General features: G+C 64.9%; 49 protein-coding genes, 1 pseudogene and 1 riboswitch (1 of these 51 running past the window's edge). Of the genes and pseudogenes, 17 read left to right on the top strand and 33 right to left on the bottom strand.

Annotation, left to right across the window (positions count from 1 at the left end; translation table 11 throughout):
* The 6 genes in view from DRF71_RS25430 to DRF71_RS25405 are tightly spaced (at most 13 nt apart) and all read left to right on the top strand, a layout consistent with a single transcriptional unit that may run on beyond the window.
* A protein-coding gene (locus DRF71_RS25430) for a glutamine synthetase family protein (RefSeq protein ID WP_112313252.1) crosses the window boundary here: on the top strand, positions 1-1,035 show its 3' portion. It extends 291 nt beyond the left edge of the window; 1,035 of the gene's 1,326 nt are visible here — the last part of the coding sequence; its start codon lies beyond the left edge, outside the window; it ends in the stop codon at positions 1,033-1,035.
* Positions 1,035-2,207, top strand: a complete 1,173-nt coding sequence (locus DRF71_RS25425) for an iron-containing alcohol dehydrogenase (protein ID WP_112313251.1) — start codon at positions 1,035-1,037, stop codon at positions 2,205-2,207. The genes DRF71_RS25430 and DRF71_RS25425 overlap by 1 nt, the downstream gene beginning before the upstream one ends.
* Positions 2,208-2,220: 13 nt before the next feature.
* Positions 2,221-3,000 (top strand): 3-oxoacyl-ACP reductase FabG, encoded by a 780-nt coding sequence (gene fabG / locus DRF71_RS25420; protein ID WP_112313250.1) that lies wholly within the window; start codon positions 2,221-2,223, stop codon positions 2,998-3,000.
* Positions 3,001-3,012: 12 nt separating this feature from the next.
* Entirely contained in the window at positions 3,013-5,295 is a 2,283-nt protein-coding gene (locus DRF71_RS25415) for a propanediol/glycerol family dehydratase large subunit (RefSeq protein WP_112313249.1), read from the top strand.
* Entirely contained in the window at positions 5,292-5,711 is a 420-nt protein-coding gene (locus DRF71_RS25410; protein WP_112313248.1) for a diol dehydratase small subunit, read from the top strand. Before DRF71_RS25415 ends, DRF71_RS25410 begins: the two co-directional genes overlap by 4 nt.
* A 13-nt stretch (positions 5,712-5,724) precedes the next feature.
* Positions 5,725-6,483, top strand: coding sequence for an SDR family NAD(P)-dependent oxidoreductase (locus tag DRF71_RS25405; RefSeq protein WP_112313247.1), 759 nt, complete (start codon positions 5,725-5,727; stop codon positions 6,481-6,483).
* Positions 6,484-6,495: 12 nt separating this feature from the next.
* Here DRF71_RS25405 and DRF71_RS29130 read toward each other — a convergent pair whose 3' ends face one another.
* Both DRF71_RS29130 and DRF71_RS25395 read right to left on the bottom strand, forming a co-directional pair.
* The gene (locus DRF71_RS29130; RefSeq protein ID WP_269814405.1) at positions 6,496-7,473 is read right to left on the bottom strand and encodes a helix-turn-helix domain-containing protein; all 978 of its coding nucleotides are present in this window, start codon (positions 7,471-7,473) and stop codon (positions 6,496-6,498) included.
* A 238-nt stretch (positions 7,474-7,711) separates the two neighbouring features.
* Positions 7,712-8,065 (bottom strand): ArsR/SmtB family transcription factor, encoded by a 354-nt coding sequence (locus DRF71_RS25395; RefSeq protein WP_232831686.1) that lies wholly within the window; start codon positions 8,063-8,065, stop codon positions 7,712-7,714.
* 84 nt (positions 8,066-8,149) lie between these two features.
* On the opposite strand from DRF71_RS25395, the gene DRF71_RS25390 reads away from it, so the two are divergent.
* Together DRF71_RS25390 and DRF71_RS25385 are read left to right on the top strand one after the other, a co-directional pair.
* Entirely contained in the window at positions 8,150-9,355 is a 1,206-nt protein-coding gene (locus DRF71_RS25390; protein ID WP_112313244.1) for an MFS transporter, read from the top strand.
* A 165-nt stretch (positions 9,356-9,520) separates the two neighbouring features.
* Complete coding sequence (locus DRF71_RS25385) at positions 9,521-9,952, top strand: hypothetical protein (protein ID WP_232831685.1); 432 nt, start codon at positions 9,521-9,523, stop codon at positions 9,950-9,952.
* Between the two features lie 39 nt (positions 9,953-9,991).
* Here the strand turns inward: DRF71_RS25385 and DRF71_RS25380 are convergent, their stop codons facing one another.
* The 3 genes from DRF71_RS25380 to DRF71_RS25370 form a co-directional block, all read right to left on the bottom strand.
* A complete protein-coding gene (locus DRF71_RS25380; protein ID WP_232831684.1) occupies positions 9,992-11,959 on the bottom strand; it encodes an ABC transporter permease in 1,968 nt (655 codons plus the stop codon).
* Positions 11,956-12,990: a quaternary amine ABC transporter ATP-binding protein gene (locus DRF71_RS25375; protein WP_112313242.1), complete on the bottom strand. Its 1,035-nt coding sequence runs from the start codon at positions 12,988-12,990 to the stop codon at positions 11,956-11,958. The genes DRF71_RS25380 and DRF71_RS25375 overlap by 4 nt, the downstream gene beginning before the upstream one ends.
* A gap of 87 nt (positions 12,991-13,077) precedes the next feature.
* Positions 13,078-14,043 carry an ABC transporter substrate-binding protein gene (locus DRF71_RS25370; protein ID WP_112313241.1) on the bottom strand — a complete coding sequence of 322 codons (966 nt, stop codon included), beginning with the start codon at positions 14,041-14,043 and terminating at the stop codon, positions 13,078-13,080.
* 187 nt (positions 14,044-14,230) lie between these two features.
* Here DRF71_RS25370 and DRF71_RS25365 point away from each other — a divergent pair, with 187 nt between their 5' ends.
* On the top strand, positions 14,231-14,968 hold the full coding sequence (locus tag DRF71_RS25365) for a response regulator (protein WP_112313240.1): 738 nt from the start codon (positions 14,231-14,233) through the stop codon (positions 14,966-14,968).
* Here DRF71_RS25365 and DRF71_RS25360 read toward each other — a convergent pair.
* Positions 14,941-17,817, bottom strand: coding sequence for an ATP-binding protein (locus DRF71_RS25360; protein WP_198672379.1), 2,877 nt, complete (start codon positions 17,815-17,817; stop codon positions 14,941-14,943). The genes DRF71_RS25365 and DRF71_RS25360 overlap by 28 nt on opposite strands.
* Before the next feature lie 108 nt (positions 17,818-17,925).
* On the opposite strand from DRF71_RS25360, the gene torT reads away from it, so the two are divergent.
* From torT to DRF71_RS25345, 3 genes are all read left to right on the top strand, one after another.
* Positions 17,926-18,996, top strand: coding sequence for a TMAO reductase system periplasmic protein TorT (gene torT, locus DRF71_RS25355; RefSeq protein ID WP_332872084.1), 1,071 nt, complete (start codon positions 17,926-17,928; stop codon positions 18,994-18,996).
* A 151-nt stretch (positions 18,997-19,147) separates the two neighbouring features.
* Positions 19,148-20,440: an ABC transporter substrate-binding protein gene (locus DRF71_RS25350; protein WP_112313238.1), complete on the top strand. Its 1,293-nt coding sequence runs from the start codon at positions 19,148-19,150 to the stop codon at positions 20,438-20,440.
* 285 nt (positions 20,441-20,725) lie between these two features.
* Positions 20,726-21,136, top strand: coding sequence for a DUF983 domain-containing protein (locus tag DRF71_RS25345; RefSeq protein ID WP_112313237.1), 411 nt, complete (start codon positions 20,726-20,728; stop codon positions 21,134-21,136).
* Positions 21,137-21,145: 9 nt separating this feature from the next.
* Here the strand turns inward: DRF71_RS25345 and DRF71_RS25340 are convergent, their stop codons facing one another.
* Complete coding sequence (locus DRF71_RS25340; protein ID WP_112313236.1) at positions 21,146-21,475, bottom strand: hypothetical protein; 330 nt, start codon at positions 21,473-21,475, stop codon at positions 21,146-21,148.
* 91 nt (positions 21,476-21,566) lie between these two features.
* Between DRF71_RS25340 and DRF71_RS25335 the strand changes: the two are divergent.
* Positions 21,567-22,538 (top strand): annotated as a pseudogene (locus DRF71_RS25335) (ATP-binding protein).
* 1,856 nt (positions 22,539-24,394) lie between these two features.
* Here DRF71_RS25335 and DRF71_RS25330 read toward each other — a convergent pair.
* From DRF71_RS25330 to DRF71_RS25315, 4 genes are all read right to left on the bottom strand, one after another.
* A complete protein-coding gene (locus DRF71_RS25330; protein ID WP_112313361.1) occupies positions 24,395-25,855 on the bottom strand; it encodes a mannose-1-phosphate guanylyltransferase/mannose-6-phosphate isomerase in 1,461 nt (486 codons plus the stop codon).
* 149 nt (positions 25,856-26,004) lie between these two features.
* Complete coding sequence (locus DRF71_RS25325) at positions 26,005-27,171, bottom strand: nucleotide sugar dehydrogenase (RefSeq protein ID WP_112313235.1); 1,167 nt, start codon at positions 27,169-27,171, stop codon at positions 26,005-26,007.
* A 94-nt stretch (positions 27,172-27,265) separates the two neighbouring features.
* A complete protein-coding gene (locus tag DRF71_RS25320; protein WP_112313234.1) occupies positions 27,266-27,676 on the bottom strand; it encodes a GtrA family protein in 411 nt (136 codons plus the stop codon).
* The gene (locus DRF71_RS25315; protein ID WP_112313233.1) at positions 27,673-29,574 is read right to left on the bottom strand and encodes a hypothetical protein; all 1,902 of its coding nucleotides are present in this window, start codon (positions 29,572-29,574) and stop codon (positions 27,673-27,675) included. The genes DRF71_RS25320 and DRF71_RS25315 overlap by 4 nt, the downstream gene beginning before the upstream one ends.
* Positions 29,575-29,770: 196 nt before the next feature.
* On the opposite strand from DRF71_RS25315, the gene DRF71_RS25310 reads away from it, so the two are divergent.
* Positions 29,771-30,973, top strand: coding sequence for a glycosyltransferase family 2 protein (locus DRF71_RS25310; protein ID WP_198672378.1), 1,203 nt, complete (start codon positions 29,771-29,773; stop codon positions 30,971-30,973).
* A gap of 158 nt (positions 30,974-31,131) precedes the next feature.
* Complete coding sequence (gene nanR, locus DRF71_RS25305) at positions 31,132-31,860, top strand: transcriptional regulator NanR (protein WP_112313232.1); 729 nt, start codon at positions 31,132-31,134, stop codon at positions 31,858-31,860.
* Positions 31,861-31,866: 6 nt separating this feature from the next.
* On the opposite strand, the gene DRF71_RS25300 is transcribed toward nanR, so the two are convergent.
* The 13 genes from DRF71_RS25300 to DRF71_RS25240 all read right to left on the bottom strand — a co-directional run bounded on the left by DRF71_RS25300 (position 31,867) and on the right by DRF71_RS25240 (position 44,278).
* On the bottom strand, positions 31,867-32,634 hold the full coding sequence (locus DRF71_RS25300; protein WP_198672377.1) for a class I SAM-dependent methyltransferase: 768 nt from the start codon (positions 32,632-32,634) through the stop codon (positions 31,867-31,869).
* Positions 32,631-33,050 (bottom strand): pseudoazurin, encoded by a 420-nt coding sequence (locus DRF71_RS25295; protein ID WP_198672376.1) that lies wholly within the window; start codon positions 33,048-33,050, stop codon positions 32,631-32,633. The genes DRF71_RS25300 and DRF71_RS25295 overlap by 4 nt, the downstream gene beginning before the upstream one ends.
* The gene (locus tag DRF71_RS25290; RefSeq protein WP_112313230.1) at positions 33,047-33,820 is read right to left on the bottom strand and encodes an ABC transporter ATP-binding protein; all 774 of its coding nucleotides are present in this window, start codon (positions 33,818-33,820) and stop codon (positions 33,047-33,049) included. Before DRF71_RS25290 ends, DRF71_RS25295 begins: the two co-directional genes overlap by 4 nt.
* Entirely contained in the window at positions 33,817-34,803 is a 987-nt protein-coding gene (locus tag DRF71_RS25285) for a FecCD family ABC transporter permease (RefSeq protein ID WP_232831693.1), read from the bottom strand. Before DRF71_RS25285 ends, DRF71_RS25290 begins: the two co-directional genes overlap by 4 nt.
* 78 nt (positions 34,804-34,881) lie before the next feature.
* Positions 34,882-35,874 carry an ABC transporter substrate-binding protein gene (locus tag DRF71_RS25280; protein WP_408634570.1) on the bottom strand — a complete coding sequence of 331 codons (993 nt, stop codon included), beginning with the start codon at positions 35,872-35,874 and terminating at the stop codon, positions 34,882-34,884.
* Between the two features lie 198 nt (positions 35,875-36,072).
* A riboswitch (cobalamin riboswitch) is annotated at positions 36,073-36,268 on the bottom strand.
* A 61-nt stretch (positions 36,269-36,329) separates the two neighbouring features.
* The gene (locus DRF71_RS25275; protein ID WP_112313227.1) at positions 36,330-37,358 is read right to left on the bottom strand and encodes a trans-3-hydroxy-L-proline dehydratase; all 1,029 of its coding nucleotides are present in this window, start codon (positions 37,356-37,358) and stop codon (positions 36,330-36,332) included.
* Positions 37,359-37,366: 8 nt separating this feature from the next.
* Complete coding sequence (gene lhpI, locus DRF71_RS25270) at positions 37,367-39,031, bottom strand: cis-3-hydroxy-L-proline dehydratase (RefSeq protein ID WP_232831682.1); 1,665 nt, start codon at positions 39,029-39,031, stop codon at positions 37,367-37,369.
* Entirely contained in the window at positions 39,031-40,035 is a 1,005-nt protein-coding gene (locus DRF71_RS25265; RefSeq protein WP_112313225.1) for a 4-hydroxyproline epimerase, read from the bottom strand. Before DRF71_RS25265 ends, lhpI begins: the two co-directional genes overlap by 1 nt.
* A gap of 11 nt (positions 40,036-40,046) precedes the next feature.
* Positions 40,047-41,288 (bottom strand): NAD(P)/FAD-dependent oxidoreductase, encoded by a 1,242-nt coding sequence (locus DRF71_RS25260; protein WP_112313224.1) that lies wholly within the window; start codon positions 41,286-41,288, stop codon positions 40,047-40,049.
* 12 nt (positions 41,289-41,300) lie between these two features.
* On the bottom strand, positions 41,301-42,023 hold the full coding sequence (locus tag DRF71_RS25255) for an amino acid ABC transporter ATP-binding protein (RefSeq protein ID WP_112313223.1): 723 nt from the start codon (positions 42,021-42,023) through the stop codon (positions 41,301-41,303).
* Positions 42,016-42,669 carry an amino acid ABC transporter permease gene (locus DRF71_RS25250; protein WP_112313222.1) on the bottom strand — a complete coding sequence of 218 codons (654 nt, stop codon included), beginning with the start codon at positions 42,667-42,669 and terminating at the stop codon, positions 42,016-42,018. Before DRF71_RS25250 ends, DRF71_RS25255 begins: the two co-directional genes overlap by 8 nt.
* A 12-nt stretch (positions 42,670-42,681) precedes the next feature.
* On the bottom strand, positions 42,682-43,395 hold the full coding sequence (locus DRF71_RS25245; RefSeq protein ID WP_112313221.1) for an amino acid ABC transporter permease: 714 nt from the start codon (positions 43,393-43,395) through the stop codon (positions 42,682-42,684).
* A gap of 73 nt (positions 43,396-43,468) precedes the next feature.
* Complete coding sequence (locus DRF71_RS25240; protein ID WP_112313220.1) at positions 43,469-44,278, bottom strand: transporter substrate-binding domain-containing protein; 810 nt, start codon at positions 44,276-44,278, stop codon at positions 43,469-43,471.
* Positions 44,279-44,601: 323 nt separating this feature from the next.
* Between DRF71_RS25240 and DRF71_RS25235 the strand changes: the two genes are divergently transcribed.
* Both DRF71_RS25235 and purU read left to right on the top strand, forming a co-directional pair.
* On the top strand, positions 44,602-45,633 hold the full coding sequence (locus tag DRF71_RS25235; RefSeq protein ID WP_112313219.1) for an Ldh family oxidoreductase: 1,032 nt from the start codon (positions 44,602-44,604) through the stop codon (positions 45,631-45,633).
* A 222-nt stretch (positions 45,634-45,855) separates the two neighbouring features.
* Positions 45,856-46,740 carry a formyltetrahydrofolate deformylase gene (purU, locus tag DRF71_RS25230; protein WP_112313218.1) on the top strand — a complete coding sequence of 295 codons (885 nt, stop codon included), beginning with the start codon at positions 45,856-45,858 and terminating at the stop codon, positions 46,738-46,740.
* Between the two features lie 102 nt (positions 46,741-46,842).
* Here purU and DRF71_RS25225 read toward each other — a convergent pair whose 3' ends face one another.
* From DRF71_RS25225 to DRF71_RS25185, 9 genes are all read right to left on the bottom strand, one after another.
* Complete coding sequence (locus DRF71_RS25225; RefSeq protein ID WP_112313217.1) at positions 46,843-47,799, bottom strand: dihydrodipicolinate synthase family protein; 957 nt, start codon at positions 47,797-47,799, stop codon at positions 46,843-46,845.
* Positions 47,800-47,937: 138 nt separating this feature from the next.
* Positions 47,938-48,645 (bottom strand): GntR family transcriptional regulator, encoded by a 708-nt coding sequence (locus tag DRF71_RS25220; RefSeq protein ID WP_112313216.1) that lies wholly within the window; start codon positions 48,643-48,645, stop codon positions 47,938-47,940.
* A gap of 81 nt (positions 48,646-48,726) precedes the next feature.
* On the bottom strand, positions 48,727-50,430 hold the full coding sequence (locus DRF71_RS25215; protein WP_112313215.1) for an ABC transporter ATP-binding protein: 1,704 nt from the start codon (positions 50,428-50,430) through the stop codon (positions 48,727-48,729).
* Positions 50,431-50,509: 79 nt separating this feature from the next.
* Entirely contained in the window at positions 50,510-51,523 is a 1,014-nt protein-coding gene (locus tag DRF71_RS25210; protein ID WP_112313214.1) for an ABC transporter ATP-binding protein, read from the bottom strand.
* A complete protein-coding gene (locus DRF71_RS25205; protein WP_232831681.1) occupies positions 51,520-53,070 on the bottom strand; it encodes an ABC transporter permease in 1,551 nt (516 codons plus the stop codon). The genes DRF71_RS25210 and DRF71_RS25205 overlap by 4 nt, the downstream gene beginning before the upstream one ends.
* Positions 53,071-53,129: 59 nt before the next feature.
* Positions 53,130-54,140 (bottom strand): iron ABC transporter substrate-binding protein, encoded by a 1,011-nt coding sequence (locus DRF71_RS25200; RefSeq protein WP_232831680.1) that lies wholly within the window; start codon positions 54,138-54,140, stop codon positions 53,130-53,132.
* Between the two features lie 195 nt (positions 54,141-54,335).
* Positions 54,336-56,330 carry an amidase gene (locus DRF71_RS25195; protein WP_112313213.1) on the bottom strand — a complete coding sequence of 665 codons (1,995 nt, stop codon included), beginning with the start codon at positions 56,328-56,330 and terminating at the stop codon, positions 54,336-54,338.
* 10 nt (positions 56,331-56,340) lie between these two features.
* Complete coding sequence (locus DRF71_RS25190; protein ID WP_112313357.1) at positions 56,341-57,369, bottom strand: agmatine deiminase family protein; 1,029 nt, start codon at positions 57,367-57,369, stop codon at positions 56,341-56,343.
* A gap of 69 nt (positions 57,370-57,438) precedes the next feature.
* The coding region (locus DRF71_RS25185; protein ID WP_198672375.1) for a LuxR C-terminal-related transcriptional regulator at positions 57,439-57,671 on the bottom strand (233 nt) is incomplete at its 5' end.

The raw sequence follows: 57,671 nt of genomic DNA, 5'->3' as shown, positions 1-57,671 counted from the left end.
GGGCCGGGTGCCGCGCTCTGCCCGCGCCGGCTGGCGGGGCGGGTGCTGGAAGAGGCCGCCGCCATGGGCTTCACCGCCATGGCCGGGTTTGAATATGAATTCTATGTCTTCCGCGAGACGCCCGCCACGGCTCTGGCCAAGGGCTATCGCGGCCTCACGGCCCTGAGCCCCACGACCGGCGGCTATTCGGTGCAGCGGATGGCGGTGGAGGACGGGTTTTTCTCGGGCATGATGGCGCTGGCGCGTCAGTTGAACACCCCGCTTGAGGCGATCCATCCCGAGGCCGGTGAAGGCGCGATGGAATTCGCCTTCACCCCGTCCGAGCCGCTGGAAGCCGCCGACAGGGCCGCGATTTTCAAATCATTTTCAAAGGCCTGGGGCAATCAGAACGGGCTGAGCCTGTGCTATATGGCGAAACCGCTGAACGGGCTGCCCGGCTGCGGCGGCCATACGCATCTGTCCTTGTGGCGGGGCGATCGGTCGGCCTTTTATGATCCCGCAGGCGAGGGCGCTCTCTCGGAAACCGCGCTCCATTTCATCGCCGGCCAGCTGAAATACATGCCCGAGTTGCTGGCGCTTTATGCGCCGACGATCAACTCTTTCACCCGTCTCGCACCCGGCTTCTGGGCGCCGACCGGCGCGACCTGGGGCTTTGACAACCGCACCTGCAGCCTGCGCGTCGTCGGCGACAGCGCGAAGTCGATCCGGGTCGAGATGCGGCCGCCTGCGGCAGACGCCAACCCCTATCTGGTGCTGGCCGCAGCACTCGCTTCGGGCCTTCAGGGCATCCGCGAGGGTCTCGACCCCGGCCCGGCCTTGCGCGGCAATGGCTATGAGGCCGACCTGCCCGCAGAACGGCGCTTCCCCGCCTCGCTCGCCGAGGCCGCCGCCCGGCTGCGCGGATCAGAGATGGCGCGCGCCTGGTTTGGCGATGCCTTTCCCGACCATTTCGCCACCTCACGCGAGGCCGAGGTCGCAGCACAACGCGCCTGGGTCTCGGACTGGGAACTGAACCGCTATTTCGAGATGATCTGATGACTTACGCTCTGAATGCCCGCTGGACCTATCCGACCACCATTCATGCCGGAGCCGGCAAGATCGCGGATCTCGCGTTTCATACCGGCACCGCCGGGATGAAACGCCCGCTGATCGTCACCGATAGGGGGCTGGCACATCTGCCCTTCATCACCGCCGCGCTGAAGGCGCTGACCACCGCCGGTCTCGCGCCTGCGCTGTTTTCCGATGTGCAGGGCAACCCGACCGATCTGAACCTCGATGCCGGGATCCAGGCCTTCCGCAAGGGCGCGCATGACGGGGTGATCGTCATCGGTGGCGGCTCGGCGATGGATGTCGGCAAGCTGGTCGCGCTGATGGAAGGTCAGACCATTCCGGTCTGGGATCTGGAAGATATCGGCGACTGGTGGACCCGCGCCGATGCGACCCGTATCCATCCGATCATCGCGGTGCCGACCACTGCCGGAACCGGGTCCGAGGTCGGGCGCGCGGCGGTGCTGACCAATACAACCGACCACACCAAGAAAATCATCTTCCACCCGAAAATGCTGCCGGTCCTGGTGATCGGCGATCCGGAGCTGGCGCTCGGCCTGCCCCCCGCGCTGACAGCGGCAACCGGTATGGACGCCTTCACCCATTGTTTTGAGACCTTCTGCGTCGAAAGCTTCCATCCGATGGCTGATGGTATTGCGCTTGAGGGGCTGAGGATCATCCGCGACGCCCTGCCCCGTGCGGTGAAAAACGGCCAGGACCTGGAAGCGCGGACAATGATGTTCGCCGCCGCGATGATGGGGGGGGTGGCGTTTCAGAAGGGTCTCGGCGCGGTGCATTCGCTGGCGCATCCTCTGGGCGCGATCCATGACATCCAGCATGGTTTGGCCAATGCGGTGATCCTGCCCTATGTGGTCGCCTTCAACCGCCAGGCGATTGAGGAAAAGGTCGCCCGCGTCGCGCATGTGCTTGAAATCGAGGGAGGGTTCGACGGGTTCATGGCCTGGCTGCTCGCGTTCCGGCGCGAGCTGGGCATCCCGCATACGCTGGCCGAACTCGGAGCAACTGCCGCGCGCGCCGATGAGATTGCCGCCAAAGCGCTGGCCGATCCCTCGACCGGGGCCAACCCGCGCAAGATGGATCAGGACGATTTCCGCCGCCTCTACCTCGCCGCGCTGAGCGGTGATCTCACGATCTCATAAGGGAGGAAGCCCGATGTTCACCAGCCTTGAAGGCCAGAGCGCCATCGTCACCGGTGCCTCAAAAGGCATCGGGCGCGGCATCGCCCGAGCATTGGCCGCGAGCGGCGCGCAGGTCACCCTGGTCGCGCGCGGCATGCCTGCGCTTGAGGCCGCGCGGGATGCAATCCTTGCGGAAGTGCCGGGCGCAAAGCTGCGCCTCGCCAGCTGCGACATCGCCGACTGGGCAGCCGTGAAGGCGATGGTGGACGCGGCGGCGGCGGCCCAGGGCGGGCTGAACATCCTGTGCGCCAATGCCGGCATCTACCCGCAGACCACGATGGAGGCGATGGAGCCCTCGGAATGGGATCAGGTCATGGCGGTGAATATGCGCTCTTCCTTCCTGGCGGTCAAAGCGGCACAGCCGCATTTCCGGGCAGCGGGCGGCGGGCGCGTCGTGCTGACCTCGTCGATCACCGGCCCGATCACCGGCTATCGCGGCTGGACGCATTACGGCGCCTCCAAAGCGGCACAGCTTGGTTTCATGCGCTCGGCTGCGATGGAGCTGGCGAAGGACCAGGTCACGATCAATGCCGTTCTGCCCGGCAATATCATCACCGAGGGGTTCGAGGGGAACGGGCCGGAATATCTGGCGGCGATGGAGGCCTCGGTGCCGCTGGGTCGGCTGGGCACCGTCGACGATGTCGCCAATGCGGTGCTGTTCCTGGCCTCAGACCTTGCCGGCTATATCACCGCGCAGACCATCGTGGTCGATGGCGGCCAGGTGGTGCCGGAATCGCTCGACGCGATGGCATAGGGGCGCGGGGATATGTCGGACACCATTCAGGTCAACCGCTGGCGCCGCTATTCCGACTGGGACGGACGGCCGCTGCGGCTGGACCGTTTCGCGAAAGAAGACCCTGCGAATGGCTTTGCGGCCTTCAAAAGCCCGGCCGATCCAAGCCCCGGACTGACGCTTGCAGCGGGTCGCATCGCCTCGATGGATGGCGTGCTGGCGCATGATTTCGACATGATCGACGCTTTCATCGCCGAATATCACCTCGACCCGCAGATCGCCCCCGAGGCGATGGCGATGGACTCGGGTGAGGTCGCGCGGATGCTGGTGGATATGCATGTGCCGCGCGAGCGCCTGGTGCAGCTGGCACATGGCATGACGCCTGCGAAGCTGGTGGATGTGGTCTCGCGCCTGAACGCGATGGAGATCGCCTTCGCCTATTCCAAAATGCGGCCGAGGAAGACCCCCGGCAACCAGGCGCATGTGACCAATGCGAAAGACGACCCGCTGCAACTCGCCGCCGATGCGGCGGTGGCGGCGGGGCATGGCTTCGACGAGGTCGAGACCACGATGCGCGTCGCCCGCTGCGCCTGGTCGAATGCGCTGGCCTGCCTGGTCGGATCCTCGGTCGGCGAATGGGGGACCTTGTTCCAGTGTTCCTCGGAAGAGGCCGAGGAACTTCGGATCGGCATGGCGGGCTTCACCTCCTACGCCGAAACCGTGTCGGTTTACGGCACCGAGCGCAGCTTTACCGATGGCGATGACACCCCCTGGTCCAAGGCCTTTCTGGTCGCGGCCTATGCCTCGCGCGGGATCAAGGCGCGCTGCACCTCGGGCGGTGGGGCGGAGCTGTTGATGGGCTATCACGAAGCGAAATCGCTTTTGTATCTGGAGGCCCGCTGCCTCTGCCTGCAACGCGGCATGGGGGTTCAGGGCACGCAGAACGGCGGCATTGACGGGGCACCGATCACGGCATCAATCGCCGGCGGCATGCGTGAGATGATGGCCGAGAACCTGCTTGCCGTCTGGCTGGATCTGGAATGCGCGTCGGGCAATGACGCGCGCGCCACCGAATCCGAGATCCGGGTCGGCGCCAAGATCCTTCCCTATCTGATCGCGGGCTCGGATCTGATCTGCTCGGGGTTCGGCTCGATCCTGAAATACGACAATTCCTTCAACCCGTCCCTTTTCAACGGCGAGGAGATGGAGGATTTCCTCACCCTCCAGCGCGATTTCGAGGCCGATGGCGGGCTGACCCCTATCCCCGAGGCCGAGGCGTTGTCGCTGCGGATCCGCGCGGTCGAGGCCATTTCCGCCGTGCTGGAGGAACTGGATCTCGCCAGCCCGACCCAGGCGATGAAAACCAGCGTGATCGCCGCCTCCGGCTCACGCGAGACGCAGACATTCTCCACCGGCGAGACCGCCCGGATATCCGAGGAAATCCAGGCACGCGGCATCAATGTGATCGACGTGATCAAAGCACTGGCGAAACGCGGCTTCCGCCCCGAGGCAGGAAATCTGTTACAGATCGTCAAGCTGCGGGTCTCGGGCGATTATCTGCAAACCTCGTCGATCATCCGTCAGGGGCGCATCCTCTCGGCGGTGAATGACCCAAATGACTATGGCGGTCCGGGCACCGGCTACCGGCTGACGGATGCCCGCAAGGAAGAGATCAACGAGATCCGCGACCTGATCGGCCAGTCCGAGGTGCTCTCGGATCAGGCCCGCCATCGCCGCGCGGAAAGCCGTCGCATCACCTACGCGCCTCAGGGGGAGGCTCCGAAAGGCGCCAACCCGCATGAGGTGGTGATCGGAATCTCGCCTGCCTTTGGGTTGCAGCTTTACCAGACGACCGCCGGGCTGGCGCTGTCGGATGTGCTGTCGGCGCTGATCCGGGGGATTACTTCGGGCGGCGGCGTGGCGCGGATCCTGAGGATGCATCACACGGCGGATACCTCTTTCCTCGGGCTGACAGCGGCAGAGATGTCGGGCTCGGGCTTCGGGATCGGCATCCAGGCCAAGGGCACGGCGGTGATCCATCAACGCGGCCGGATGCCGCATAACAATCTTGAGCTGTTCTCGAACGCGCCGATCACCACGCTGGCGCATTACGAAGGCATGGGCCGCAATGCCGCCCGCTGGACCCATGGCGAACGCCCCGAACCGGTGGTTGTGCCGACCGATGGCCAGGCGCTTGGGGCGCGGTTCCATGCCCAGGTGGCGCTGATCTATGCGATCGAGACCGGGCTGACCGACCCCTCCCGCCCGCCCGAGGAAACCTTTGTGACCTTTGCCGATACGGGGGCAAAAGCATGAGACGCACCCTGACCCGGGCCGATTTCCCGCTGGCCGAGACCGCGCCTGACCAGGTGCAGGGCGCGCGCGGCAAGCCGCTGGAGGCGCTGACGCTGGAGGCCGTGCTGCAAGGCGATGTCACCATCGAAGACCTGCGGATCACGCCTCAGGCCCTGCTCGCCCAGGCGGAAATCGCCCGCGATGCCGGCCGCGCGGCGCTCGCGGAAAATTTCGAACGCGGCGCCGAACTGGTCGCCGTGCCGCAGGAGCTGATCATGGAAACCTATGAGATGCTGCGACCGGGGCGGGTGAAGGATGCCGGGGTTCTGCGCGAACGCGCCGCCATGCTGCGCCGCGACTATGGCGCCGAAAAGCTGGCGGAGTTTCTCGAAACTGCGGCGATCCATTACCAGCGCCGCGGCCTGATGCCCGGCTGAAAGGAAGCAAGAAATGCGGCTTAACGGCAAGATTGCCTTTGTCACCGGCGCCGGTTCGGGGATCGGGCGCGGCTCGGCCATGGCGCTGGCGGGCGCCGGTGCGTTTACTGTGGTGACGGATCGCGACGGGGTGGCGGCGGGTGCGGTGGCGGATGAGATCACCACGAAGGGAAACCGCGCCGAGGCGATGGCGCTGGACATGACCGACACGGCTGCCATCCAGGCAGCGCTGGAGGATGTGATCGCCCGCCATGGCCGGATCGACGTGCTGCATTCCCATGCCGGAATCCAGATCGAGGGCCGGCTTGACCAGGTGACGGCGGATCAGATGGATGCCTCCTGGGTGATGAATGTGCGCTCGCATTTTGTGGCGGCCCAGGCGGTGATCGGCCAGATGCAGGCGCAGAAAAGCGGGTCGATCATCATCACGGCCTCGAATTCCGGGGTGCAATATGATGCCGGCATGATCGCCTATGCGGTGACCAAACATGCCGCCGTCGCGATGGTGAAGCAGATGGCCAAGGATTTCGCGAAAGACGGGATCCGGGTCAATGCTCTCTGCCCCGGCTTCATCGACACCCCCTTCAATGCGGGGTTTGAACGCCAGATGGGCGGTCGCGCCGGGCTGGAGGCCTATATCGCCAATGCGATCCCGGCCGGGCGTTTCGGTTCGGTCGAGGAAATCGCAGCGGCAGTGCTGTACCTCGCCTCGGATGAGGCGCGTTTCGTCACCGGCCTGGCGCTGGTTGCCGATGGCGGCGAGTGTCTCTGACGCCCTGATGCCTCAACGGCGGCGGTTGCCGCCAGGCCCGGCTCCCGCCCCGGCACGGGTGACCGAGGGCAGCTCGCCGAACATCTGCCGGTAATCGCGCGAGAAATAGCCCAGATGCCAGAAGCCGAACTGGGTCGCGGCCTCGGTCACCGGGCGGTCGCTTTGAAGCATCCGCCGCGCCTCTGACAGCCGCAGCGCCCGCAGATACTGCACCGGGCTGAGGCCCGTGACCTCCTGGCAGGCATTTTGCAGCGTCCGGCGCGAGACGCCCAGCTCGAGCGTCAGCTCGGCCACCGAAACAGGGCAGGTATGGCCATCGGCAACCAGGTCGTGAATGGCGGTGATCGTGTCCCAGTGGCGCAAGGTATTGCGCCCGCCTTCGGTCTCGGCGCCGCCGGCGGGTTGCAGCATATCCAGAAGCCAGCCGACCAGCCCCCGGCTGAAGGCGGCGGTGCAGCCCGGAAGCTCCTCCAGCCGCTCATCCAGCCCCTGCTCATGCAGGATGCCATGCAGCAGCCGCCCCAGCTTGGCCGCCCGCGCCGGCTCGATCGGGATCGAGCGCCGCCCCGAGGAAATCACCCGGTCCAGCTCGCAGATCATGGCCTGGAAAACCGGGTCGTCGAATCCGGTCGTATCCACCTCGATCCCCAGAAACTCGAACCCGTCGGGCGAAAGGAACTCGAACCCACCGCGCCCCGAGAAGACCAGCAGAGTATTCGGCCCGCCCTCCTCGCCGCAGATGCAGCTGCGCCCGCGCGCCCTCAGCGGCAGGCCGAAGGCCAGCCTCCCCGGCGGCAGCGCGCCATGCTGAAAGGTGGCGCGGTTCATCCGTTCGGAAAACAGCCGCGTCGCCCCCAGCCGGAACGTGCTGAGCGAGCCGGTAAAGGCACCGGCATGCAGCTGGAAGTAATCCTGGTCCCAGGCCTGCAGCAGCGTCGCCTGATGGTGGACATCTTCGCTGTGCCGCACCCATTGGTTTTCGGATTTCAAAACCCTGACCCTCTCGATACAGACAGGCAGAGCGCTGCGGGCAATGGCGCGGGCCGGACCTCTGGCGACAACGCCCGCCGGGTCCGGATGCGCTGTGCGGCGCTCAAACCTCAGATCATGGCTTGCACGATAGGCGCAGGGCGCCGCTGCGGTCAATCATCGTCGCAATCCTTTCGCGCCGCGGCCCGGCTTTTGGCGCTGTTCGCATAAATGCGCGCCGCCCGGCCTGACCCCCACCTCAGCTTTGGGCGGCCAGCACGGCCTGCATCAGCCCGGGAAACCGCCGGTCCAGATCCTCCAGCCGCAGGCTGAGCAGCCGCCCGCGCCCCGCCGGTTCATTGCGCAAAATCCCCGCCTCGCGCAGCACCTTCATATGATGCGATTTGGTCGATTTCGGCGCATCGGGATTTTGCAGATGGCATTGCGCCATATCCACCGCGCCGCTGGCGACCTGGCGCACAATCTCCAGCCGCGCCGGATCGCTGAGCGCGAAGAGGATATCGGTCAGGACCAGATCCTCGCCTGGCGGATGGTAGAGATCGGGGATAGGGAAGCTGTCATTCTCGGCCATGGTTCGAATATAATTGAACACTCGCGGGCTTGTCAGCAGAAATCCGTTCGAATAATATCGAACAGTCCCGGCCAGAGCGGCCGCGCCCTCCGCCGGAAGACCCTTATGAGCAGTCCTGTGCCTTCGGGCGATATCAGCCCCTCCCGCCGTCTTGCGGGTTTTGTCATTGCGGGGCTTGCGGGCGGGGTGATGATGGCCAGCTCCAGCGCGCCCTCGCCCTTTTATCCGGTGTTGCAGCGCGAGATGGGCTTTTCCGAAACCACGCTGACTGCGATTTTCGCCGTCTATGCGATTGTGCTGCTGGCGACACTGCTGACAGGGGGATCGGCCTCGGACCATATCGGGCGCCGGCCGGTGCTGAGCTTTGGCTTCGCCCTGCTGGCCGCCTCGATGCTGGGTTTCGCGCTGGCCTCCGGGCCGGAAGAGCTGCTGGCCGCGCGCGCGGTGCAGGGTGTCGCCTGCGCGCTTTTGCTGACCACCGCCTCGGCTGCCGTCACCGATCTTGAGCCCCGCAGCCGCCCCGGCCTCGCCCAGGTCTGCAATTCGGTGATCCCGCTGGCCGGCATGGCGGCAGGGGCGCCGCTGGCCGGTTTCGTGATGGAACATGCCGCCGAGGCGCGGCTGGATGTCTTTGTCGCCATCACGCTGATCTGCCTTGGTTTCGCGGCGCTGGTGTGGAAAATGCCCGAGACCTCGCCCCGCCATGAGGGGCTGTGGCAGGCGCTGCTGCCCAGGGTAGGCATCCCGGCCCCTGCCCGGGCTGCCTTCTGGCAAAGCACCCCCGCCATCGTCGCGGGCTGGGCGACGGGGGGGCTTTATCTCTCGCTCGGCGCGCCGGTGATCTCGGTCTTTTTCGGGATAGAAAGCTATCTGATCCAGGCGCTGGTGGTCACGCTGCTCTCCGGGGTCGGCGCGCTGGCCTGTTTCATCGCCCGCCGTTATTCGCCGCGCCAGGTCATGCTTTACGGGACATTCGCGCTGGCCCTTGGAACCGCGCTGACACTGACCGGCATCTGGCTGCGTTTCCTGCCGCTTTATCTGGCGGCGCTGACGCTGGCGGGCACCGGCTTCGGCACCTGTTTCTACGCCTCGCTGCGCACCATCGTGCCGCTTTGTCCGCCCGATGAACGAGGCGAACTTTTCGCTTCGATCTTCACGCTGAGCTACCTGGCGTTTGGCCTGCCGGTGGTGGCGGCGGGCTTTGCCATCCCCCGGATCGGGCTGGATGCGACCGTGCTGATCTATGGGCTGATCATCACGCTGATGGCGGCCCTGGCCTGGGCCTGGCGCCGGTTCGGCAGCCAGAGCTGAAACCCGAAGGCCCGAATTCCCAAACTTTCAAACCCCCGAAACGGCACAATCCCGCCGCATCGGGAACATATCATTCGTTAACCCTGTTTCCGACGCCCCCCTTTGCGCAGCCGCAAACGGGTTGCCTCCTGTAACCCATAAGCCCGAAGCACCGAGACCATTTCCATGAAAAAGACCCTGCTCCCTGGCGCCGTTTTGCTCTCGGCCCTGACCCTTTTCGCCTGCGCTGCGGCTGATCGCCCCTCGATCCCGAGCAAACCCGGCGAAAGCTTTCTTGAGGCGAAATCCGCCGTTCAGGGCTGTTCCGGCGTGGCCGCCCAGGGCGGCAGCAATGCGGTCGGCATCAATTATGTCGGCAATGTTCTGGTCGGCGGCCTGATCGGCGTGGCCGGCACCGCGATGAACGAGGACAGCATCCGCGCCCGGGGCGAGGCCAATGCGGTCGATCGCTGCCTGAAGAAACAGGGCTATACCCGCCGAGACCTTTCGGATGCCGAAGTGGCGGCGCTGAACCGCAGCACGGCGGGCCAGCGCCAGGCCCTGCTGGACCACCTTGTCGGCGGCGGCAGGCTGGCCGATTTCCGCGCCGCGCAATAAGCGCCACGGGAAGCCCCGCGCGCGCAAAGCGGGGTGGCGTCAGGCGCCACCTCCCTGCCGCATCCGCTCTGACATCTGGCGAAGCAGATGATCGACCGCCAGCCCCATGAAGGCAACCGCCAGCCCCAGCACCAGCCCCTTGCCGACATCGCTGACCGAGAGCGCGCGCTGCAACTCCTGGCCCAGATCCTGGGTGCCGATAAAGGCCGCGATGATCACCATGAACAGCGAGAACATCACCGACTGGTTGACGCCCACCAGCATCACCGGCGCCGCCATCGGCAGCTGCACATGCCAGAGCATCTGCCGCCTGGTCGTGCCGCTCATATGCGCGGCCTCGATCAGCTCGGGCGCGACGCCGCGCAGCCCCTCGATGGTGTAGCGCACCAGCGGCACCGCGGCAAAGGTCACCACCGCCATCACCACCGCGACATCATTGACCCCGAACAGCATGACGACAGGGATCAGATAGATAAAGCTCGGGAAGGTCTGGAGCGAGTCGCAGATCAGCAGCATCCGGTTCGCGCGGGTCTCGGACCCGGCAGCCCAGATCCCCAGCGGAAAGCCGATCAGCGCCGCGAGGAAGACCGAGAAGCCGACCATATAGACGGTGATCATCGCCCGGTCCCACCAGCCCGACAGCGCAATCGCCCCGATAAAGCCCAGCATCACCAGCGCCGATCTCCAGCCGCCAACCGCCCAGCCCGCTGCCGCCACCGCGATCAGCACCGCGCTGAACGGCAACCACAGGATCGCGTCGCGCAGGGGGATCAGCACCCAGGTGATCAGGAACCACCTGAGCCAGGTCGTCACCGGATCGACCAGCCGGATCAGCCAGTCCACCAGCATATCGACCGGCGCGGCAATGCTCAGCGCCTCGCGGCGCGGCACCTGGGCCAGCAGCGGAAAGAGCTGCGACAGCGCGAAAGCCAGCACCACCGCGACAGCCCAGATCAGCAGGACCGGATGACGCCGCGCCCAGGAAAGCCCCAGGGCGTGATGCAGCGGCTGACGCTTCGCCCAGGCGCGGCTCAGCCGGTCCAGCACCACGGCGATCAGCACGATGGTGATGCCGATCTCGACCGAGAGCCCGATCTTCAGCGCCTGCAACAGCTGCAACAGCTTCTGCCCCAGCCCCGGCATCCCGATGAAACTGGCCAGCACCACCATGGCGAGGCATTGCATGATCACCTGGTTGACGCCGATCAGAATATCGCCCCGCGCGGTGGGAAGGCGCACCCGGGTCAGAAGTTGCCAGGGCGTGGCACCCCCCATGCGGCCGGCCTCAACCACTTCCTCAGGCACCTTACGCAGGCCAAGTTCCGTCATCCGGATCATCGGTGGCACCGAGAAGATGATGGTGACAATCGCGCCCGCTTTCGGCCCGACACCGATAAAGACAACGACCGGGATCATATAGGCAAAATGCGGCAGGCTTTGCGCGACATTCAGGATCGGGTTGAGGATACGCTGCACCCCCTTCCAGCGCCAGGCAGCGATGCCGAGTATCAGCCCGGCAAAGACCGAAAACGGCGCGGCGACCACGATCACCGACAGCGTCTCCATCGCCCATTGCCACTGGCCCATGACCGCGATCCAGACGAATGTGCCGCCTGCCAGCACGGCAAGCCGCCAGCCCCCCAGCCACCAGCCAAGCGCGGCCATCGAAATCGCCACCACCGACCAGGGCAGCGGCCCCAGCCTCGGCCAGCGGTTCTTGCCGTAAAGAATATTCGCCGTCACATCGAGCAGCCATTCCAGCATGGCGGCGAAGGCACGGGTGACCTCCATCAGCCCGAGATCGTCGCGCAGAAAGGCGAAAGCGGCGTTGATCCAGTCTGCAAAAGGCACCACCAGTGCCTCGGGCAGCCGCATCAGCCCCGCTGGCAACCCCTCGGGCAACCAGGCCCGTCCGAGGATCAGCAAAGCCGCAAGACCCAGCATCAGGATGGGCGCGTTCAGCCGGGGCGAGGGCGGGGTCAGGTCGATCCGGTCCACCATGCTCATGCCGCATCGCCCAACAGGATATCCAGCGCCCGGGCGCGCTCCAGCATGCCGGTGATGCGGCCGGTGCCATCGGCCACCGGGATCCAGTCGCGGCTGTCATTGACCAGGCGTCGTGCCAGATCGCGCAAAGTCTGGCCGCCGGGCAAAGCCGGCCCGTCAATCGCCCGCCCCGCCACCGGGCCGGCGAGGCCCGCGACATGCAAAACCCGCGCCCGGTCGATCTCGGCGGTAAAGCGCGCCACATAATCGGTGGCCGGTTGCAGCACGATGCGGTCCGGCGTGTCGATCTGCTCGACCCTGCCATCCTTCATAATCGCGATGCGGTCCGCGAGGCGCAGCGCCTCGTCAAAATCATGGGTGATGAAGATGATGGTCTTTTTCAGCATCCCCTTGAGGCGCAGGAATTCATCCTGCATCTCGCGCCGGATCAGCGGGTCCAGCGCCGAAAACGGCTCATCGAGGAACCAGATATCCGGCTCGACCGCCAGCGACCGTGCGATGCCGATGCGCTGCTGCTGCCCGCCGGAGAGTTCGCGCGGGAAATAGCTCTCGCGACCCTTGAGACCGACCAATGCCAGCATCTCACGGGCGCGCTCAATCCGCGCCGCACGCGGCTGGCCGCGCATCTCCAGCGGGAAAGCCACGTTTTCCAGAGCGTTGCGATTGGGCAAGAGGCCAAAGCTCTGGAACACCATCCCCATCTTGCGGCGTCTCAGTTCAATCAACCCGGCCTCGTTGAGACGCCCGATATCCTGGCCCTCGATCAGGATCTCACCCGCCGTGATCTCATTCAGACGCGAGAGGCAGCGCACCAGGGTCGATTTCCCCGACCCGGACAGCCCCATCACCACCAGCATCTCGCCCGGCATGATATCCAGCGAGACATCGCGCACCGCGGTCACATGACCCTCGGGGCGCGCGTCCCTGTCCGCTTTCATCGCCGCCAGTGCGACTTCCGGGCGGGGGCCGAACACCTTCCAGACATTGCGGCAGGAGATTACGGGTACGGGGGTCTGAATGGCATCGGTCATGCGGGATCTCCGGGCTGAGGCAGCCCGCCCCCTTCGCCAGAACGGGGGCGGGCCTGAGAGGCGGTCGGGGTCACAAAGGCCGCGGGCTTATTCCAGCCAGGGTTTCCAGACCGCCTCATTCGCTTCGAGCCAGGCGCTCGCAGCATCTTCCGGCTCCATCCCGTCGACATCGACCAGCTTGGCCATTTCCGCGATCTGCGGATTGGTGAAGCTGACTTTTTGCAAGACGGCATAGGCTGCCGGCCATTTTTCGGGCATCCCGTCCCAGGCGGCGATCTTCAGATATCCATCCGCCGGGTTGCCGCAATCATAAACCTTGTCCGGATACAGACCGACCGCCGGATCGGTGTCGCAACCGGCCTCCCATTTCGGGAATTCGACGAATTCACCCGGCCAGACGGCCTCGGCGAAATTCGGGGTCCAGTTGAAGATCACGATCGGGGTTTTGTCCTTTTCCGCCGCCGCGAGTTCCGCCCAGAGCGCCGCCGCCGAACCGGCATTCACCACCGTGAAATTCATCGCCAGCGCATCGACCTTTTCGGCGTCATGTTTCAGCCAGTCGACCGGACCGCCAAGGAACCGCCCCTTCTCGCCGGTTTCCGGCGTCGCAAAAACGGCCGCACAGGCATTCAGCGCCTCCCAGTCCGGCAGGCCAGGGCAGGCCTCTTTGGTCCAAAGGGGATACCACCAATCCTCACGCGTCACCGCATTGTGGTTGCCGGCCTCATGGATGCCGCCCTTTTCCACCGCCGCGTTGAACGAGGCGCCAAACGCCCCCTCCCAGACCTCGACCTCCAGGCTCGCATCGCCCAGCCGGATCGCCTCATAGACCGCCTGGCTGTCGGTCGAGACATATTCAACCGAATTGCCCATGCTTTCAAAGATCTGGCCGATGGCATGGCTCATCACGATCTGGCTGGACCAGTTATGGATCGGGATGGTGATCGGGTCAGAGGAATCTTCGGCCCGGGCGGCACCGGTCAGGCTGGCGGCGATGAAAAGCGGCGCAAGAGCAAGCCTTGCCGACCGCGACAGGCGGCTGGTTCTGGTCATCTGGTTTTCCCTGTTGGTAAGGCCGCGCGGGTTTTCCCGCTGCGGGATGTGGCGGAAAGGTTCGGCCTCCCCTGCACCCAGGCTAGTCGCAGGTTGTTACCCGGTAAGCCCTTTGCGATGAACAGACTGGATTAAATTGTGAAAGATTGTTAACAGAGAGGAATATTCCCCGACCAGCAGGAGCGTGATGACCACCAGCCCCCGCTTCCCGCAGCAAGGCCCGCGCGCGCGTCCGGCCCATATCCTGATCGTCGAGGATGAGCCGGTCACCCGCAAGACGCTGGCCAGCTATCTTGAGGGCTTCGGCTACCGGATCTCGGAATGCGATACGGCGGAAGAGGCCGAACATCTGCTGGCCAGCGACGAGCCGGACCTCTTGCTGGTCGATATCAACCTCTCGGGCCGCGACGGGCTTGAGATCACCCGCGACCTGCGGGCGCGATCAGAGATCGGCATCATCCTGATATCGGGCCGCACCGATGAGGTTGACCGCATCATCGGGCTTGAGCTGGGCGCTGATGACTATGTCTGCAAGCCCTTCAACCGGCGCGAGCTGCTGGCAAGGATCAAAAACCTGCTGCGCCGCACCCAGGTGCTGCGGCAGCTGGAGCGGAAAACGCTGCGCTTCGAGGGATTTACCTTTGATCTTGCCACCCGCGCGCTGAGCGGTCCGGGTGGCGCGACGATCCAGCTGACCCGCGCGGAATATGAACTGCTCAGGGTGTTCGTGACCACGCCGGGCCTCGTGCTGGACCGTGACCGGCTGGCGGCCGCCATTTCGCCACGCCGCTCTGGCGTGAATATCCGCAGTGTCGATGTGCTGGTGCAGAGGCTGCGGGTCAAACTGGGCGATGATCCGCGCAGCCCCCGCATCCTCGCCACTGCCCATGGCGAGGGCTACCTGTTCACCGCCGCGCTGGACTGAGTGTTCAGCCGGGACAGCGCCGCCTTCATGTCGGATTTCGCGGCCTCGGCCAGCGCCCCGAGCCTGGCAAGGGCCAGAGCCGCATCCTGCCCGCCCCGCGCCGCCCGCTCGATCTCCTGCAGGCAGGCGGTCAGCGCCGCCAGATCGAAATTCGCCGAAGCGCCCGCCAGCTGATGCGCCTCGCGCGCCAGCGCGGCGCTGTCGCCGCGATCGGCGGCGCCACGGATCAGCGGCAGCGCAAGATCGAGCCGGCTGAGGAACAGCCCGGCAAGCTCTGCCACCACCGCTTCGGGCAGATCGGCCAGGGCGCCTTGCAATACCGGCGCCGGGCGGTCGCAAATCGTGGCCAGCGCCGCCAGCAGGCGTTCAGGCGACAGCGGCTTGGCAAGCATCACCGCCATCCCGGCCTTCAGGCTTGCCGCGACCCCGGCGCCGCCGATATGGGCGGAAATCCCGATCACCGGCACCTGCGCGCGGTCAGGATCAGGCAGCGCCCGGATCCGCCGCAGCACCTCGGTGCCGGGGATGTCGGGCAGATCCAGATCCAGCAGAACCGCGTCATAGCCGCCCGCTGCCGCCAGGTCGACCGCCGCCAGCCCGGTTTCTGCCATTTGCAACCGGTGACCGGGCGGCGCCAGGATCGCCGCCACCACCATGCGGTTGATCGGGTGATCCTCGACCACCAGCAGCGACAGCGGCCGCAGATCGACCGGCATCACCATCGGCACAGGGGCCGGTGCTGCGGCCCGGGCAAGATCCAGTTCCAGCACGAAAACAGCGCCCACGCCCGCGCTCTCCTCCAGCCAGAGCCGCCCGCCCATCTGCCCGACAAAGCGGCGACAGATCGCGAGGCCAAGGCCGGTGCCGCCGAATTGCCGCGCGCCCACCGGCTCGCCACGCTCGAAAGGCTCGAAAATCCGTTCGCGCGCCTCGGGCGCGATGCCGGGGCCGGTATCGCTGACCCGAAAGCGCAGCCGGACCATCCCGGGCCCGGACGGGATGGCCGTGACCGCCAGCGCCACATGGCCCCGCGCGGTATAGCGGATCGCATTCGACAGCAGATTGACCAGAACCTGCCGCAGCCGGCCGCGATCCCCCGTCACATGGCCCGGCAGATCCGGCGCCAGCGTGATCCGCAGCGCCAGCCCCTTTTCCTCTGCCGCAGGCTTCAGCAGCCATTCGGCATCGGCCACCAGATCGGCCAGCGGGAAAGCGGCATTCGCCGCCCCTCCCTCGCCGCGCTCGGGGCGGATGAAGTCGAGAATGTCGCCCAGAATCCCCATCATCCGCTCGCCGGACAGTTCCAGCGCACGCAGCTGCTCCATCTGCTGCGCGCTGAGCCCGTCGCGCGGCAGCGAGCGGATCATCCCCTGCATGCCGTTCATCGGTGTGCGGATTTCATGGCTCATCATGGCGAGGAATTCCGATTTCGCCCGATCCGCAGCCTCGGCCTTTTCGCGGGCGATATCATGCGCCGCCACCTCTTCGCGCAGGGCGAGCGTGCGCTCATCGACCAGCTGGCGCAGCGCATTCCTGTGGCGGTGCAGCTCGTCCAGATGGCGGGCGCGCTCCTGTTCCAGCGCATCATTATGGATGGCCTGGGCGCGGAACACCGCCACGGCCTGTTCCATCCCGGCGATCTCATCCCGGCCCTCGGGGCGGATTTCCTCGCCAATGGCACCACCCGCGAGCCGCGCCATGGACGAGGACAAGCGGTCAAGCCGGCGCGAGATATTGCCGCGCACATAGAGCCAGAACACCGCAAGCGAGATGATCAGCGCCGTAACCGCCCCCCAGGCCTGCAGGCTTTGCGAATAGCGGATGGCGGAAAGCACCCCGGTTCCCGCCTCGGTCGCCCGCCCGCTGACCGAGACCGCCAGCACCGCCGCCCCCTTGTCGATCCGCCCCGCCGCCTCGATCACATTATTCCTGGCCGAGGCGATGCGCCCCTCCAGCGCCAGGATCGCGGCGGTCGCATCCAGCATATCGGGGGCACCCGGGGATCGCGCGCCGGGCGTGCGCGGCGCGCCCGAACGGATCACCGTCAACAGCGCCAGCGCCCGGTTCGCCCGCACCGGATCGGCAATCGTCTGCACCCGGCGCGAAACGATGGAAAGCCGTTCCTCCATCACCCGGCGCAGGCTGGCAAGCTCGTCCTTCGCATCCGACGGCCGGTCGGGCACCGTGGCCAGCCGGTTCAGCAAAAGCCCCAGCTCCGACGCATGGGCGCGCATCTCGAACATCAGGCTCAGCTGGAACAGATCGACCTCGATCAGCTTGTCCAACGCCGCAAATCCCGCCTCCCCATCCGCCGGGCTGATCTCGTAAAGGCTTGAAATCGTCGCAGAAGCGGCAGCCTCGGCATTGGCGACCAGAGTATCGGCGATGCCGCCCAGCTCGGCTGCGGCACCGATGCCCTCGTCGATATGCCGGCGCAGGCTTGCCCGCGCGAGGATGCGGCGCTGCACCACCAGATCCAGCACACCGATGGCGCCACGCAGATCGCGGATCGCCGCCTCAAGCCCGGCAATCGCCTCGGGGTCGCTGTTGCGATAGGGCGAAAGCCGCGTGTTCAGCAGATCGGCCTGGTCGAAAAGCCAGGCGGTGCGTTCGCGCCGCTCGGCCTCGGTCTGCACCGAGGCAAGCTCGGGTGCGATGGCGACGATCCGCGCGCTGGCCTCGGCAAAACCGCGCAGCCCGGCCAAAGCGGGGATGGTTCGCTCGCTGGCCTCTTCCTGGGCGCGGATGGTGCCGCTCAGCTCCAGCCAGCCGATCAGCGCCGCTGCAAGCGGCAGGCCGGTGATGACCAGAAACGCCGCCAGAAGCCGGAAGCCAAGCCCCCTGCCCATTTTTGCGGCGCCTGTCACCGGACCCTGTTGCACTGGATGAATCGCCTCTTTCCCCGCATCGGATTTCCGCCGAAACTGGCATGGAACCGTCGCGAGGCCATCCGGAAAATGCACCTGACCCGCCCGATTGCCCTTTTCTGCGCGATGATCGCCCTTTGCGGGCCCTTGCGCGCCGAACCCGCGACTGCGCCCTGGCGCCTGCAGGTGCATGAGCGGCCGATGGACGATTCCAGCCCGACCCATCCGATGGACTATCAGCCGCTGGAGCGTGCGGCGCAGCCCTGGCGGCTTTGCATCCTTTACCCGCATCTCAAGGATTCCTACTGGCTCAGCGTCAATCACGGCATGGTCGAAGAGGCGCGACGTCTCGGGGTCGGCTTCACACTTTACGAGGCCGGCGGCTATCCGAACCTCGCGCGCCAGATCGAACAGGCTGAGGCCTGCGCGGCGGCGGGGGCCGATGCACTGATCATCGGCACGGTCTCTTATGACGGGCTGACGCCGGTGCTGACGAAGATCGCCCGCAGCATGCCGGTGATCGCGGCGGTGAATGACATTGCGCCCGAAGGGATCAGCGCCAAGGCCTCGGTGCCCTGGCGCGAGATGGGCGCCGCCGCCGGCCGCGCTCTGGCAGAGCGCCACCCAAAGGGCAGCGCGCCGGTCTCGGTCGCCTGGTTTCCCGGACCGGACGGCGCCGGCTGGGTGCGCTTTGTCGATGAGGGCTTTCGCAAAGCACTTGAGGAAAGCTCGGCCCGGATCACCGAGGTCCGCCATGGCGATACCGGCCGCGAAGATCAGGTGCGGCTGATCGAGGATGTGCTGGAAACCACGCCCTGGCCGGATTACCTCGTCGGTTCCGGCCCGATGGCCGAGGCGGCGGTCTCGGTCCTCAGGGCCAGGGGGCGGGATGATATCGGCATCATCTCGGATTACATGACCCATGCGGTGCATCGCGGCATCCTGCGCGGGCGGATCCTGGCGGCACCCTCGGATTTCCCGGTTCTGCAGGGACGGCTGGCGGTGGAAATGGCGGTGCGCGCCATCGAGGACAAGCTCGTGGTCCGCCATGCAGGCCCCGCCATCGTCACGGTGACACCCGAGACAATCCGCAGCTATGATGCCGATGCGACCCTGGCCCCGGCGGATTTCGCGCCGGTCTTCTCGGCCGAACCAGACTGAGGGCCAGACTGAGGCCCGGATTGAGGGCTCAACCCGGGCCAACGCCCGTATTTTCCGCGCCTCCCGCGTCGATTCCTTTCCTGAGCGTGAAATAACTTGACTCACCGCCCAGGCCCGGCCCTGATACAAGGCAGCCCCGATACGGACAGCCATGCTGAAAAGCCCCCGCCCCGGCGGCGTGAATCGCCGCAACATCCTGACCTCGACGCTGGGTGCAATTGGCTCCGGCCTCTGGCCCCGGCGCCTCGCTGCGGCGGAAGACCGGGTGCGGATCGGCTTTCTCGGCCCGTTAAGCGGCCCGGTCGCCCCCTGGGGGCAGCCCGGCCTTGATGGCAGCCGGCTCTGGGCAGAATGGATCAATGCCGAGGGCGGCATCCGGATCGGCGAGCGGCAGCTGCCGGTCGAGATCGTGGCTTTCGATGACGAATATGACCCCGCCCGCGCCAGGATCGGTGCGGAAAGGCTGATCCGGCGCGAAGGGGTCAGCTTTCTGATGATGCTGGGGGGCGACCCCTGGCCGGGTGCCGCGCCGCTGGTCCAGGCGACGGGGATGCTGGTCTCGACCCTGCTGCCCTCGGATCTCAGCCCCGAAACCACCACGCTGATCGCCCCCGCCGAGGTGCATCCGATCTACAATGTCACCGGCGTCGACTGGCTGTCGCGCTATCGGCCCGCACTGAAATCGGCGGCGATCTGTGCTCAGGATGATGTGTTCGGCCTGCCCTCGGTCGCGACCTATCTCGCCGCCTTTGCCGCCGCCGGCATCCACATGACCGATGAGCCCTTCTTCTTCGACCCCGCCACCAGAGATTTCGAGCCGCTGGTGCGTCGGATGCTCTCGGGCGAGCCGGAGATTGTCTGCCTCGACACCTGCTACCCGGATTACATCCTGCCGATCTGCGAACAACTCTTCCGCCAGGGCTTTCGCGGCCAGCTCCTGTCCTGCACGCTGGATTTCCACGACCGCATCATCGCCCGTACTTCGGCAGAGTTCCTGGAGGGCACCATCTTCCAGTTCCCCGATTTCGACGATCCGGCTCTGGCGGTGCCCGAGGTGAATTTTCGCGACCCTGCCCGGTTTCATGCCGAATATGAAGCGAAGTTTCCCGGCCAGTGGAGCTCGGTCTCCTGGCAATATGCCGCAACGCTGGACCTGTGGAAGGCCGCAGCCGAAGCGGCGGGGTCCACTGCGCCGGCGGATGTTCTGGCTGCAATGAAAGCCGGCCGGGGTTTGCGCCATGTCTTTGGCCCCGCGCGCTGGTGGGGCGAGGAATTATTCGGCATTTCCAACGCCCTGGTCGGGAACTGGCCCGTGGTTGAGATCTCTGGCAGCAAGGCGCGCATTCGCGAATTCACCTCGGTCACCGGCTGGTATGACCGCCACGGCCCTCTTTTGCACCGGGAGATGGAGCGCTATGGCCAGCTCTGGTCTCAGCGTGGCTGAGCTTTATCGCCGCCTCTCGCGGGCGTGGCGGCGCGTTTTCAGGCGCCCCGCCCCTGCCCCTGCGCGCAGCTCGCTCTTTCATCTGCGGCTTGAGACCCGCCACCGCGCAGCCTATCGCCGCCAGGCCGAACGGTTGAAGCAACGCTGACCAGCCGGGCAAGTCGGCGAAATATTAGGTCAAATATCCATACATTAATTTCATATTGTCTTTGTCAAATGCCTGACCTATATCCTTTGCACGGGGCAGCCCGCTGCGCCCGCAAGCTTTCGTCTTCCGAGGACAGCATGGCCGATCTGTCACCTTCCGATGCTGAGCATCCCGAACGCCCGCTGAAACCGGCAATCCGGCGCGGGTTGATGTGTCGCTGCCCGGCCTGTGGCGAATCCTCGATCTTCTCGTCTTATCTGAAGGTTGTGCGGCAATGCCCCGGCTGTGGCGAAGAGCTCTGGCATCAGCGCGCCGATGATGGGCCCGCCTATATCACCATGCTGATCATCTGCCATGTGGCCGGTTTCATGATCCATGGCCTGTTCAGCTATACCGATCTGACGCCGGGAATCGTCGGTCTGATCGTCACGCTGACGGTGATCCCGCTGGCGCTGCTGATGTTGCCATCGACCAAGGGTTTCATGGTTTCCATACAATGGTCGCGGCGTATGCATGGCTTTGGTGAAAGCAGCGCGCCGCAGCACTGAGGGCGCCTGTCAGACCACGGTTCGGGTGCTGACAGGTGGGCGCTCCAGCAATGCCGCCAGTTGCAGGAGACCCTCCTCCAGAACCCCACGATCAGGCGCCACCCCCAGCGAGATCCGCACGGCCTCCTGGCTCCGGGCACCTGTCGCGAAAGCCTCGGCCGGAACGATGGACACCCCCGCCCGATCGGCGTGATCGGCGAAACTTGCCTTGCAGCAGCCGTGCCGACCGCCGTGGAACTGGCGCTGACCGAGGGCCGTACCCACCAGGCGCCATGTGCTGATCTCCTGCACCGCCTTGTCGACGGCAAGGTGATCGGTGGCCCGCCGTTGGGCACCCACAAGCGCTGATCGTGCGGCGCGAACCCAGGGCAAAAGTCGAGCGCTATGACGCCCTGCGCAGCCAGAGCGCTGTGGGAGGCCGCCATGCGTGATGACCCTGCCGCTGGTGCCCCAAAACAGAACGGGCGTCCTCATGCTGCGCAGCCTGAAGATGTATGGCATGGCCCAGGCCGTCGAGGATCTCATCGAGCGGGGGCCCCGGCTTTCGAAGCCGCCATCCCATCCTGTCACAGGTGCTGAAGGCCGAATTGGCCGAACGCGAGCTGCGCTCCATCGCCTGTCACATGAAGGCTGCCCCGCCGCCATCGGCCTTGAACCAGTGGCGGCCCATGGACGGCGCCCGGCCTACAAAGATCTCGCAGGCCTCGACTTCGCGGCCAGGGCGATCAACGAGGCCACCGTCCGGACGCTGCACCGCTGCGCGTTCCTCGATGGCGCTCGGAATGTCATCCTGATCGGGGGCCCGGGCACCGGCAAGACACACGTCGCGGCAGCCCTCGGGATCCAGGCCATAGAACATCACCGCCACAAGGTCCGGTTCTTCTCCACCATCGAACTGGTCAACGCCCCCGAGCAGGAAAAGGCTGGGGGTAAGGTTGGGCAAATTGCCGAAAGCCTGACCCGCCTCGATTTGCCCTCCTCGGGAAAACGATCCCCCGGATCGTTTTCGGAGCCTCGTCGACCTGGACGAACCCGGAGATCTGCCGTTCAGCGCCTCGGGCGGGGCATTGCTGGTCCAGCTGCTGAGCAAGCTCTGCCAACGCATCAGCGTCGTGATCACCACAAATATCAGCTTCAGCGCGTGGGCCACGGTCTTTGGTGACGCCAGGATGACCACCGCCCTGCCCGACCGCCTCACCCAACGCTGCCCATCGCCATTGGGCTCGAACCAATGGCGCCACAATGGTCCGACCCCGAAACCGGAAACGACAGCGTCCGCGTCAAACCCAGATCAGATCAGCCGCAGTCGCCAGAAACAAGAAGGACACAAACCATGCCTGGACCACGACCCGACCCGACCCGACCCGAAATCCATAGTCAGAAGTGGCGCATTTCTCAATGAAAAAACCGGCTCAGTTCCAGCTGAAAATCAACAGGCAACGATCACGTCGGTGTCAACAGCTACCACGAGATGACACCGGACCAGTATACCAAAGCGCTCGGATGGATATCACGTCAACGTGGCATCTCAGGAAGCATGAAGTCGGCACCGGTAAAGCCGTAACCAGACGATCAAGGCGATCAAGGCGATCAAGGCAAGGTCTAAGCAACTGGGCGACCTGCACCATTATGTACCGTTCATTATAAGATCGTTCGGGGCGGACAGCCTGACGAAGTTGAGTGATCGGCACCTTCAGGAAGTTCGGGCCTGGATTTTTGCTCAGCGCAAACCGCAGGAGTCGCACAGTGTTTCGCAATGTGTTAATCGCTGCCGTAGCGCTGGCCCTCACTTAGGGGGCCGCCCAGGCAGACAAGGCTTTCGATGACTGTGTCCGCGCGCTCTGCACCTCAATTGTACAGAAGGATTGCTGGGTGAAGGGCGGGATGCCCATATGCGATAAGAACCAAGTCTTGTGCCAGGCGGTGCCCGATCACGCTCCGGCTACAGTTATCGAAAAGAAAGGTCGGCGCTGGTTCGTACTCACCGCCTATGGGCAGGGGTGGGTTGGCGACAGGGCCATGACGATCAACGGCGGGCGCTGCTCTTACCAACTATCGCGGCGATTATTGAAGCGACGGTGCTAATGGTCTCGAACTGTCAGGATGCTGCCTGATCATACAGCCGGGAACCAGATACTGACACCCGGAGGGCTGGATTCCCGTTCCCAGTTTGGTCACAGGGCCGCAGGCTGCGATTGACAGCCTGCGGCCCTTACTTCATTGCGCATTTCACCCTTCCGGTCTGCCAGATCATGAACTGGGAACGATTTTCCCAGTTCTCCGATTCAGCCGCCAATCGCCTGAAGGGCTTTTATGGCGGAACCGCCTCGTTTATGGTGCCGGAAAGCCATTTCGGTTCAGTATGTTAGCCGTTGCGCGGCAATGTCGACCGGATGCGGGGTAAATGTCGGTCAGATGCGCGGTCATCATCCCCGGCTCGCTCATTTTCACCCCCCTGGTTTCATCGCTCCACTTCGCCACGCGGCACCAGAAATTTCTTTTCCTGTTATCTTTTCAATGGCTTCCAGCGTTCTCATGGCTTCTGGGAACTCGTCCAGATGTTACTACCCCCCTACACCTGTGTGGTTCCTCGGGGACCCGCGCCGGCAGCAATACATTTTCAGAGTGGGTCGGGACTATCCGGTGCATCGCCTGTTGTGTTGCGTGAGACCGACCAGCCAGCGGCGCCCGTTTCGCACCATAGCCGCACCTGGTGCTTTCGATCATGGGACGGACCCGCATCCGGCCTGGGATCGCCGGGCAGGTTCCGGACCAGGATCCCATCGGTCAGGCGGCTGCCCGCAGGTCTTCATCGCCTGCGACATCCGGCCTCTTCATCGAGGCTCTGATGATGCTGCCTTCTGTATCGCCGAGCGGCGCGCAACGGCGGTATTCTGCTTTAGAACGGCAGAGCCCCGCCACAGGCCAGCTGTTCCGGTGCCGTGAGGGCGGCAAATACCGCCAAATGCCCCAGGGCATGGTCAGAGAGAGGATATGGGTTCCACCGAAAAGAGGAGACGGGCATCCGTGCCGGCATGCCCGCGGGAGCCGGTATGGGGCAGGCTTCTTTTCCGTGGCTGGCACCGACCGGCATATCCGCCATGACGGATGCCAGGGCAGATGCGCCCGCAACCGGTGCAAGTCGGCTGGAGCCTGCCGCTCCCCTCGCCCGGATGGGTTGACGAAAAAGACGGCCACGCCCGACCCGGATTCCGGATGATCCCGGCGCGGTCGAAAGCCGCGCCGGGGCCGCCGGGTTCAGCCTTTGGCGCCCTGGCCCCGGGAATAGACATCCTCGTAGCGAATGATGTCATCCTCGCCCAGATAGGTGCCGGTCTGCACCTCGATCAGCACCATCGGCACTTTGCCGGGGTTCTCCATCCGGTGGACCGATCCGAGCGGCACATAGATCGACTGGTTCTCCGATACCAGTTGCACCCGGTCATCGACCGTGACCCGCGCGGTGCCTTCGACCACGATCCAGTGTTCCGAGCGGTGGAAATGCGATTGCAGCGACAACGCGGCGCCGGGATGGACATGGATGCGCTTCACCTGGAAACGCTCGCCGACCACCAGGCTTTCATACCAGCCCCAGGGCCGGTAGTCGCGCGGCAATGTCTCGGCCTGGCGGGCGCCTTTGGCTTTCAGCGCGGCCACCGCCTGTTTCACATCCTGCGCCCGGTCGGCGCGCGCGACCAGCACCGCATCGGGCATGGCGACCGCGATCAGCCCCTCAAGGCCGATCCCCACCAGCTCGACCGCATCGGATTCCGAGCGCAAAAGCGTGTTCTGGCAATCAATGGCGGTGGCATGGCCGCCCAGCACATTGCCCTCGGCATCCGGGCCGCCATCGCGCCAGACCGCATCCCAGCCGCCCAGATCCGACCAGCCGCCCGAGAAGGGCACGACCGAGAGATTGTCGGCCTTTTCCATCACCGCATAGTCGATTGAGACATCCTCGACATCCGACCAGGGCCCGGCAGCCAGCCGCAGGAATCCCAGATCGCTGACGCCACCCGCCAGCGCCTCGCGGACAGAGAGGGTCATGGCGGGGGCGAAGCGCTCATAGGCGGCGATCAGATCGGCGGTGCGGAACAGGAAGATACCCGCATTCCAGAGGAAATTCCCCGCCTCCAGCATCGCCACCGCCCGGACCGCATCGGGTTTCTCGACAAAACGGCCCAGCCTCACCGCCTCGCCCGCCTGCGGTCTGACGGCAAGCTCCAGCCAGCCATAGCCGGTCTCGGCCCGGTCCGGCGTGATGCCGAAGGTGACGATCTGACCCTGGTGCACCGCATCCACCCCACGCGCAACGGCGGCGCGAAAGGCCGCACTGTCGGGGATCGCATGATCCGAAGGCGCCACCAGCGCCAGCGACTCCGGGTCGCTCTGATGCAGGTAAAGCGCCGCCGCAAGCACGGCGGGCGCGGTATTCCTCGCCGCCGGCTCGATCAGGATCGGACCGGGATCGGCGTCGATGGCCGCCAGCTGCTCGGTCACGATAAAGCGGAAATCGCCGCCGGTCACCACCAGCGGGCGGGTGAAAGCCAGCCCGTCCCCCTCACCCGAGAGCCGCGCGGCCGAGGCCTGGAACAGTGTCATCCCGCCGCTTTCCAGCGCGAACTGCTTGGGATAGCTTTTGCGCGACAACGGCCAGAGCCGCGTGCCAGAGCCGCCGCAAAGCAGGATCGGCGCAATCTTCCGGACTGACTGGGCCATTGACGGGATCATGGCGACCTCTCTCATATGCAATTCGGGTTCTGCCCGGGGGCAAATGCCCGCCTCGCAGCGTTAAAATACAAAGGATCACGGCATTCCGGTGACCAGTTGCGGGAAAACCGCAGATTTTCCGCAACTGCGCGCCGGGATCAGTCCGCGCCAAACAGGTCGCGGGTAAAGACCTTCTCCTCGACATCCGCAAGCTCGGGGCTGCGCCGGTTCGCCAGAATCAGATCCGATCCCGCCTTGAAGGCGGCCAGATCCCGCTCGACCTTTGATCCGAAGAACTCGGCCTCTTCCAGCGCCGGCTCAAACACCACGACGCGGATCCCCTTGGCCTTGATCCGCTTCATAATGCCCTGGATCGAGCTTTGCCGGAAATTGTCGGACCCGGCCTTCATCACCAGCCGGTAGACGCCGACGACCTTCGGCTTCAGCGCAATGATGCAGTCCGAGAGATAATCCTTGCGGGTGCGGTTGGCATCGACAATGGCGGCGATCAGATTCTGCGGCACTTCGGAATAATTTGCCAGCAGCTGCTTGGTGTCCTTCGGCAGGCAATAGCCGCCATAGCCGAAAGAGGGGTTGTTGTAATGCGCGCCGATCCTCGGATCGAGACAGACGCCGTCGATGATCTGGCGGCTGTCCATATCCCGCGACAGGGCGTAGCTGTCGAGCTCGTTGAAGAACGCCACCCGCATCGCAAGGAACGTATTGGCGAACAGCTTGATCGCCTCGGCCTCGGACGGGTCGGTGAACAGCAGTTCGACATCCTTGCTGATCGCGCCTTCCAGCAGCAGATCGGCAAAGCGGCGGGCCCGGTCAGAGCGTTCGCCGACAATGATGCGCGAGGGGTGCAGGTTGTCGTAAAGCGCCCTTCCCTCGCGCAGGAATTCGGGGCTGAAGATCACCTGGCCGGTCTGCAGCTCGGCCCGGATGCGGGTCACGAAGCCGACCGGGATGGTGGATTTGATCACGATGGTCGCATCCGGGTTGACGCGGGTGACATCGGCGATCACCTGCTCGACGCTGGATGTGTCGAAATAGTTGTTATGCGGATCATAATTGGTGGGCGTCGCCACGATGACGAATTCCGCCGTCGCCCAGGCCGAGGCCGCATCAGACGTGGCGCGGAGCCGCAGCCCCCCCGCCGCCAGCGCCGCCTCGATATCGGCATCGACGATGGGCGAGCGGCCCTCATTGACCATATTCACCCGGCTGGCGGAAATATCGACCGCAGTGACATCATGGTTTTGCGCCAGCAGAACCGCGTTTGACAGCCCGACATAGCCAAGCCCGGCAACGGCAATCTTCATCTCTCAATACTCCGTACCGGCGGATGCATCGGCACCGCGCCTTTCATGTCCTGGGTGGCCGGGTTTGTCACCCGGTCTGACTGGTTTGCGGGCCTCATTGCGGCGGCTCCACAAAGATGACGCGGCGGGCGATCACATAGCTCAGCCCCGCCGCCAGGGCCGAGGCGATCAGATAGACGGTCATGTCACGCAGGAAAGCGCCGCTGGCGAACAGCGCGCCGGCGCCTGCCGAGATGGCGAGGCCAAGCGCCTGGGTCACCAGGTACAAAAGCGCCCCGCCCCGTCGGGGGGTGGCCTCGCGAAAGGTGAAATGGCGCTGGCAGGCCCAGGCCGGCGGGATGCACAGGATCCAGGCCAGCGCCGCGCTGGCCGAGGCCGGCCAGGGCAACAGCCCGGTCAAAAGCGCGGCCAGCACCGCATTGACCAGCGCGAAACCCCCACCCACCAGCAGAAAACGCGGCAGGGCAGCGCGGCCAAAGGCGCGCAGGATCGGTCCGGCGGTCATGGCGCAGCCCCGGGCAAAGGCTCGGTGAGCTGCAACAGGATCAGCGCGCCGCCCTGCCCCTGCCCCTGCCCCTGCCCCGGCAGATCGACCCGGCGCAGCCAGGGCGGCAAGGTGCCCGACTGCAGCTCAGAGGCAAAGCCCATATCCTCTTTCGCATAGTCCTGGCTTGCGCAGAGGATCACATAGCCCGCGCCGCTGCGACGCAGCATCGCGAGCATGGCTTCGGGGTCGCGGAAGGGCGCTTCGCCATTGGCAAAGGCGTCGCTGCTGCGGTGATAGGGGGCCGAGGTTACGCTATGCGGCGTGAAATACAGCACCCGTACCCCCATATTGATGGTGGTGGCCATCAGCGCCGGCGGCACCGCGTTCAGCGCCTGAAAGGCGGCCTCGCTGCGGCAGGTCTCGCCCGATACCGCAGGTATCGCGGCGCCCGCTGCCTGCGGCGCAGCTTTGGTGGTCAGCGCGGCCCTTATGGGCTGCATCACCTCGACCGGCCAGGCGAGAAGCGCAAAACCCGCCATGATCGCCAGCGCCGCAACGCGCTGAGCGCCGGCCCGGCCAAGGACAATCAGCTCTTTCAGCACAAAGCCGGTCAGAAAGGGGATCGCGGGCGTTCCCAGCGTGGCGGCGCGGATCTGATCCATCGCGCCCAGCACGCCGACCCAGCCGATCACCAGCATCAGCACCAGGCCCTGCCGCTCTGCCGGGCCGAGGCGGCGACGCGCGAACAGCGCGAAGCCCGTCGCAACCGGCAGCAGAATCCAGGAATAGAGAAAGTTGAAATCGAACCCCGCCCCTTTGCGGATCGCCAGCAGAAAGGCCGATTGCGTCTCGCCGATCCGGGTCGCGATGATCGCGCGGGCCTCGTCGCTCAGCGCGCCATAGGGGCCCGAGATACAGGGGCCAAGAAGCGGCCAGGCAAGGCCGAACCCCGCCAGCAGCAGCACCGCCATCAGGGTGATCCGCGACCAGCGGCCAGACAGGCGGCCAGACAGGCGGCGGGCCAGCAGCACCGGCACGACCGAGACGACCACTCCAATCAGCAACAAGGACAGCACCGGCGGCGCCAGCGCGTCGCAATAGGGCCTGACCCAGACCGCAACAGGAACCTGCCCCGCCATCAGCAAAGGCGCCGCAAGGCCAAGCGTCACGGCAAAGACCGCCAGCCAGCGCCCTGCACCCGGCACTTCCCCTGGCACTTCCCCCGGCGCCTCAAAGGCAAAGCGCAGTCCGGCCATCGCCCAGATGATCAGCAGCACCGGCAGCATCTCAAGCCCGACAGCCAGCGAGACCGCCGCCGCCAGCCCTCCGGCAATTGCCGCCAGAAACTGACCCCGGGCCGAGGCCGCCGGCCAGATCATCGCAAAGGCAAGAACCGAGATGCACAGGATCTGGACATTGTGGTGATCGACCCGACCGACCGCGAATTCAAACCCGGCGATCTTGGGCCAGAGGAATACGGCGAGCATCGCCCCCACCGCCGCCTCAGGCCCGGAAATCCGCAGCGCAGCCACCCCGTTCAGCGCCAGCAACAGGCACAGAAGCAGCGTCGGCCAGATCACCATTGCGATCTGTTCCGCCACCGGCATCGCGACCCAAAGTCCCCCAAGCCAGATGATGCCGCCAAGCGCCGCGTCGATATAGCGCGACCAGTGGATCGAGATCCCCTCGGGCGGCAGGATGCGGTATTGCTGCGTGTCGAACCAGCTTTGCCCGGCCAGCCAGTCGCGCACCATCACCATGCGCAACAGATCGTCGCTGTCGGCGGTCAGGATACGCTCGTCCAGTCCAGCCCAGCCCAATGCGCCCCGCAAGACCACCAGCCCAAGGAGGAGCCACAGAAGCGGCCTGAAAGCGAGGTATTTCCGCAGGCCGGAGCCGGTCGGGCTGGCTGGCACAGTGTTTCTCCGGCACGAACAATGAATCGATCTACTCGCGCATAGCCTGATCATTGGAAACAGGCCAAAACATGGCCGGGGCTGGATCATTCTGCGAAAACCGCCAGGGGCAATCCTCAAATCGCCCCCCCCTTTCCCCAATCCTGGCACAATTCGGCGCGAGACATGCAGTCAGCCCTAAAAGCGGAGCTGCGTTGTGACCGAACTCACCATCCTGATGCCCTGCCTCAACGAGGCCGAGACGCTTGCCACCTGCATCACCAAGGCACAGGACTATCTGCGCCGCTCGGGGATCCAGGGCGAGGTGGTGATCGCCGATAACGGCTCGACCGATGGCAGCCAGGAAATCGCGGAAAATCTTGGCGCCCGCGTGGTGCCGGTGCCGGTGCGCGGCTATGGCGCGGCGCTTGGCGCCGGGATCCAGGCCGCGAAGGGCCGTTTCGTCATCATGGGCGACAGCGATGACAGCTATGACTTCTCGCGGCTGGACGGTTTTGTCGAAAGGCTGCGGGCTGGCGCCGATCTGGTCATGGGCAATCGTTTCAAAGGCGGCATCGCCAAAGGTGCCATGCCGCCTTTGCACCGCTATCTCGGCAATCCGGTGCTTTCGACCATCGGTCGCGTGCTTTACGCGACGCCGGTAAAAGATTTCCATTGCGGCTTGCGCGGTTTCTCGCGTGAGGCGGTGCTGGGCCTTGGCCTGACCACGCCGGGGATGGAATTCGCCTCGGAAATGGTGATCCGCGCCTCGCTGGCGGGGCTGAGGATCGAAGAGGTTCCAACCACACTTTCCCCCGATGGCCGCTCGCGCCCGCCGCATCTGCGCAGCTGGCGCGATGGCTGGCGGCATCTCAAGCTGTTGCTGACCTTCGCGCCTTTCTCGCTGTTTATGATCCCGGGGCTGATGATGCTGGCGCTTGGCCTGCCGGCCTTCGCCGCGCTGATGCTGGGGCCGGTGCAGATCGGAGGCATGACATTCGCGACCGGTTCGCTGATCCTGATGGCGACCGTGGTTCTGACCGGCTTTCAGATGCTGTGGTTTCACGCGCTGGCACGGCTTTTCGCGGTGCGGTTCGGCCTTCTGCCCTCCTCGCCGCGGTTCGAGTCGATGCGGCGCAGTTTCAACGTCGATACGGCCTGCAAATGGGGCGCTTTCCTGATCGCGCTGGCCGTGCTGACCACCCTGGTCGCCGTGATCCGCTGGGCGCAGACGGGCTTTGGCGATCTCGACATCGCGACCATCGCCCGCTCTGCCTCGCTGATCTCGGTTCTGGCCGGGCTGGGGCTGCAATCGGTCACCAACGGCTTCCTCTGGGGCCTGCTGAACCAGAACCTGCCCGCCCCCGAGACGGAAAAATCTGCCCTGATGCGGCGTGCTCCCGGTTTCCAGATCGGCTGACCTGAGCCCTCACGATCCGGACCACGCCCCTGGCTGCAAGGCCGGGGGCGTTTCGCATTCTGCCTTGCCCGGATGCGGCGATACTGTGGGCGCTTCCCCTGGGCCAATGGTCATTATATCATCATGCCAGTTCGGCACCGCGCCGCCAGAGTTCCGTGATGAAGCCAGAAGCCAGCCCCCCCGATCTCTCGCTTGCCCCCGTTGCCCGGCGCAAACTGTCGGATTCCGTGGTCGAACAGCTGCGGGCCATGATCGCGTCGGGGCAGCTGCGCCCGGGTGACGCCCTGCCGTCCGAGCGCGAGATGATGGCGCGGATGGGCGTCGGCCGCCCTGCGGTGCGTGAGGCGCTGCAACAGCTTCATACCCAGGGGCTGATCACCATTTCCCATGGCGAACGCAGCCGCGTCAATGCGCTGAACCCGGACCTGGCGCTGCATCAGATCAATGATATCGCCAGCCTCTTAATCGCGGCAGAACCCGGCAATCTGGGCCATCTGCGCGATGCGAGGCGGCTGTTCGAGACAGGTCTGGCGCGGATGATCGCCGAAAAGGCGATGCCGGCCGATGTGGCGCGGCTGCGCGATCTGATCCGGGTGCAGCGCGCAGCGCTTGGAGACACGCCCGCCTTCATGCGCGCCGATATCGACTTTCACACCGCGCTGGCGGCGATCCTTGGCAATCCGGTGATCACCGCGCTGTCGCATGCCATGCTGGGCTGGCTCTTCAACCATCACAACACTTTGCTGCACTGGTCGGGGCATGAGACGGTGACGCTTTCCGAGCATGAGGCGATCACCGATGCGCTGGAGGCCCGCGACCCTGAACAGGCGGCAGCGATGATGCAAAAGCATCTCGACCGGTCGGAACGGCTTTACCCGCAGGGCTGACGCCCCTTACCCCGGCTTCTGCGCCACCAGGATAAAGCGCTCATATACCCTGGTCCGGAGCCGGTTGCGCAGCCCGTTCACCCGCCGCTGCGCCCTGGCAATCGGGCCATGGGAATGCCGGGTGACCGAGGTAAACCCCGCCTGTTCCAGCAGGGGCGTCAGGGTCCCGAACCGCAGCCCGGCGCCAAAGGGCAGTGCCCCCATAATCGCCGCATGCCGCTGGCCCATCGCGCCATCATAATGCGGGTCGGGCGAAAGCCGCTCCCACAGCGCCAGCAGCCGGGCGGGCCAGCGGCCCATGCGCGAGGGCGCCGCCCAGTCGCCGTCATAAACCAGAAGCCGCCCGCCCGGCCGCAGCACGCGGAACCAGTCGGCAAAAGCCTCTTCCGGCCGGGTCAGCGTCCAGACCAGATGCCGGCAAAGGATCGCGTCATGGCTGGCATCGGGCTCCATCGTCTGCTGCGCATCTGCCAGCAGAAAGCGCAGCCGCGGCTTGCCGGCATGTTTCGCCCGCGCCACCGCCAGCATCGGGCCGGCGAAATCCAGCGCGGTAACCTCATGGCCCAGATCATGGACCAGCCGCGTCACCTCGCCAGTGCCACAGCCGAGTTCCAGCACCCGCGAAGGCGCCGGCGGCAGGTGGTCGCGCATCGGCTGCGCCCAGGCCGCCGCCTCGACACCCGGCGCGATGGCATGGCCGAAAGCCAGATCAAAGCTCTCTGACCGCCGCGACCAGTACTCGCGGATCTCGTCAGACAGATCGCGGTTTTTCACTGAGGCAGGCCGGAGAGGATCATCTCGAACCGCTCCCGTGCCTTTTTCGGCAGCGCCTCGGGCAAGGGCGTTTCCGTCACATCGCCGACATGGATCAGCATCACCATCCCCATCGCCACATGCGGCGAACATTTGATCCCATAGGCACCCGGCACCTCGAAAGTGACGGTGAAATCCTCATTGATCTTCGATTTGAACGGCGTGGCGCCTTCGGGGATCATATCGTCGATGGTTGCAGCGTTGTGACTGGGCTGGGTCGGGATGAAGCGCACGGAATCGCCCGGCGCGATTTTCAGATAAGACGGTTCATAGATCATCGGCCCGTTTTCCGAGCGGTTATACATCCCGACCTCATGCGTCTCGGCGAAGGCGGGGGCGGCGATCATCAAAAACAGAGCGGCAAGAGCGGATTTCATGGCTGATCCTCAAGACAGTGAAAACGGAATTGCGTGGCGCCGTCGGCCGGGTCGGTCAGCACGCGCGCGCCGACCCGGAAGATACGGGCGAGGCGCTCGGGGGTCAGCACCTCGCGGGGGGGGCCGAGGGCTGCGAGGCGCCCGCCCTCCATCACCGCCAGCCGGTCACAGCCAAGCGCCTGGTTCAGGTCGTGGAGCGCGATCACCACCGTCACCGGCAGCTCGGATACCAGCCGCAAGAGCGAGAGCTGATGGTGGATATCAAGGTGATTGGTCGGCTCATCCAGCAGCATCACCTGCGGACGCTGCGCCAGAGCACGGGCGATATGGACGCGCTGCCGTTCGCCCCCTGAAAGCGTTGTCCAGGATCGGTTGGCCATCGCCTCCATCCCCACCCGCGCCAGCGCCTCCTGGCAAATCGCGGCATCCTCCGCCCCGAAAGGCGCCAGCGGCGAGAGCCAGGGGGTGCGGCCCAGCTCGACCGCGTCGCGCACGCTCAGCGCTTCGGCGGTCTGGGCCTGTTGTTCGACAAAGGCGATGCGGCGCGCGATGTCGCGGCGGCTCATGCCCGAGAGGGTGGTGCCGTCAAGGCTGACAGAGCCGCGCGCGCGCGCCGCGATCCCCGCGAACAGCTTCAGCAGCGTCGATTTGCCAGAGCCATTCGGGCCGATCAGACCAAGCGTCTCGCCGCTGGCCACCTCCAGCGTGATGCCCTCGACAATGGCGCGCCCCCGCGCAGACCAGCCAAGGCCCTCGGCCCTGATCCTCATCCGCGTACCCTCCCCCGAACCAGAATCAGCGCGAATCCGGGGGCGCCGACCAGCGCCGTGACCACGCCGATCGGCACCACCTGGCCCGGGATCAGCATGCGCGAGACCACGTCGGCCGCGATCAGGAACACCGCCCCAGCCAGCGCCGCCGCCGGTATCAGCCGCCCATGGCGCGGGCCGACAAGGAACCGCGCCGCATGAGGGATCACCAGGCCGACAAATCCGATAGAGCCAACAAGGCTCACCATGGTTGCCGTCATCAGCGTCACCGCGCCGATCAGCACGATCTGCACCCGCCTGACCGCGATCCCCAAAGACGAGGCGGCGTCCGAGCCAAAGGAAAACGCATCCAGCGCGCGGGCATGCCAGAGACAGGCAAAGAAACCCAGAACTGCGACCGGCAAGGCCAGCGTCACATCCGGCCAGCGCACGCCCGAGAGATTGCCCAAAAGCCAGAACATGATGCCGCGCGCCTGTTCGGCATTGGCGGATTTTGCGATGAAAAAAGAGGTGAGCGCATTGAAAAGCTGCGATCCGGCGATGCCGGCAAGCACCATATGCGCCGGCCCCCCTCCCGCCGCCCGCGCCAGCGCCGCGACGAGACCAAAGGCCAGGGCCGCGCCGAGGAAAGCGCCGCCCGAGATCCCGATCGCCCCCGCGCCGACCCCCATGATCGTCACCGCCACCGCGCCGGTCGAGGCTCCGGCAGAGACGCCCAGCAGATAGGGGTCTGCCAGCGCATTCCTGACCAGCGCCTGCAACACGACACCGGCCAGTGCCAGCCCCGCGCCACACCCGGCGGCCACCAGGGTGCGCGGCACCCGGTAGGACCAGATGATCCCCTGATCAATCGGATCGACCGGCAGCCCGGCACCCCAGAGATTATTGGCCAGCGCAGCCCAGACGGTGGCCCAGGGCAAAGGCGTCTCGCCAAGGATCACGCCCGTCAGCACCGCCGCCAGAAGCACGGCCACCCCCGCCATGCCGCGCAGCGCGACATGGGCAATAAGTGCAACAGGGGTGGCCGGCCTGATCATTGCGCGCGGATCACTTCTGGCGGATCATTTCAGCGCGAAGGCCGGCAGCGCCGCCGCCAGCTCTTCCAGCGCCGCGATGTTGCGGATCGAAGGGTCCATCGCATGGGCGTCGATGATGACGATGCGGCCATTCTTCACCGCCTCCATCTGGCTGGCCACCGGGTCGGATTTCAGGAATTCCAGCTTCTTCTCATAGTCATCCGCCTCGAAGCGGCGGCGATCCATCCGGGCGATCACGATCACATCGGGGTTCGCCCGCGCGATGGTCTCCCAGGAGACAACCGGCCATTCCTCGGGGCTGTCCACCACGTTTTTCAGCCCCAGCGAGGCCATCATCCAGGCCGGCGCGCCGCCATTTCCGGCGACATAGGGGTCAATATCCATCTCGGCCGACGAGAACCAGAACACCGCCGAAGCCTCTTTCAGATCCAGTGCCCGGGCCGCTGCGACCGCTGCCGCCTCGCGCGCCTTCAGGCCGGCCACGACCTCGCCCCCCTTGTCCCCGATGTTGAAAATCGTCGCCAGCTCTTCGATGCCAAGATAGATCCCCTGCATCGTATAGGGCTCAAGCCTGGTGCCATCCGAACCGGCCGTGTTGTCTTTCCCGATGCAATCGGCGGGCAGGATATAGGCCGGAATGCCCAGATCGGCGAATTGCTCGCGGGTGGCGACAATGCCTTGCGGGCCGATATGCCACTCATATTGCGCCGTCACGATGCCCGGCCGTTTGGCGACCACGCTCTCGAAGGACGGGTCGTTATCGGCCAGCCGCTCGATCCCTGCATTCAGATCCGTGAACTCTGGCAGCACATCGGTGAACCAGACCGAGGTGCCCTGGACCTTGTCGCCCAGCCCCAGGGCGTACAGGATCTCGGTCGTGGCCTGACCGACCGTCACCGCACTTTCCGGCGCCTTGTCAAAGCTCAGTTCGACACCGCAATTCTGCAGCTTCAGCGGATAGCTGGTTTCTGCCAGTGCCGGGGCGGCAAGACAGATCACAGCCAGCGAGGCCGCCATGGGAAAACGCATCTTCAGGAAATATCGCATCCGGGATCTCCGATTGGATCAGGACGGGGAGCCGATGGAAAGCGCAAAGCCGCTGACGCGCGTACAGGCTGGCCCGGCGCGATCTGCGCAGGCTGGCGGCTCGGGATGCGGGGTCGCATCTGCGGGTCAGGTTCATATCTCGCCTCCCCGGACGCCCCGCCCGGGTCAAGTTGGTTGCACATGTCGGCAGGTCTCCTGACTGGCGGGTCACCGGATCAGCGCGGCCTTCCCATGGGTGACCCACAGTGGCTTTGTCGCGCGGATCCTCGCCGCCTACAGTTGCGGGGGCAGTTCCGGTTCATCCCCGGGGGGATGACGGATTCCCTTTCAATTCCTTACGGAAACCGACATGCCCTGATTATGGGCAAATGCTGCCCGCTTCAATGGCAAAGCACCGGGAAAAATACCGGGGCAAAACTTCTGGCTCAGCGCGCGCCCCAGGTGTCGGAAAGCCGGTAGCCGCCCGGCCAGGGGTCAGACGGGTCCAGCATGTGCTGATGAATGCCGGTGATCCAGCCGCGCCCGGAAATCTCGGGCCGGATAGCGGGCGTGCCGGCAAGATCGACTGTGCCCAGAATGCGCCCCTGAAATTCTGAGCCAATCAGCGATACCGCCGTCAGCCGGTCGCCCTCGGCCATCTGACCGCGTGCATGCAGCACCGCCATCCGCGCCGACAGCGCGGTTCCGGTGGGCGAGCGGTCAACCTTGCCTGGCCGGATCGCCACCGCCGCCCCGGCGCGCAGCTCATTGCCCTGGCGGCTGACCTCGCCGGCGAACAGGCAAAAGGAATAATGCGTCCAGTCCGGATTGGTCGGGTGACGGAAACCCAGCTGTTCGGTGCCGGCATCCGAGATCTTCACACCCAGTTTCGCAATGTCATGCGCCTCGTCCGGGGTGAGGCTGAATCCAAGCGCTTTGGCATCGACAAAGACGAAGCTGTCACCGCCCCAGGCAGTGTCAACCGTCAGGGTGCCCAGCCCCTCGACCTCCAGCCTCGCATCGAGGCGTTCCGCGAAAGAGGGAAGGTTCTCGACGAAGATCCGTTCCGCCTTGCCGCCCCGACATTCGGCGCGGATATTCACCAGCCCGCCCGGTGCCTCCAGCACCATCCGCGTCTCGGGCTCCACCATCGGGATGATGCCGCCGTCAAGCAGCACGGTGGAAACGCAGATCGAGTTCGATCCCGACATCGGCGGCGTATCTTCGGGCTCCATGATGATAAAGGCGGCATCGGCGCGCGGGTCTTTCGGCGGCACCAGCAGGTTCACATGGCGGAAAACACCGCCCCTGGGCTCGTTCAGGACAAAGTTTCTCAGGGTTTCATCTTCGGCGATCCAGCGCGACTGGGCCCAGATCGTCTCGCCGGGCGGCGGGCGGACGCCGCCGACGATGACATCTCCGACCTCGCCCTCAGCATGGGCGGAGATGACGTGAATGGTCTTGATAGAGCGCATGATGGGCCTCAGGACAGCCAGGCGGGAAGGGTTTTTGCAGCACGCCCGGTGAGGGCGGCGCCGGCGCAGGTGGCCAGGCTGTCAAAGCGGATCTGTCGCCCGGAAAGGCCTGGCCCGTAATGGGCATATTTGCCGGAATTGGTCATCAGAGTGCGGGTGGCGGACGGAAAGACCGGCTCGGAAATCGAGCACCAGCAGAGATCGGGCAGCACCTGGACCCCGGCGGCGGCGAGGCCGGCAAGCGTATCCTCCGCCTGCAGCTCTTCAAGGATGCGGCGCCCCGCGGTGATGATGGTGGGCACCAGGACTCGCCCGCCGTTCAGAGCGGCGAGAAAGGCACGACACTCCTCGGGTGAGGCATGCGGGCTGCCGATGGCGACAAGGTCGATGGTTTCGCCGCCCTGGTTCAGCTCGGCCCAGGCGCGGGCGAAATCCGCATGGGTGATGCTGTGATGGTCAGCGGTGGGGCTGACGCGATGCGCCTCGGGGGTGACGCGGTCCACATGCAGCATCGGTGCGGCAGAGGTGGTGCCAAAGGCGGCACAAAGCGCCTGCAACTGCGCGCGGGATGCCGCGCCCACACCTCTGAGCAAGGGGATCCGGTCCGGTGAGGCGCGGCCCGCAAGCCAGCCCAGCAAAGGCCAGAAGAGATCATCGGCGCCAGGGATCGCCGCCACGTCGAGCACGCGCTGCGCGGCCCGGTTTTCGTCGAGACAGACACCGGCCAGCGGAGCGCGCCCTGTCATCGCGATGAACAGGTCGAGGAAATCCGGGTGCTTTGCTGTGCGCGCGCCCAGGACGGAATTCGCGAAGATCACGGCATTGCTTTCCGACCAGCCGATGACCTCGCCCTCGCCAGGTGCGGTGTCCAGCAGATAGGGCGCGCAGGTAAAGCTCGGGCGGCACCCCATCCGCACATAGGCGTCCGCAAGCCGCTGCGCCGGGCCTCCGAAAAGATCCGGCACACCCTGTTGGCGCCAGTTTTCACGATCCACGGAAATTGCGTTCATCGTGGTCGGGATGCGCACTTGCGCCCCCATATCGGCCATCTTTTCGGCAAAGGTCAGATTGGCGGGGCTGGCATAGATGCAGCCGTCAATATGTCCCTGGGTCACGTCAATCAGCCGCTTTGCGCCCTGGTTCGCGGCCATCGCCACCAGGATGCGCATCGCCTGCGACAGAGCCTCGCCGTCGGCGCCGGTCAGCATCGCCAGATCGCGCGTGCTCAACTCTGGCGTTGCAGCAGCGGAAGAGGCGACCGGCAGGGTCATCTCCGGGGCCTCGATGGCCCCGGAGATGACAGCCGCCTCCTGCAGACGGGAGAGCGCGGCGAAAGCCGCCTCTTCAAGCCGCAGGACCGGCACCCTGACGCCAAACATCTCTGCCGCGATCATCGCGCCAAGCGTTACCACATCTTCAGGCTCTGAGAACACCAGTGCCGCCGGGGCCTTGCCGTTCAGCGCCATATCCAGCAGCACACCAGACCCGGTGCAGGATCCCCGCGTCCCCGGCATCACCAGCACACGCCCGGCCAGCGTCTCACCATGCAAAGGGTGATGCGCGTCGATCACCCGGGACGTCGCCGGATCCACCCCGCCCCAGAAACTCAGCGGTTCATTCGTCGCGAGAACGCGACCTTTCGCCGTGCCCTCAAGAATGAACCGCGAGCCCATCATTTCACCACAAAGCCATGCGCATAGGGGTCACGCTCATCAATGAAGATCGTGTTGATGCCGGTCTGCCGCGCCCAGCCGCCGATGGACGGGATGATCGCCGATTTCCCCGGAACCGCATCCGATACCGCCTCGACCCGCCCCTTGAAGATCGAGCCGATGATGCTCTCATGCCAGAATTCATCGCCGACGCTCAGGAGGCCCTTCGCCGCCAACTGCGCCATCCGCGCCGAAGTCCCGGTGCCACAGGGCGAGCGGTCAATCGCCTTGTCGCCATAGAAGACGGCATTCCTTGCATGGGCGCCTTCAACCGTCGGCACCCCGGTCCAGAGGATATGCGACAGCCCGTTGATCCGCGCGTCACCCGGATGCACGAATTCATATTTCGCATTCAGCGCCGCGCGCAGCTTCGGGGAAAACCCGATCAGCTCGCCTGCGGTAAAATCGGCCATATCGCGGAAGTTCTTCTGCGGCTCGACAATCGCGTAGAAATTGCCGCCATAGGCCACATCGACCACGATCTCTCCGAGCCCCTCGACCTCGGCGGTCAGGCCCTCGGCATAGAGGAAGCCCGGCACATTGGTCAGCCGCACCTCTTCGACGAAACGGCCCTCCTGGCGGTAGGAAATATCGACCTTCCCCGCCGGCGCATCAATCGACAGCTTCCCCGGCGCGCGCGGCTGGATCAGCCCGTTCTCGATCCCCATCGTGATCGTCCCGATCGTCCCGTGGCCGCACATCGGCAGGCAGCCCGAAGTCTCGATGAACAAAACCGCCACATCGCAATCGTCCCGCGTCGGCGGATAGAGGATCGAGCCCGACATCATGTCATGGCCCCTCGGCTCGAACATCAGCCCGGTGCGGATCCAGTCGAATTCGCGCAGGAAATGTGCGCGCTTCTCCAGCATGTCCTTGCCGATCAGACGCGGACCACCGCCCGAGACCAGACGCACCGGATTGCCGCAGGTATGCCCGTCAAGGCAGGAAAAGGTGTGAACACTCATCGCTTGAGTCCTCAGAAGCGTTGCGGAGAGAAGGCAGATATGTCGATGGCGGTCGCGTTTCCAGTGACCAGCTCGGCGACCAGCCGTGCAGTGCCGGCGGATTGTGTCAGGCCCAGATGGCCATGGCCGAAAGCATGGATCACGCGAGGCGAATTCTTCGAGCGGCCAATCGCCGGCAGGCTGTCCGGCAGCGAAGGGCGGAAGCCCATCCATTGCACGCCGCCGGTCGCGACCAGCCCCGGCAGGAAGGTCTGCGCCTTTTTCAGCATCGCTTCCGAGCGCCTGAAATTCGGCGGCCGGTGCAAGCCGCCCAGCTCCACCGCGCCCCCGACCCGGATGCCGGTCGAAAGCCGCGTCACCACGAAACCATGGCCACCGAATGTCACCTGGGTGCGCAGATCAAAGGCGCCGCGCGGCAGGGTGGTGTTATAGCCGCGCTCGGTTTCCAGCGGGATCTGGTCACCGACCGAGCGCGCGATCAGATGCGAATGCGCGCCTGCGGCCAGCACGACCTGGGCGCCGTGACGGATCTTTCCATGCGAAAGCACCTCGACCCCATCGGTCAGCGGACGCAGCCCGGTGACCTCGTCGCGCTCCAGCACACCGCCATTGGCACGGAAACGGTCGGCCAGCGCCAGGGTGTAAAGCTTCGGGTCCGAGATCGAATACCAGCCCGGTGTAAAGGTGCCATGGGTGAACCGGGGCGCCAGACCGGGCTGCAGCGCCGCCATCTCGCTTGCATCCATATGGCGGAATTCGATCCCGTGTTCTTCGCGCGCCCGCCAGCCGGGGAGGCTGGCATCAAGTTCGGCCTTTGACTCGTAGACCTGGAGATTTCCCTTCTTCTCCAGCATCGACAGCGTACCGGAAAGGGTCAGGAACCCCTCCAGCTCCGACTTTGACAGATCCATCAGCGCGGTCTGTGCCACGGTCGAATGCCGCACCCTGGACGGCGAGCAGGCCCGCCAGAAGCGAAACATCCAGGGCGCGATCTTCAGCGCATAGCCGGGCGGCACGCTCAGCGGCCCCAGCGGATCCAGCAGCCATTTCGGCGCCTTGCGCAAGATACCCGGCGAGGCCAGCGGCAGAATATCGGTAAAGGCAAAAGCCCCGGCATTCCCGGCTGATGCTCCGGCTGCCGGCCCTTCGCGATCCAGCACGGTGACACGGAGGCCCCGCGCCTGAATGGCAAGCGCCGCGGAAAGACCCACGACGCCCGCCCCGATGACAATCACATCGGTCTCGTTTTGCATTTCTGATCGGCCTTAATGGGTGGCGGCAAGAAACTTTTGCAGCTCGGCGGTCTTCGGCGCGCCGAACAGCTCTTCGGGGGCGGCGATCTCGGCCATGATGCCCTGATGGAAGAAAGCCACACGGTCGGAAACCTCACGCGCGAATTTCATCTCATGGGTGACGCAGATCATCGTCATGCCTTCCGAGGCCAGCATGCGAAGGGTGTCAAGCACCTCACCCACCAGCATCGGGTCAAGCGCCGAAGTCACCTCGTCGAACAGCATGTAAGACGGCCCCATCGCCAGCGCCCGGGCAATCGCCATCCGCTGCTGCTGACCACCCGAAAGCCGCGCCGGATAGACCGAAAGCTTTTCGCCCAGACCGACATGTTTCAGCTGCTTCACCGCCTCGGCCTCGGCCTCGTCTTTCGCGCGGCCCAGCACCTTCCTCGGCGCCAGCATGACGTTTTCCAGCACCGTCAGATGCGGGAAAGCATTCCATTGCTGGAACACGATGCCGATCTTCTCGCGCAGCTTGTTGAGGTTCGTCGATTTCGCGTGAACCTCGACCCCGTCCACCAGGATGCGGCCGGAATCGATAGGCTCCAGCCCGTTGATACAGGTCAGAAGCGTCGATTTCCCCGAACCCGAACCGCCGATCACGGTCAGAACCTCGCCCTTGGCCACCGTCAGGTCGATGCCCTTGAGCACTTCCAGCGGGCCAAAGCTTTTGCGGACTTTTTCAATCTCAATCATTGGACCACCGTTTTTCAAGCCAGGCGCCAAAGCGGGCGACCGGGAAGCTGATCACGAAGTAGAAGACGCCGCACAGAAGCAGCAGGAACAAGGGCTCGTTGAGGCGGGTGATCAGGTCTTTCGTGCTTTTCATCAGCTCGGTCACCTGGACCACATAGACCAGCGCCGAATCCTTCATCACCCCAAGCGCAAGCCCGATCCAGGAGGGCAGCGCCACCCGGCTGGCCAGCGGCATCGCGATGTAGCGCATATCCTGCGCCCAGCTCATGCCCAGCGACCGCGCCGCCCGCCTGGTATTGGGCGGCACCGCCTCCATCGCGCCGCGCACGATCTCGGAACAATAGGCGGCGGTATACAAAGACAGCACCCCGCAGGCGACAGCAAAGCCAGAGACGCGCAGTTTCAGAACCACCGTCACAAAGGCAAAGGCCAGCGACAGCTGGATCAAAAGCGGCACCGAGCGGCATATATCCAGCACGAAGGTCACCGGCGCGGCCCACCAGGGGCCGGCCTGAAAGCGGAAGATCCCGAAGATCACCCCCAGAACCGAGCCGATGGCAACCGAAATGGCGGTGACAAGCAGTGTCATCCCGGCGCCCTGGACCAGCATCCAGAAGTCTTTGGCGGTCATTGCCGTATCGAACATGTTCCGCCCTCCTTAATATCTGAACAGCCGGGCTGCGATCAGCCGGGCAGAGAGGGTGACAGCCTTGGTCATCACATAGAAGATGACGGCGGCGATGGCGAACATCTCAAAGGTGCGGAAATTGATCTTCACCAGATTGTCGGTGACGCCGAACAGATCCGAATTCATCGAGATCACCGCGCCAAGCGAGGTCATCAGGATCGCCCAGACGAACTGGTTCGTCATCGGCAGGAAGGCGATCCTGAGCATCTGCGGCAGGAGGACATAGCCAAAGGCCTGCGGCGCCGACATGCCCAGCGACCGCGCCGAGCGGGTCTGGGTATCCGGGATCGCCTTCAGCGCGCCACGGAAATTCTCATGCAGGTAACCGGCATTGTTGAAGGTGATCCCCGCCAGCAGCGCGATATAGGGCGAAAGCCGCAGATCGACCGCGAAACCCAGATTCGGCTGGGTCCATCCCGTGATCAGGATGCCCAGACCCGCCAGACCAAAGAAGGCCATATAGATCTGGAACAGCGCAGGCGTGTTGCGGGCGATTTCGACCCAGACCGTGGTGATCGGCGAAAGCAGGCGATTTCCCGACAGGCGGAAGGCGGTCAGCAGGATAGCGAAGAAAATTCCAAGGATCATCGAGAGCACGGCGACTTCTAAAGTCACCAGCGCCCCTTGCAACATATCCGGCAGGGACTGGAACGCCTGGTTCCAGCGAAAGCTGTAATTGAACATATCCGCCTCTCAGTCTTTGAACGGAGAAGCGGCGCGGAGGACAGGCCCCCGCGCCGCCATTCAGGCGGTTGGTTCAGCGATAGACGCCTGGGATGGTCAGATTGGCCGGCTCACCCTCGCCAACCCATTTCTTGTAAAGCTCGGCATAACGGCCGGTGCGGACCTGCTGGTTGATGAAGAGGTCCATATAATTGATCAGACCATATTCCTCGCGCAGCGTGATCAGCGCAACATAGTCCGGAACCATCGGTGCCTTGTCGACGACCTTGATGTCACCGAAATTTCCGCTCGCGACGTTGGCATTCGCGACTTCCATCGTACCGACGGTGGCATCCAGCTGGCCCTGGCTCAGCGCAAGGAAAACATCGGCCTGGTTCTGGAACGGACGGAACTCGCCCTCGCCCCATGCCTTGACCTGACCTTCCAGCCAGATCGCCTCATAGGTGCCGGCGGTGGCGCCGACGATCTTGCCCTTCATGTCTTCCCAGGAGGACATTTCCAGACCCGGACGGGCGACGACCGCATTCTCGAACGCATAATAGGGGATCGAGAAGCCGGCGGTCTTGGCGCGCTCCAGCGTATCCGAGGTCGAGGCCACGGCCACATCAACCCGGCCCGACATCAGCGCCGGGATACGCTCGGGGAAGGTGGTCTCGACGATCTCGGCGGTGACGCCAAGCGCCTTGGCAAGGTCATTGCAGTAATCGACATCGAAGCCGATCGGGTTGTTGTCGGCGTCTTTCGACCCCATCGGCGGGAAATCAAGCACGACCGCGCAGCGCAGGGTGCCCGAGGCGATGATGTCGTCAAGCTTGTCGGCCATGGCCGGACCTGCCATTGCAGTGGCTGCGGTCAGACCGAGGGCAAGGACTTTGGATTTCATGCAGACTCTCCCTGAGCTGTTCTTGCTGTTGATTCACGTCTTCACACTATTATGCGTGATCGGCCTCGACGCAAATCAAAAATACATTTAGTATACAAGAGCCCTGCCAGAGCGGGGAAAGGAAGGCGATCCGGCTGCAAAATCGCCCGATTCAGGCATTCTTCCCGTGCGCCCTGGATGTATTCTGATATTGCATCGCAGAAACACGGCAAATGGCGGCCGGAATGCCTTCTGAATATGCCCCCTTTCCGGCGCCGATTCTCCGGCAAGGGCGCCGCGACCCGGACTGAAGCCGCTGCCCGACAGGGATATGGAGACGAGACATGACCAGCACGACCCTTTCGATCCAGGATCTGGGCCAGCGGATCGAGGCGATCTTCACGCGCTCGGGCATGAATGGCCCCCAGGCTGGCGCCATGGCCCGGGTGCTGACCGCGGGCGAGCGCGATCACTGCAAATCGCATGGCATCTACCGGATCGAGGGCACGTTGCGCACCGTAAAGGCGGGCAAGGTCAATCCGGTTGCGGTGCCGGTCGTCACACCCGATGACGGCACCGCGCTGGTCCGGGTCGATGCGCAGGGCGGTTTCGCCAATGCAGCGTTCGAGCTGGCTTTGCCCGAACTGGCCGCACGCGCGAAAAAACTCGGGCTGGCGGCGATGGTGATCAATGACTGCACCCATCTCGCCGCGCTCTGGCCCGAGGTCGAGGCAGTCGCCGCCCATGGCCTTGCCGCGATGGTGATGTGCCCGAGCTATGCGACCGTGGCGCCGACCGGCGGCAAGGATCCTCTCCTGGGCACCAACCCCTTCGCCTTTGGCTGGCCCCGCCCGGACAGCGACCCCTATGTTTTCGATTTCGCCACCTCGGTCGCCGCGCGGGGCGAGGTCGAGCTGCATCGCCGCGCCGGCAAACAGCTTCCCGAAGGCTGGGCGCTGGACAAGGATGGCCACCCGACCACGGACCCGGAAGCCGCCCTTGCAGGCGCGATGCTGCCCTTTGGCGGCCATAAAGGGTCGGCGATCTCGACAATGATCGAGCTGCTGGCCGGTATTATGATCGGCGATCTGACCAGCCCGGAAGTGCTGGATTACCTTGGCTCCACCACGCTGGCGCCGCGCCATGGCGAGCTGATCCTGGCCTTCTCGCCCGAGGCTTTCGCCAGGGGCCGGGCCGGCGACCCCTTTGCCCGTGCCGAGATGCTGTTCGGGGCGATCACCGGCCAGGGCGCCCGCCTGCCGTCGCAGCGCCGGTTCCGGGCGCGCGCGGAATCAGCGGCAGCGGGCATCACCCTGAGCGCGGATGAAATCGCCCAGCTGGAACGATTCCAGACGCTTGGCCTGGATGCCGTCTGACACGGGCGAGGCCTTGTATATCCAGGTGAAACAAATTTCACCCATGAGGCGTTTTCGCGCAGATTTTTGGTCTGTTTTTTGAGCATTTCACGTTTCTGATACGGATAAGCGGAATGTTCGGATGACTTTCGCCGGTCCCTCGGCCATAGGCTGGCAGCATTCCGGCCGCCTTTGCGGCGCCGGAGGCCGCCCTCCTCCCCTCATCCAGGCAAGCAGATCAGAATGTCCAAACTCGCGCTCCGCGTCACCTGCCCCTCGACCCGCGGCATCGTCGCCGCCATCTCGACCTTTCTCGCCGGTCAGGGCTGCAACATCACCGATTCCAGCCAGTTCGACGACAGCCATACCGGCCGTTTCTTTATGCGCGTCAGCTTTCGCAGCGAAGAGAGCAAGACGCTGAAAGACCTGCGCGAGGCCTTTGCCACCGTGGCGAAACCCTTCGACATGAACGCAGAATTCTTTGACGAGGCCGCGCGGCGCAAGGTCATCATCATGGTCTCGCGCTTTGGCCATTGCCTGAACGACCTGCTTTACCGCTCGAAGATCGGCGCGCTGCCGATCGAGATCGTCGCTGTCATCTCGAACCATATGGATTACCAGAAGGTCGTGGTGAACCAGGACATCCCCTATTACTGCATCCGGGTCACCAAAGAGAACAAGGCCGAGGCCGAGGCGGCGCAGATGCGCATCGTCCGCGACACCGGCGCCGAGCTGATTGTGCTGGCACGCTATATGCAGGTTCTGTCAGACGAGATGTGCCGCGAGATGTCGGGGCGGATCATCAATATCCACCACTCCTTCCTGCCGAGCTTCAAAGGCGCGAACCCCTATAAGCAGGCGTTTGAGCGCGGCGTGAAGCTGATCGGCGCAACCTCGCATTACGTCACCGCCGACCTGGATGAAGGACCGATCATCGAACAGGATATCGTGCGGATCACCCATGCGCAGTCCGGCGAGGATTATGTCAGCCTTGGCCGCGATGTGGAGGCATCGGTCCTGAGCCGCGCCATCCATGCCCATGTGCATGGGCGGGTGTTCCTGAATGGCGAGAAAACGGTCGTGTTCCCGGCCTCGCCCGGATCCTATGCCTCGGAGCGTATGGGCTGAGGGCGGGAGCCTCCGGCGGGGATATTTAAGGACAGATGAAATGCGAAAGCGGGCGCTCCTGTCGGGGGAGCGCCCTTTTTCGTGAAGCCGGCCTGTCCCGTGTCAGGCGAGGTAGGGTTTGACCTCGGGGAGTTTCGACCATTCGCCATACCAGGTGTCGAACAGCGCCAGCTGCTTTTCAATGAAGCCGGCCTGGCTGGACGACAGGGTGTCATCGGCGTTGAAATGGAGCGCGTATTCCGGATTCCCCTTCAGCACCATCATATGTTTGAAGAAGAGGACCAGATCCGGGCCACCATCGACGCGGGCCAGTTCATAAAAGGCGGTGTCGAGTTCTTTCGCGAGGCGGCGGGCCTTGAAATCGCCGGCGGCGGCGGCTTTGCAGAGATTGCCCAGCACCAGGATCTCGCGCGGCAGCACGCAGCCGATGCCGGTGATCGCGCCAACGGCGCCCGCATTGACATAGCCGTGGAAGACCGAGGTATCGATACCGATCATCAGCGTGACCTCGTCATCGGCCGAGGTGATGTGCTCGGCCGCATAGGTCAGCGCGGCATCGCCGCCGAATTCCTTGAAGCCGATCAGGTTGGGATGCTCGGCGCGCAGCGCGAAGAACAGATCGGCCTTGGTTTCGAACCCGTAATAGGGGCTGTTATAGATCACGGCGGGCAGCTTCGGGGCCGCCGCGAGGATCGCCTTGAAATGCGCCTTTTGCGCCGCCGGGACCGAGCCGCGCGACAGCACGCGCGGGATCACCATCAGCCCATGCGCGCCCACTTTCGCCGCATGTTCCGCCAGCGCCACGGCGGATGCCGTATTGATCGCGCCGGTGCCGACGATGACCTTCACACCGGCTTTCACCAGGCGCTCCACCCCTTCCATCCGCTGCGCGTCGGTCAGGAGCGGCCAGTCGCCCATCGAGCCACAATAGACCACCGCCGACATGCCAAGGCCGACCAGCTCTTTCGCCTTTTTCACCAGCGCGTCGAAATCGGGGCTGCGATCGGCTTTGCAGGGCGTCATCAGGGCGGGGATCGTGCCGGTGAAGATATCGCTCATCTTGCTGGTTCCTCTGTTGCGGCCGCGTGGACGAAGAGGCGGCCCGAATCCTTGTTCACAGACGAATATAGAGTTTGTATTTTATTTGTCGACATAAATTCCGCGCCGCGTATCGCGACAGCCAGACCTGGCCGGTTTTCAGATGGCGATGTCCTGGCGGCGGTCGCGGGTGATCGCTTTCTGGATCTGGCGGATGATCTGATCGGCATGGGCGCGCGCGACCTGATCAGCCGCCGCGATATCGCGGGCGGCTATCGCCGCGACCATCTGCTCATGCTCGCGCAGCCATTGCGCCGGCATATCGCCTTCAAAGCTGCTGTAATAATACAGCCTCAGCAGCCGCCTTCCCTCATCCAGCAGCCGGCTGAACAGCGAGAGGTAATAGCGGTTGCGCCCGGCTTCGGCGATGGCGTGGTGGAACTGGCGGTTGGTGGCGATCATGCCGATCTCGTCATTCACCGCGCAGCGCTCTTCATAGGCGCGCTGATACCGGCGGATACGGTCGAGATCCTCGGGCGTGTGATATTCCGCCGCCAGCCTCGTCGTCACCCGATACATCAGCGTCAGCGCGTCGAAAAAGGTGTGGAGATTGGCGAAGTCGATCTGCGACACCATGGTCGAGCGGTTCGGCAGCGTGTCGATCAGCCCCTCGGCCGCCAGCCGCACCAGCGCCTCGCGGATGGGCGTGCGCGACATGCCGAAACGTTCGGCCAGCTGGATCTCGTCGACAATCGACCCGGGCGGCAGCTCCAGATCGAGGATCTGGTCGCGCAGGAGTTCATAGACCATCCGCACGCCCGAGCCGCGTTTGCGGTCCTGGCTGGCAGGCATTTCGCTGGCAGTCATCGGCGCGCTTCCCTTCTTGTCGACAAAAGGAATACGTCACTGTTTTTCCGCGATCAACTGCCGCAATGGCCCGGGGCGCGATCAGGCCGCCGAAAGCCTGGCATATCGCCCGCCGCTGACCGACAATTCAGCATGTGTGCCCATTTCGGTGATGCGGCCTTCCTCCATCACGATGATGCGGTCGGCGTCGCGGATCGTCGCCAGCCTGTGCGCGATCACCAGGGTGGTGCGGCCCTGAGCCAGGCGCTCCAGCGCGGCCTGGATCTCGCGTTCGGTCTCGGTATCCAGCGCCGAGGTCGCCTCGTCGAGGATCAGGATCGGCGGGTTTTTCAGAAAAACGCGCGCGATGGCAACCCGTTGCTTCTGCCCACCGGAAAGCATCACGCCGCGCTCGCCGACGATGGTATCAAGACCCTGGGGCAGCCGCGTGATCATTTCCGAAAGCTGCGCATGTTCGGCTGCCGCGACGATCTCGGCCTCAGACGCATCAAGCCGCCCATAGGCGATATTCTCGCGCAACGTGCCGCCAAACAGATAGACATCCTGGCTCACGATACCGATCTGGCGGCGCAGACTGTCCAGCGTGAAGCCGGTAATATCATGCCCATCCAGCGTGATCATGCCCGAGGCCGGTTCATAAAACCTGGGCAAGAGCGCCAGCAGCGAGGTCTTACCCGCCCCCGAAGGCCCGACAAAGGCCATGGTCTCGCCCGGCCGCACCTCGAAAGTGATATCGCGCAGCACCGGGCGCGTCGGATCATAGCCGAAATTCACCGCATTGAACCGCATCGCGCCACTCAGCGCAGGCGCCGGGCGGGCGTCAGCGCGGTCGGCAATATCCGGCTCGGTCGCCAGCAGCTCCTGATAGCGGCGGAAGCCGGCAATGCCTTTCGGATAGGTCTCCAGCACGGCGGCGATTTTTTCCAGCGGCCGGAAGAACACGGCTGACAGCAGCAGGAAGCCCACGAAACCGCCCGTCGTCAGGCTGCCCTCCAGCACATAGCCGGCGCCAGCCACCATGATCAGCACCTGGACACCGCGCATCCCGATATAGTTCAGCGCCTGGCTGGCGGCCATGATCTTATAGGCGTCCAGCTTGGTCTGGCGGTACATCGCATTGTCATGGGCAAAGCGCTCTTTCTCGTGTTCTTCATTCCCGAAGGCCTGAACAACGCGAATGCCGCCGACATTCTCTTCCATCCGCACATTGAAATTCGCCACGCGGCTATAGATTGCGCGCCAGGTCGCCGTCATCCGCCCGCCAAAGACCGACACGACCAGCACCGCGACCGGCACGATCACCGCCGTCATAATCGCCAGCGGCACATGCAGCCAGAGCATCAGCGCGAAGGCCCCGATAAAGGTCATAATCGCGATGAACAGATCCTCGGGGCCGTGATGCGCCACCTCACCGATCTCTTCCAGATCGCGGGTCACCCGGGCAATCAGATGGCCGGTGCGCGATTTGTCGAAATAGCTCCAGGACAGTTTCTGGATATGGTCAAAGGCACGGCGCCGCATCTCGGTCTCGATATTGATCCCGAGCATATGGCCCCAATAGGTCACCACCGCCATCAGCCCGGTATTGACCAGATAGACCCCCATCAGCACCGTCGCCGCCATCAGCGTCAGGGACCAGTTTCCCGCCGGCAGCAGCACGTCGATGAACCCCCGAACCGCGAGCGGAAAGGCCAGCTCCAGCAGGCCCGACAGAACGGCACAGCCGAAATCAACCCAGAACAGGGTTTTCCATGGCCGGTAATAGGAGAAAAAATCGCGCAGCATGGCTCACTCTGTCAGCCGGGGCAGAACACTGGCCCGAAGTCGCAGGGGTGAACCCGCCGGGCTGAATGGTCAAGGGGGATCAGCCGAAAGCCGCCACCGCCCCTGCGACCGTCAACACCACCGGCGCCCCTTCCATCAGGCGCGGGCCGCCCATCTGGTCGACCTGAATCTCGACACCCTGGCAGCTGACCCAATAGGTCAGGTCGTGGCCCTTGAACTCCACCGCCGAGATGCGGCCCTGCGGAGTTTCGCGCGCTTCGGCCGCCCGGATCGCAATCCGCTCGGGCCTGACAGACAGCCCCACCTGGCCCGAAGCCGGGTGTTCCAGCGTGATCTGCCCCAGCACGGTGTCACAGGTCTCACCGCTTGCATCCCCGGTGATCAGATTGGTCCGCCCCAGAAAACCCGCGACAAAAGCATTGGCCGGGCGGTCATAGACCTCGGCCGCCGGGCCGCATTGCAAAAGCCGCCCGTTTTCCATCACCGCCACCCGGTCGGCGAAACTCAGCGCCTCCTCCTGGTCATGGGTGACAAAAAGGATACCGATGCCGGTCGCCTTCAGAAGCGCCCGGATCTCGCGCCGGGTCCGCGCCCGCAAACTGGCATCAAGATTGGAAAACGGCTCATCAAGCAGGATGACCCCCGGCCCGGCGGCAAAGGTGCGGGCCAGAGCGACGCGCTGCTGCTGGCCGCCCGACAGCTCGTCAGGGTAGCGCCCGGCGTAATCCACCAGCCCGACCATCTCCAGATAGCGCGCAGCAGTGGCGGGGGCGCGATCCACCGCGCCGAACAGCACATTCTGCGCCACGGTCATATGCGGAAAAAGGGCATAGTCCTGGAACACCATGCCGATGCCGCGCCGTTCCGGCGCCAGCGCGGTGATGTCGCGCCCGGAAAGCCTGACCGCGCCCTGATCCGGCGTCTCGAACCCCGCCACCATCCTCAGCGTCGTGGTCTTGCCGCAGCCCGAAGGCCCGATCAGCGCCAGGATCTCCCCCGCTGACAGATCCAGCGACAGATCCTCCACCGCCGCCTGGCCCGGGCCAAAGCGCCGGCTCAGCTGTCGCAATTCAAGCAAGGCTGCGCTGCTCATCCTCTTCCCGATTCCTTCCGATCCACGCCTTCATATTTCAGGATCAGCCCGACGAAAAACGCCGAAAACACGATGATAGCCAGCGCGTATGGCGCGGCCTCGGTCATCATCCCCTCGACCGTGCGGCCGAATACGGTGGTCGAGAGGCTGCGCCAGCCGGTCGGCGCCAGCATCCAGTTCAGTGGCAGCTCCTTGACCACTGCGATAAAGACCAAAAGCCCCGCCGCCACCATCGGCCCTTTCAGCTGCGGAGCCGTCACGCGGGCAAAGGCCGCCCCCGGCCCCGCCCCAAGCGCGCGGGCCGCCTCCTCGGGCCGCATCCCGATCTGCATCAGCGCAAGCCGCAAAGGCCCAAGCGCCAGCGCGAGGAACGTCATCACCCAGGCGAAAATCAACACGCCATGGCTCTGATAGGCAAAGGGGATCACCGCCAGTGTGAAAAACACCATCGCAAGGCCAAAGGCCAAAGGCGGCGTCGCATAGCCCATCCAGGCCAGCCGGTCGGTCAGGCTCGCAAACCGGCCCGGCCAGCGCAAGGTCAGCAGCACCACCGGCAGCGCCAGCGCAACCGTCAGCACCGCCACCACCGCGCCCGCAATCCCCGAATTCACCGCCGCCTGGGCCAGCATGGCCCAGTCGATCTCGCCAATCCCGCGCCGCATCCAATGCCCCAGCACCGCCAAAGGCAACCCGAGCGCAGCGAGGCTTACCAGAAGAATCCACCCCCAGGCGGCAACCGCCCAATACCCCAGCCTTACCGGGCGCACCCGCCGCTGCACCCCGGTGCCGACCCGGGCAAAGCGACGGCTCCGCGTCAGCCGCGCCTGCGCAAACAGCGCCAGCGCCGCGACGCCCAGCAGCATCAGGGAAAGCCAGGCCGCATAGGTCCGGTCAAAGGCGCCGGCATATTGCGTATAGATCGCGTAGGAAAACACCTCATAGCGCATCAGCGCGATGGCTCCGAAATCGCCGATCACATAAAGCCCGACCACCAGCCAGGCCGAGATCAGCGCCGGTTTCAGTTGCGGCAGCACCACATGGCGCATGACCTCTGCCCGCCCCCGCCCCAGCGAGGCGGCGCTCTCCTCCAGCCCCGGATCCATACCCAGAAACGCCGCCCGCAGGTTCAGGAAGATATAGGGAAAGGTATAAAGCGACAGCGACAGAGCCGCGCCCCAAAGCCCGTGCAAAGGCGGCAGCGAGACCCCGAACCATTCGCGCGCAAAGCCGTAATAGCCCGACAGGCCCAACAGAGCATAGGCCATCACATAGCCCGGCACCGCCAGCGGCAGCGCCATCAGGAAGGTCACCAGGCCGCGCGCGCGCAGATCGCTGCGCGTCACCAGCCAGGCCATGGGCAAAGCGATCAGCGTGCCGATCGCCAGCACCAATGCCACCAGCGCCAGCGTATTCCCGAGCAGCATCAGATTGCGCGCGCGAAACACGATCTCCGCCAGCTGTGCAGGCTCCGCCCCGAAGGCGCGGATCACCAGGTAAAGCGCCGGCAGGCAGGTGCCAACGCCCACCAGCCCCGCTGCAAGCAGCAAGGCAAGCTGCGGGCGAGGCCTGCGCCCCGCCCGCCCCGATGTGGCGATGCCGGTCAAGCTCAGAGCAGCCCGACCTCACGCAACAGCGCGAGCGTGCCTTCCAGATCGCCGATCTGGTTCACATCGACCTTGGGGCTGATCGCCTGCACCGCATCCAGGCTTTCCAGCGTCGCATGCGGGATCACGCCCGGGGTCACCGGATATTCATAGCCCTGCAGCGAGATGAATTGCTGCGCGGCGGGAGAGAGCAGATAGTCGATGAACTTCTGCGCGTTTTCCTTATTGTCCGAGGCCTCGACGATCCCCACCCCGGCAACCAGCACCAGATTGCCGATATCACCAGCCTCGAAATTTGTCTGATCGACCGGGAATTCCGCATCCTTGGCGGTATAGCGGCCAAGGTAGTAATTGTTCACCAGAGCAAAATCAACCTCGCCGGCTGCGACAGCGTCGATCTGGGTGCCGTTGTTTTTATAGACCTTGGCGTCATTGGCGATCATGCCTTCCAGCCAGGCTTTGGCCGCCTCATCGCCATGGGTCAGGCGGAAGGCGGTGACAAAGGCCTGGAAACCGCCATTGGTCGGCGCCCAGGACACCCGGCCCTTATATTTCGCATCGGTCAGATCGGTGATCTTCGCGGGCAGGTTTGCCGGCTCGACCCGCTCGGTCGAGTAAACCAGCACCCGGGTCCGGCCCGAAGTTGCCACCCATTTGTTCGACGGGTCGCGGAAAACCTCCAGCACCTTCTCATTCTCGGTCGCCGGCAATGCGGCAAAGACCGGAGCCAGCGCGCCAAGCGCGCCCGCATCCTGGGCCCAGAACAGATCGGCCGGGCTGTTGGTGCCCTCTTCCTGCAGCAGGGCCGCCATTTCCGAGGTCGACCCATAGCGCACATCGGTCTTGATGCCGGTCTCGGCCTCGAATTGCGCGATCAGCGGCGCGACCAGCGCCTCGCCGCGCCCGGAATAGATTGTCAGCGTATCGGCCGCTGCCATCTGGCCCAGCCCAAGCGCCAGCGCAATGCCCGCCGCAAACCTGCCCGCGATAAGATTACCAGGTGCGAATGTCATCGAAGAGTCTCCTTCGCTATGCCCCGCCGCCAGCACGTTCTGCACTGGTGGATGGGCAGATACCCGGCAGCAGCCGGGTCGTGAAATTGTCGCAAAATGTCGTAACATTTTTCCTGACAATTATCATCGGTAATCTGAGTTGAAAACAGGCAATCGTACCGGGCTGCTGTCGGCCGCCGGTGTCATGCCGTTCGGTCAGGAAAATAAGGCGCAGGCGCCGCTGACGAATGCCGCCAGAGTGGCGGTTTCGGCGATCACCAGCGGCCCCGCCAAATGATCCCGGGGCGGCTGATGCGCGTTGCGGGGGTGACTGTCAGCGGGCAAAGCAACCACCGCCGCGAATCCATCCGGCGCCGGTTCGGGCACCACATCAGTGCCATTGACACTCAGCCGCAGGGCGGTGGCATCGGTGGATACACGGATCTCCAGTGTCACCGTCTCCGCCGCCACATGGGTCTGCACCTCCAGCGACAGCCGGCTCGCCTGGGCGGTCGCGGGCAGATCGGACAATTCCGGCGTGCGGGGGGCAAGGCCGGTCTGCGGCAAAAGCGGCTCCATCGCGCGGGCCAGGGCCAGGAGCGCGGTATCGTCCCAGGCGCGCCCGGCAAGGGTCAGCCCGGCCGGCATGCCTGTATCGGCCATAACCCCCATCGGCAGCGTCACCGTCGGCACACCAAGATGCCGGATCGCCAGATTGCCATTCGCAACCCAGGTGCCGTTCCGCCAGGCCAGATCGGCCGAGGCCAGGTTCACATCGGCATCCGCAGGCCCCACATCCGCCACTGCCGGGAAGATCACCGCATCATAGCCCTGCGCCGCCATCCAGTCTTCCAGATCGCACTTGCGGGTTTCTTCAAGACCCCGGAAGCCTTCCTCCAGATGCGGGATCTCGCGGAAATCGCTGACCGGATGGGCGCGGATATGCGCCGGGTAATCGGCGATATCATCCTCAAAGCCGGTATAGCGATCCGCCAGCGCGCCATCGGGGCGGGGGAAGATCCGGCTGCCATCGACATCCGCCAGCCGGTTCAGCGCCGGGTCGCCATTGGCCGCGAGGAAATCATCCCATGCCCATGCCGAGAGATCGACAATCTCGCGCCGCAGATAGTCGGGCGAGACCAGCCCCCGCGTTCCGATCTTCGGCGCCCCCTCGCGGTCGCCCTCATAGTTCGAGACCAGCGGGAAATCCGAGGCGACAACCTCTGCCCCTGCCGCCCTCAGCGCGGCCAGAACCCGGTCCATCAGCGCGATGACCGAGGCGCGGGTCTCGATCCGCTGCCCGGTCGGGCCGCCGATCCCCGGCGCGGCACCGGTGCCGGCCTCCTTGTCCTGGTTCACATACATCGCCGGCAAAGCAAAACGCCTGCCCCGCAGTGCGGTCCCGACCGCAGCATAAGAGGGCGGACGCAGTTCCGAGGGGCGCGGCATCCGGACCCAGTCCTGCGCGCGCCACAGATCTCCCCGCGTCTCGGGGTCATCCGCCACGATCACATCCAGCACGTCCAAAAGATCCGCCATGCTCCGCGCATGCGGCACCACCACATCCATCGTCGGCACCAGCGGCCAGTTGCCCCTGACCGAGATCAGCCCGCGCGAGGGCGTCAGCGCACAAAGCCCGTTATTCGCCGCCGGCGCGCGGCCCGAGGACCAGGTCTCCTCGCCCAGCCCAAAGGCCGCAAAACAGGCAGCGGTCGCGGTGCCCGACCCGTTTGACGAGCCGCTCGCAAAGGCCGCCGTCAGGTAATCCGAATTCCAGGGTGATTCCGCCCGCCCGTAAACGCCCCTTTGCATGCCGCCATTGGCCATTGGCGGCATATTGGTCAGCCCGATCAGCACCGCGCCGGCCGCGCGCAAGCGGGCAATCGCGAATGCATCATCCCCCGCCACCAGGTCGCGAAAGGCGGGCGAGCCCGCCGCCACCGTCAGCCCTTTGACCTTGTAACTGTCCTTGGCCGTATAGGGGATGCCATCCAGCGGCCCGAGGCTCTCGCCCCTGGCGCGGCGCAGATCCGAGGCGCGGGCCTCCTCAAACATCGCCGGGTTCAAAACCGGGACGGCATTCAGCCTGATCCCGTGACGGTCATAGGCCGCGATCCGGCGCAGATAGCCTGCGACAAGCGCGACCGAAGTGACATCACCCGCCTCCAGCGCCCCACGCAGACCGGCGATGCTGGCGCCGTGGAGGTTCATTTTCGGGCCCTCATTTTCGGGCCGAAGGCTGGTGTTGCGTGATGCAATGCACCCCGCCGCCGCGCGCGAAGATCTCGCGGGCATCGACGGTCACAACTTTACGCCCCGGATAGGCGGCAGCAAGGATCTCAGCCGCCGCAGCATCCGCCAAAGCCTCTCCGAAGCCGCAGGCAATCACCGCACCATTCAGCACCAGATGGTTGATATAGGACCAGTCGTTGAAGCCATGCGCATCCGTAATGGCTTCGGGCGCAGCGACCGGAATGATCTCAAGCCTGCGGCCCTTCGCATCCCTTGCCGCCTCAAGCTGCGCGCGGATCCCGGCCATCACCTTGTGATCCGGATGCCCGGGATTGCGCTGGTCATGCAGCAAGACCTTGCCCGGCGCCGCGAAGGTCGCGACGATATCGACATGGCCATTGGTGCCGAATTCCCAGTAATCCCCGGTCAGGCCCTGCGGCAGCCAAATCACCTTTTCCGCACCCAGCATGCGGGCGAATTCCGCCTCGACCCGCGCCTTGTCCGCGTAAGGATTGCGGCGGGGATCAAGCTGCACGGTTTCGGTTGCGAAAACCGTGCCCTCCCCATCGACATGGATGCCGCCGCCCTCATTCACAAGCAGCGAAGACACCACCGGCACCCCCGCCAGCCCGGCGATGTACTGCGCCAGCCCGCGGTCATTCTGCCATTCCGCCGGATCGTCTGACCCCCAGGCGTTATAGGCCCAGTCAACCGCCGCGATGGAGCCATCCGCCGCCTGCACGAAAGTAGGCCCGGAATCGCGGGTCCAGAAATGTTCGATGGGGCGTTCGACCAGCTCGACCGCTGATCCGAGCATGCCCTTCGCCCGCGCCGTCTCGCTGGGGTCGACGATCATCGTCACCGGCTGGAAGGGCGCAATCGCCAGCGCCACATCGGCCCAGGCGCGGTAGCCCGCCTCACGCGCAACGGTGCCCTCGCCCAGCGTGGCACTCTCGCGGGGAAAGGCCATCCAGACCCGGTCCTGCAGTGCGGTTTCAGAAGGCATGAACCAGGTCATCGGCATCTCCCTGCGGCTTTTGCCGCCATGAGACGCCAGAATCCCCGGCCGGCGCAAGAGCCTCGCCGCCTACCCTTTGGTGATATCCGGCCCGGGCAAGGCGGCGCCGGAATCCAGCAGGCTGCGGATCAGCTCGAAACTGTTTCTGACGCGCAGCTTGCGGATCATCGCGGCACGGTGAACCTCGACCGTGCGGGGCGAGCAATCCAGCACCCGCGCGATCTCTTTCGAGGTCATCCCCCCCACCATATGCCGCGCCACCCGCATTTCGGCCGGGGTCAGCAATCCGGGCGCCGCCCCCG

The sequence above is a fragment of the Pseudogemmobacter bohemicus genome (assembly GCF_003290025.1).
Lineage (GTDB): Bacteria > Pseudomonadota > Alphaproteobacteria > Rhodobacterales > Rhodobacteraceae > Pseudogemmobacter > Pseudogemmobacter bohemicus.
Note: the sequence above shows the minus strand (reverse complement) of the source record. Positions and strands in the feature narration are given on the sequence as shown.

Bases quoted from the DNA above. Each gene is read 5' to 3' on its own strand.
- DRF71_RS25385 (WP_232831685.1), top strand. From the start codon at position 9,521: ATGAAAAAGACCCTGCTCCCTGGCGCCGTTTTGCTCTCGGCCCTGACC.
- DRF71_RS25280 (WP_408634570.1), bottom strand. From the start codon at position 35,874: ATGGCGGCCTCGCTGGCTGTGATCTGTCTTGCCGCCCCGGCACTGGCA.
- DRF71_RS25290 (WP_112313230.1), bottom strand. From the start codon at position 33,820: ATGAGGATCAGGGCCGAGGGCCTTGGCTGGTCTGCGCGGGGGCGCGCC.
- DRF71_RS25370 (WP_112313241.1), bottom strand. From the start codon at position 14,043: ATGACCAGAACCAGCCGCCTGTCGCGGTCGGCAAGGCTTGCTCTTGCG.
- DRF71_RS25325 (WP_112313235.1), bottom strand. From the start codon at position 27,171: ATGAAGATTGCCGTTGCCGGGCTTGGCTATGTCGGGCTGTCAAACGCG.
- DRF71_RS25425 (WP_112313251.1), top strand. From the start codon at position 1,035: ATGACTTACGCTCTGAATGCCCGCTGGACCTATCCGACCACCATTCAT.
- DRF71_RS25275 (WP_112313227.1), bottom strand. From the start codon at position 37,358: ATGCGCTCTATCAAGACCATTCACGTCATCTCCGCCCATGCTGAGGGC.
- DRF71_RS25415 (WP_112313249.1), top strand. From the start codon at position 3,013: ATGTCGGACACCATTCAGGTCAACCGCTGGCGCCGCTATTCCGACTGG.
- lhpI (WP_232831682.1), bottom strand. From the start codon at position 39,031: ATGGGCTCGCGGTTCATTCTTGAGGGCACGGCGAAAGGTCGCGTTCTC.
- DRF71_RS25200 (WP_232831680.1), bottom strand. From the start codon at position 54,140: ATGACATTCGCACCTGGTAATCTTATCGCGGGCAGGTTTGCGGCGGGC.
- DRF71_RS25350 (WP_112313238.1), top strand. From the start codon at position 19,148: ATGCTGAAAAGCCCCCGCCCCGGCGGCGTGAATCGCCGCAACATCCTG.
- DRF71_RS25260 (WP_112313224.1), bottom strand. From the start codon at position 41,288: ATGCAAAACGAGACCGATGTGATTGTCATCGGGGCGGGCGTCGTGGGT.
- DRF71_RS25390 (WP_112313244.1), top strand. From the start codon at position 8,150: ATGAGCAGTCCTGTGCCTTCGGGCGATATCAGCCCCTCCCGCCGTCTT.
- DRF71_RS25320 (WP_112313234.1), bottom strand. From the start codon at position 27,676: ATGACCGCCGGACCGATCCTGCGCGCCTTTGGCCGCGCTGCCCTGCCG.
- DRF71_RS25190 (WP_112313357.1), bottom strand. From the start codon at position 57,369: ATGACCTGGTTCATGCCTTCTGAAACCGCACTGCAGGACCGGGTCTGG.
- DRF71_RS25265 (WP_112313225.1), bottom strand. From the start codon at position 40,035: ATGAGTGTTCACACCTTTTCCTGCCTTGACGGGCATACCTGCGGCAAT.
- DRF71_RS25365 (WP_112313240.1), top strand. From the start codon at position 14,231: ATGACCACCAGCCCCCGCTTCCCGCAGCAAGGCCCGCGCGCGCGTCCG.
- DRF71_RS25215 (WP_112313215.1), bottom strand. From the start codon at position 50,430: ATGCTGCGCGATTTTTTCTCCTATTACCGGCCATGGAAAACCCTGTTC.
- torT (WP_332872084.1), top strand. From the start codon at position 17,926: ATGCACCTGACCCGCCCGATTGCCCTTTTCTGCGCGATGATCGCCCTT.
- DRF71_RS25210 (WP_112313214.1), bottom strand. From the start codon at position 51,523: ATGAGCAGCGCAGCCTTGCTTGAATTGCGACAGCTGAGCCGGCGCTTT.
- DRF71_RS25410 (WP_112313248.1), top strand. From the start codon at position 5,292: ATGAGACGCACCCTGACCCGGGCCGATTTCCCGCTGGCCGAGACCGCG.
- DRF71_RS25295 (WP_198672376.1), bottom strand. From the start codon at position 33,050: ATGAAATCCGCTCTTGCCGCTCTGTTTTTGATGATCGCCGCCCCCGCC.
- DRF71_RS25195 (WP_112313213.1), bottom strand. From the start codon at position 56,330: ATGAACCTCCACGGCGCCAGCATCGCCGGTCTGCGTGGGGCGCTGGAG.
- fabG (WP_112313250.1), top strand. From the start codon at position 2,221: ATGTTCACCAGCCTTGAAGGCCAGAGCGCCATCGTCACCGGTGCCTCA.
- DRF71_RS25240 (WP_112313220.1), bottom strand. From the start codon at position 44,278: ATGAAATCCAAAGTCCTTGCCCTCGGTCTGACCGCAGCCACTGCAATG.
- DRF71_RS25285 (WP_232831693.1), bottom strand. From the start codon at position 34,803: ATGGCGGGGGTGGCCGTGCTTCTGGCGGCGGTGCTGACGGGCGTGATC.
- DRF71_RS25405 (WP_112313247.1), top strand. From the start codon at position 5,725: ATGCGGCTTAACGGCAAGATTGCCTTTGTCACCGGCGCCGGTTCGGGG.
- DRF71_RS25375 (WP_112313242.1), bottom strand. From the start codon at position 12,990: ATGACCGATGCCATTCAGACCCCCGTACCCGTAATCTCCTGCCGCAAT.
- DRF71_RS25380 (WP_232831684.1), bottom strand. From the start codon at position 11,959: ATGAGCATGGTGGACCGGATCGACCTGACCCCGCCCTCGCCCCGGCTG.
- DRF71_RS25225 (WP_112313217.1), bottom strand. From the start codon at position 47,799: ATGAGCGATATCTTCACCGGCACGATCCCCGCCCTGATGACGCCCTGC.
- DRF71_RS25235 (WP_112313219.1), top strand. From the start codon at position 44,602: ATGACCAGCACGACCCTTTCGATCCAGGATCTGGGCCAGCGGATCGAG.
- DRF71_RS25345 (WP_112313237.1), top strand. From the start codon at position 20,726: ATGGCCGATCTGTCACCTTCCGATGCTGAGCATCCCGAACGCCCGCTG.
- DRF71_RS25245 (WP_112313221.1), bottom strand. From the start codon at position 43,395: ATGTTCAATTACAGCTTTCGCTGGAACCAGGCGTTCCAGTCCCTGCCG.
- DRF71_RS25220 (WP_112313216.1), bottom strand. From the start codon at position 48,645: ATGACTGCCAGCGAAATGCCTGCCAGCCAGGACCGCAAACGCGGCTCG.
- DRF71_RS25250 (WP_112313222.1), bottom strand. From the start codon at position 42,669: ATGTTCGATACGGCAATGACCGCCAAAGACTTCTGGATGCTGGTCCAG.
- DRF71_RS25255 (WP_112313223.1), bottom strand. From the start codon at position 42,023: ATGATTGAGATTGAAAAAGTCCGCAAAAGCTTTGGCCCGCTGGAAGTG.
- purU (WP_112313218.1), top strand. From the start codon at position 45,856: ATGTCCAAACTCGCGCTCCGCGTCACCTGCCCCTCGACCCGCGGCATC.
- DRF71_RS25330 (WP_112313361.1), bottom strand. From the start codon at position 25,855: ATGGCCCAGTCAGTCCGGAAGATTGCGCCGATCCTGCTTTGCGGCGGC.
- nanR (WP_112313232.1), top strand. From the start codon at position 31,132: ATGAAGCCAGAAGCCAGCCCCCCCGATCTCTCGCTTGCCCCCGTTGCC.
- DRF71_RS25360 (WP_198672379.1), bottom strand. From the start codon at position 17,817: ATGGGCAGGGGGCTTGGCTTCCGGCTTCTGGCGGCGTTTCTGGTCATC.